A 55,981-nucleotide genomic window follows, 5' to 3' on the forward strand; every position below is an offset into this window, starting at 1 on the left:
CGGGCGCGCTGAAGATTGAATGCTTCGTATAATGTTGAAGCTTGCGATGCTGAGCGCGGTCGTTGTGCTCGCGATGGTTGGAAAGGATTTTGACGTTCATATTACAACCTCCTGCGGGGCCAGATGCCGCGCCTGTTCTGCCACAGCGTTCAATCGGGTGTTTGATCCGCGTTGCGGAGGTTTGAGCGCTGGTTCGTCCGCCCGCGGTGCATCTCAGGCGAGCATCGCGGCATCACGGCACCGGAGCTTTCGGGAGCCGCGCGAAAGTCGCTGGCGGCGTTGTGGATCTGCGCCAGGCAGGCGATAGCAATTGCACTCGCGTACTCGAAAAAGGTCTGAGGCTGGTTACGCGTGGGGCTTCCGGCACGTGCCGGCAGATCCGGGTCGGTTGCGCGCCAGATCAGGCTTCGCTAGAAATCGGGCATGCTGATCCGACCTGCAAACAACGACGACCGAAGTGCCATCTGGAGGATCATCGGCCCGACGATCCGTGCCGGCGAGACCTATGCGCTCGACCGCGATCTCTCCGAAACCGATGCGCTCGCCTACTGGATGGGGCCGGACCGCGAGACCTTCGTCGCGGAAGAGGGCGGCGTCATCCTCGGCACCTATTACATCAAGGCCAATCAGGCCGGCGGCGGGCGCCATGTCTGCAATTGCGGCTATATGACCGATGCCGCGGCGGCTGGCCGTGGCGTCGCCCGCCGCATGCATGAGCATTCCCTGGAGCATGCCCGCGAAAGGGGCTTTCGGGCGATGCAGTTCAATTTCGTCGTCAGCAGCAATCGCCGCGCCGTCGAGCTGTGGCAATCGCTTGGCTTCGACATCGTCGGCCGGCTTCCCGGCGTCTTCCTCCATCCGACCGACGGTTATGTCGACGCACTTGTGATGTTCCGCACCCTGTAGGATTGTCCGAAAAAAGATGGGAGGGCGGTGTCGAATTCGCGGCGCTCCAAACGTCATTGATCGTAGGCGAAATGCGGCAAGCCGGCCGCATCGTCGCGATCACTGTCGGCATGGAGGTTGGAAGCCATGAGTGTTCCCTATCGTTGGGTCATCGTCGCCGTCGGCGCTTTGATGTCGTGCGTGGCAATCGGCGCGATGTTCTCGCTGGCGATTTTCCAGGAGCCGATCGCGAGCGCGACCGGCTGGTCGCATGTCGGCATTGCCAGCGCGATGACGCTGAATTTCATCGTCATGGGTTTCGGCGGCTTCCTCTGGGGTGCGGCCAGCGACCGCTTCGGGCCGCGCATCGTGGTGATGATCGGATCCGTGCTGCTCGGTCTGGCGCTGGTGCTCGCCAGCCGCGCCGAGACGCTCATGCAATTCCAGCTGACCTACGGACTCCTGGTCGGATTGGCCGCCAGCGCCTTCTTCGCGCCGATGATCGCGGCGACGACCGCCTGGTTCGACGTCAATCGCGGGCTTGCCGTGTCGCTCGTCTCCGCCGGCATGGGCGTCGCGCCGATGACGATCTCGCCTTTCGCGCGCTGGCTGATTTCGGCCTATGAATGGCGGCCCGCGATGCTGATCATCGGCATTGCAACCTGGGTGCTGCTGGTGCCGGCCGCCCTGCTGGTCAGGCAGCGCCCGCTTGCCGAAACCGCCGATGCCGGTACCGAGTTCGCCGCGGAGGGTGCCCGGCCTCAGCTGTCGAAGGTCTTCCGCTCGCCGCAATTCATCGTGCTCGGCCTCACCTTCTTTGCCTGTTGTGCGGCCCATTCCGGGCCGATCTTCCACATGGTGAATTATGCGACGATCTGCGGCGTCGCTCCGATGGCCGCCGTCAGCATCTACAGCGTCGAGGGCCTGGCCGGTCTCGGCGGCCGGCTGCTCTATGGCAGCCTTGCCGACCGGATCGGCGTGAAGCCGGTGCTGGTCGCCGGCCTCGCGGTGCAGGCCGGGGCGCTGGCGACCTATCTCTTGGTCAGCGAGTTGACCCAATTCTATGCGCTCGCCATTGTCTTCGGCAGCGCCTATGGCGGCGTGATGCCGCTTTATGCGGTGCTGGCGCGGGAATATTTCGGCCAGCGCATTATCGGCACCGTCTTGGGCGCGGCGACGATGCTCTCCAGCCTCGGCATGGCCTTCGGTCCGCTGATCGGCGGCTGGATCTTCGACACCTTTGCCAATTATTCCTGGCTGTTCATTGGCTCTGCCATGGTCGGCCTCGGAGCGGCGGCGATCGCGCTGGCCTTCCCGCCGCTGGCCAGCCAGAAGCCGCAGCCGGCCTTGGGTGTGGCTCCTTGATGAGGTTCCATTCCGATCGAGGAGGTCTGCGAGACCAACGCCCCTCCCAACCCCTCCCCACAAGGGGGAGGGGCTACACTGCGGTCCCCGGCAGTGATCAAAAGGAGTGGTCCTGCGGGCTGTTACCGTTCGACGAATTGGTACGATGGAGGGTTACCTGAAGTGGTGCGGCACGCTAGCCCCTCCCCCTTGTGGGGAGGGGTTGGGGAGGGGTCTTGGTCGGCCCGCACCGGCCAGCCACGACATCCCCCTCCATACAAATCTCCGGCTTTCGTGCATTGCCCTTCGCCGATTTCGGCTGGTAGACTTCCCCTGTCTGTTTCATCACCTATGTCCTTTGTTTTCGGGAGGCTGTCCTAGCCATGGCAGAACTTGCTCAATTGCTCGCATCCATCAGACTGCCGGATCTTGCCGGCAAGGCGGTTTTGATCACCGGCGCCTCGACCGGCATCGGGGCGGCGCTCGCCCGCGCCTTTGCGGCACAGGGCGCCAAGGTCGGCGTGCATTATAATGCCAGCCGCGAGCCGGCGGAGAAGCTTGGCGAGGCGATCCGGGCTGCCGGCGGCACCGTGCATCTGATCCAGGGCGACGTGTCGCGGGAAGGCGAGACGGAGCGGGTCGTCGAAGAGACGGCGAAGACCTTCGGTCATCTCGACGGCCTCATCAACAATGCCGGCGGCATGCTGGGGCGCAAGCCGACTTCGGAATATACCGACGCGCATTATGCCGCGGTGATGGATCTCAATGCCCGCTCGGTGCTGGCGGCGACGCGTGCGGCCCATCCCTGGCTGAAAAAGCAGGGCGGCTTCATCATCAACACCACCTCGATCGCCGCCCGCAACGGCGGCGGCAATGGCGCGATCCTCTATGCGGCGTCCAAGGGCTTCGTCTCGACGATCACCCGCGGTCATGCCAAGGAATTCGTCGCCGACAGGATCCGCGTCAATGCCGTAGCGCCGGGCGTCATCGCCACTCCTTTCCACGAGCGTTATACCGATGACGAGCAGATGGAGCTGCAGCGCAAGTCGATCCCGATGGGTTTCGTCGGCACCTCGGAGGATTGCGTCGGCGCCTATCTGTTTCTCGCCTCGCCGACACTTTCAGGCTACATCACCGGGCAGATCATCGAGGTCAATGGCGGTCAGCTGATGCCATAAGTCATTCTCGCCGGAGGTTCTCTCTTCCTTTTCCCTCGCAAGGGAACTTTCGAACCGCCGTCACGTTTCCCGCTTGGCCATATTTTCAAGCGGGGCACCATGAGCTTTTCATTTTCGGAACTCGACTTCCTCAAACCGGAGCTCGGGGCGGAATATATTGGTTCAGGCACCCACTTCGCCGTCTTCTCGGCCCATGCGGAACAGATCGAACTTTGTCTCTTCTCTCCCGACGGAAAGGAAGAGATCGCGCGGCTGCCGTTGCCGAAACGCGAGGGCGACATCTGGTCGGGCTATATCGCCGGCGTCGGCCCTGGCACGGTCTACGGTTATCGCGCCCATGGGCCCTATGACCCGCAGGCCGGTCATCGCTTCAATCCGAACAAGCTCTTGCTCGATCCCTATGCCAAGCAGGTAACGGGCGACCTCAAATGGGACGACGCGCTGTTCGGCTACCGGATCGGCGAGGACGATCTTTCCTTCGATGACCGCGACAGTGCGCCCTTCACGGTCAAGAGCGTGGTGCAGGATCCGGATTTCGACTGGGCCGGTGAAGAGGCGATCCGCCGCCCCTGGCCCGACACTATCATCTACGAGGCGCATGTGCGTGGCCTGACGATGACGCATCCGAAGGTGCCGGAGCGGCTGCGCGGCACTTTTCTCGGCATGTGCAGCGATCCGATCATCGACCATCTCGTCAAGCTCGGCATCTCGGCGATCGAGCTCCTGCCGATCCAGTATTTCCTCGACGATCGTTATCTCCTTGAGAAGAACCTTCGCAACTACTGGGGCTACCAGACGCTCGGCTTCTTCGCGCCGCAATCGCGCTACATGTCCGGCGACAAGATCACCGAAATCAAGACCATGGTGAAGAAGTTCCATGCCGCCGGCATCGAGGTGATCATGGACGTGGTCTACAACCACACCGCCGAAGGCAGCGAGAAGGGGCCGACCTTGTCCTTCCGCGGCCTCGACAATGCGAGCTATTATATCCTTTCCCCCGATGATCCCCGCCACACCTTCGACACCACAGGCACCGGCAATACGTTGAACGTCGCCCATCCGATGGTGATGCGCATGGTGCTCGACAGCCTGCGCTATTGGGTCGGGGTCATGCATATCGACGGGTTCCGCTTCGATCTCGCCAGTACGCTCGGCCGGCAGGATCTGGAATTCGACCGTCAGGGTCTGTTCTTCGGCGCCATAAGACAGGATCCGATCCTGGCCGGGGTGAAGCTGATCGCCGAACCCTGGGATATCGGCGAAGGCGGATATCAGGTCGGCGGTTTCCCGCATCCTTTCCGCGAGTGGAACGACAAGTTCCGCGACGACGTGCGCCGTTTCTGGAAGGGCGACGGCGGCATGGTGTCGGAACTGGCGGCGCGGATCACCGGCTCGGCGCTGCAGTTCAACCATTCGGACCGGGGGGCGACCTCCTCGATCAATCTCCTGTCGGCCCATGACGGCTTCACCCTGATGGACACCGTCTCCTTCGACGGCAAGCACAACGAGGCGAACGGCGAGGACAACCGGGACGGCCATTCGGACAATCATTCCGACAATATGGGCACCGAGGGCGCCACCGATAACGCCGATATCAACGCGGCGCGGGCACGGCGGCGGCGCAATATGATGGCGACGCTGATGCTTTCCCAGGGCGTGCCGATGATCCTGGCCGGCGACGAGCTCGGCAACAGCCAGGGCGGCAACAACAACGCCTATTGCCAGGACAACGAGATCGGCTGGACCGGTTGGGACGGCCTCGATGATCCCTTCCTCGATTTCTGCCGGCAGGCCGTCGCCTTCCGCAAGGCCCATCCGGTCCTCAGGCAGGAGCGGTTCCTGACCGGCGAGGTGAGCGAGGACGGGCGCATCGAGATCGCCTGGTACAAGCCGGACGGCAGTTTTATGGACGACGGGGCCTGGAACGACGACGGGCTGCAAGTGCTCGGCGTCTACCTCTCGAAAAGCGCGCATGCGCCGGATACCGAGGCGATGGACGACCTCTTCCTGGTCTTCAACGCCGGCGGTGACTGCGAAGTTCATCTGCCTGTCGTGAACGGCCTGAAAAAGTGGTCCCGGGTTCTCGACACCGGGGCGGAGACCGGCGCCTTCGATGTGCACGATCAGGACAATCCCTTCATGGTCTACACCCAGAGCCTGGCCGTGTTTGCGCCGAAAGGACAGACCCAGCCGCCGGAGGGGGCGACGAAGGCCCAGCGCCGCCGGTGGTTCCAGTTTGGTCGCCGCGGCAAATAGCAGGTCGTCAACAGCATGAATGCCGAAGCCATCACCGATCTTGGCCTCATCTATGTCAGCGATACCGAACCGGGCATCCGCAGACGAAGGAAAGGCAAGGGCTTCAGCTATGTGATGCCTGATGGCACGACGCTTGCCGATGAGTTGCAGCGGGCGCGCATCGGCGCGCTCGGCCTGCCGCCGGCCTATGAGAATGTCTGGATCTGTCTCTACGAGAACGGTCATCTCCAGGCGACCGGCATCGATGCGCGCGGGCGCAAGCAATACCGTTATCACAAGGAGTGGCAATCCTTCCGCAGCGCCGGAAAATTCCACCAGCTGATCGAATTCGGCCGGGCATTGCCGAAGATCCGCCGCACCGTGCTGCGCCATCTCGATACCGGTGCGGAGGATGTCAAGGGCGTGCTGGCGGCTTTGACGACGCTGCTCGACGAGGCGCATCTGCGGGTCGGCAATCAGGCCTATGTCAGGGAGAACGGCACCTATGGCGCAACGACGCTGTTGAAGCGGCACCTGAAGATCGTCGACGGACGGATCGAGCTGAAGTTCCGCGCCAAGGGCGGCAAGCGCGTCCAGCGCAGCCTCAAGCATCCCAGGCTGCAGAAGATCCTGGAAGAGATTGCCGATCTGCCCGGCCGCCAGCTCTTCGTCTGGAAGGATGAAGGCGGGGCGCTGAAACCGGTCGATTCCGGCCGGCTGAATGCCTATCTGGCCGAGATATCGGGCATTCCGATCTCCGCCAAGACGTTTCGTACCTGGGCCGGATCGCTGGCGGCCTTCGGCATGGCGCGCGAAAGAATTGTCGGCGGCGGCCGGCCGACGGTCAAGGAAATGTCGGAGGCGGCGGCCGAGGCGCTGCACAATACGCCGGCAATTTCACGCTCGAGCTACATCCATCCGGCGATCATCGCGCTCGCCGGCAATGACCATCCTGTGATCGAGGGTCGCAACGAGCCGCTGCGGGGCTTGCGGGCGGAAGAAAACAGGCTACTTGATTTCCTGACACGCGAGATCGAGGAATGAGCGCTGCAAACCCGCCGACGTCGGACGTATCCCTGACCCATCCCGACCGGCTTTACTGGCCGGACGAGGGTGTGACCAAGCAGAAGCTGGCGGATTATTACGCCGCTGTCTGGCGTTTCATGGCCCCTTATCTCGTCAACCGGCCGTTGGCGCTGTTGCGCCTGCCGGACGGCATTAAAAGCCACCAGCGGTTTTTCCAGAAACACGGCTGGAAAGGTATGAATTCCCATATCGAGGAGATCGCCGACCCTGAGGACGCGGACGGCGGGAAACTGCTGCGCATTTCCGATTTCGACGGGCTTGTCGCGCTGGTGCAATCGGCCGCACTTGAAATTCACCCCTGGGGCACGACGACCGATCATTGGGAAACACCCGATATGATCATCATGGATCTCGATCCCGGCGAGGACGTGGCCTGGAGCGCGGTGACATCGGCAGCGCTTGACGTAAAGGCGCGGCTGGAAGCCCGCGGGCTTGCCGCCTTCGTCAAGACCTCCGGTGGCAAGGGGCTGCATGTGGTGGCGCCGCTTGCGCCGAAGGCCGGCTGGGCCGAGGTGAAGGATTTCGCCCATACGCTTGCCGAAAGCATGTCGGCCGACGCGCCGGAGAAATATCTGGCAACGGCGACGAAGGCAAAACGCGGTGGGCATATCTATATCGATTATCTCCGCAACGGCCGCGGCAGCACGGCGGTCGCGCCCTATTCGACGCGGGCGCGGCCCGGTGCGCCGGTGTCGATGCCGCTCGATTGGTCCGAGCTGAAGGAACTCAGCGGTCCGGCCGCCTTCGCTCTCGCCAATGTGCCGCAGCGGCTGGAGACCAGGCCGCGCGATCCCTGGGGTGATTTCTTCGAGGCGGCCGTGCCGCTGCCGTGAATGGCCCGCTCATTCCGTGCTGTCGAGCTCGGGATAATGTCTGAAAATCCCTTCCTCGTTGAAGGCGAGGCGGCGAGGGGAGGCCAGATAGCGAGTGATGTTCGGCCGCTCTGCCACCGCAGCATGCAGGGTCAGCAGAGCAGGATAATCGGCCTTGCGTTTGGCCATGGCCTTCGGAAAGGCATAGGTCAGGCCTTCGATCACCTGGAAGAGCGAAAGGTCGACATAGGTCAGCGCGTCGCCGACGATATGGCCGGAACCAGCAGGGTTCTGCCGCAGCACACGCTCGAAATAGCCGAGGTACTTCGGAATGCGCTGGCTGATAAAGGCGGCCGAGCGGGCCTTCGCCTCCTGCTTCTGCTCCTCGTAATATCGCCCCATGTCGATCGGGTGATGCGTGTCGTGCACCTCGGCGACGAAATCGGTGATGGTGAGCTGCAGGCCGTTGGCGACATGTCGAAGGCCCTCATCCCTGGGCGCGAGCCCCAGCCGCGGGCCGAGATAAAACAGGATGTTGGCGACATGCGGGACAATCAGATCGCCATCCTTCAGGAAGGGCGGCGCGAAGGGGATGTACGGTTCGCTTTCGCTTTTGATAATGTCGAACATGGCGCCGGTGCCTCGGCCGGGGTCACGGGTAATGTCGACGTAATCGGCGCCGGCCTCTTCCAGTGCAAGCCGGACGAATTCGCCGCGACCCTGGATGCCGTCCCAGTAATAAAGCTCATAGGTCATCTCAGCTTAATCCTTCGGTTTACGACCGAAGTCTTTTCGCAGTTCGTCCTTGGCTTCTTCAAGGGTGGCCCGCCGTTTTTTCGTCAATTGGTCGCCGGCGCGGTTGATGTAGAAGGTCAGCATCGACATGGCCGCGCGAAACGGACTCGACTTGCGGCGATGGCTCTCCTCGGCCGAATGCTTGACCGAGCGGGCAATCTTCTTCGGATCGTCCGATTTGAACACACCTTCCTTCAGATCCATTGCGTCGCTGTGTTCGGTGACATCCTGCGACCATTTCTTCTTCGATTTGGCCATGGCGAAATCCTTTTGCCGGATACGGGCGGCGCAGGCCGCCGCCGTTTCCGCCATCCTTAGTGGTGGCTGTGGTGCTCGTTGCGTTTGCGCGTCGCTGCCGCCTTCTTGGCCGAGGCGGACCGCTCCTCTTTCGAGCGCGCCGCCGATGCAGCGCCGCCGGCGCGTCCGCCCTTTTCTGAGGATTCATGGGTATCCTTCTTGCCGCGGCCGGATCCGGATTTGTTGCCGCCGCCGCTTTCCTTGTTGACCGTCGCCCAGGCACGCCGTTCAGCTTCCTTCTCGGAAACGCCGCGATCCTCGTAGCTTTCCTCGATATGCTCGGCCTTGCGCTTCTGCTTGTCGGTATAGTCGGATTTGTCTCCTCGCGGCATCTTCGCCTCCTGTGTTTGCAACGCGATGCAATGCGTTTTGAAGCCAATCCAACCGGCGCGGAGCGCAAAAGTTCCCTCGGATTCATGGCCCCGGATTTCGGAACAAAAGCCGGTTTTGTCAGGTTTTCGAAGAGAAAGCCTGCCTGAGCCTGATAGAGCAAGGAGCCGAGAACATGGAAAAACACCTCGTCAAAGCCGATGGAACCGGCATGATCGACGTGAACGGCCAGGTCTCGCCGGTCACCTATACCGTCAGCTTCAAGGAGGGAATGGGCCATTCCTATGAGGTCGATATCCGCCTGATGGCGCCGCGCGACTGGCTGCTGCAGAGGGGTTTCAACCGTGATGCCGTGCTGGTCAGCCAGAGCGGCGCGCGTATTCCCATTTATCACGATGGTGCCAACCATCACGTCGGCGCAAACCGCCACGATGGTGCCAACCATCACGATGACGGTCATCACGGCGGTGGCCGCCTGGATCCTGCCGAAGCGATTTCGATCGAACTGACGGCGCGCGACGACAGCTGCACCAACGAGGCTGATCTGATGGGCAAATATCCGGAGTTCGACAGTTTTAGAGCCTTTCCTGGTTAGATTGAAGCATTCTGCCGGAGCAGGTTTTCGTCAGGGCAGAGGCGATTGGCGATGGGCATACCCGTTGGTACGTCCGAGCCGATCGCCTCTGATCCTGGCGGAAACATGCCCGGCCCTTCGGCCGCACCGCTTCGCTATGGCGAAGCGATCAGTGCGTCCGGCGCTTCCCAAGTCTTGCAGATTTGCCAGGCAACTCTGCGGGAGGGTTGGCGGAAACGGGCCGCCTGATCGACCGGCCGGCTTGGCCGTAGAGCCGGGCTACGACGCGCGCCGGCCGGTCGACCATCCGCCTCCGTTTGAGCCAACAGAATGCTTCAATCTAACCAGGAAAGGCTCTAAAGCCGCTGCTGCAGGGCGGTCTTGACGGCCCGGTCGAGCGCGGCGCTGTCGAAAGGTTTCGTCAGTAGCACCGAGCCGGAGAAATGATTGGCGTCGGGCAGATCGCTGTCGCCCGTGGCAAAGACCAGACCGACCGAGGGAAGCACTTCCCGCGCTCTGGCGGCAAAGGCCGAACCCGACATGCCGGGCAGGCCGACATCGACGACGACGATGTCGACGATGGTATGGCCAAGAATATCCGCGCCCTGTTCGCCGCTCTCGGCCTCGATGACGTCATAGCCGAGATCCTGCAGGATCTCTGCAGTATCCATGCGGATGAAGGCGTCGTCTTCGACGAGCAGCAGCTTCAGCTTTCCGGCAGTCTCGGCATGTCTTGGATCGGGAGGTGTTGAATGGGGCGCGGCGGCATCGGCTGCCGCTCGGCCGCCCTGCGGCCGGTTGGTGAGCACGTGGCGGATCTTGCGGGCCAGCTCCTCGCGCGTATAGGGCTTGGAGAGCAGCTCCAGCCCGGGATCGAGCCTGCCGCCATGGACGATCGAGTCTTCCGTATAGCCGGAGGTGTAGAGCACGGCGATGTCGGGAAGACGCGCGCGCGCCATGCGCACAAGTTCCGGGCTCTTCAACGGGCCGGGCATGACGACATCGGTAAAGAGCAGGTCGATATGGGCGCCGCTCTCGATCACCGTCAGCGCGCTTTGCGCATCCTTGGCCTTCAAGACGTAATAGCCGAGATCCGACAGCATCTCGATAACAGTGCTGCGAACACCCTCGTCATCCTCGGCGACAAGGATGGTTTCGGTCCCGCCGGTTGCCGGCACGGTGTCGGCGGCGCTGACGTGATCCTCGCTGCGGAACGAACGGGCGAGATAGAGCTTGATGGTCGTGCCTTCGCCGGCCTGGCTGTAGATCTTTACGTGGCCGCCGGACTGCTTGACGAAGCCGTAGACCATCGACAGGCCGAGACCGGTGCCCTTGCCTTCCGGTTTCGTCGAGAAAAAGGGCTCGAAGGCCTGCTCCTTCACCTCCTCGGTCATGCCGGAGCCGGTATCGGTGACCGCGAGCACGACATATTGGCCGGCCTTCACTTCAGGATGGGTGCGGCTGTAGGAATCGTCGAGGAAGGCGTTGCCGACCTCGATCGTCAACCTACCGGCGCCATTCATCGCGTCGCGCGAATTGATCGCAAGGTTGAGCAGGGCGTTCTCGATCTGGAGTGGATCGGCGAAGGTGTTCCAGAGGCCGCCGGCGACGACGGTCTCGACTTCGATCTCCTCCCCGAGCGCGCGGCGCAGCATATCGTCCATACCGGTGACGAGACGGCCGATATTGATGACCTTCGGTTCCAGCGGCTGGCGGCGGCCGAAGGCGAGCAGCTGGCTAGCCAGCCGCGAACCACGTTCGACGGCGACGAGCGCATTGGCAATGCGCTCCTTGGCCCGGCCGCTTTCCGCCACGTCCTTGCCGAGAAGCTGCAGATTGCCCGAGATGACCTGCAGCAGATTGTTGAAGTCATGGGCGACGCCGCCGGTGAGCTTGCCGATCGATTCCATCTTCTGCGCCTGCTGGAGCGCCGCTTCGGCCTGCTGGCGATCGGCGATCTCGGCTGCGACGCGGACTTCGAGCATTTCGTTGAGTTTGCGCAGCTGATCTTCCATGTCGCGGCGATGGTCGATTTCGACCGTGGCGGCCCGGAAGAGCCGAATATTGTCGATCGCCACGGCCGACTGGCTGGCGAGGCTGACGAGGCTTGCCTCTGCCGCCTGGGAAAAACGGCCGGGTTCGCCGTGGCCGAAGAACAGGCCGCCGATGACGCTGCCGTCGCGCGATTTCACCGGCACGGCAAGATAGCTCCTGACCGGCAGATGCCCCTTCGGCATGCCGGAATGCGGCGCGTTCTGCCCGTAGCGCGGGTCGAGCAGGATGTTGTCGGAGCGTACGATGCCTTCGCCGCCGAAGGTCGGCGCGAAGACCTTGGTATTGCGCGGCATCGGGAACTTTTCGAAGTTCTTCCGGTCGACGCCCGAGAGCGCGTAAAGCATATAGCTGCCACCCTCGCCATCGTCGACATTGTAGAAGAAGGCGCCGAATTCGGCGCCGGTGAGCGTCACGCCGGCATCGACGACAATCTGTGTCAGGCGTTCGACGTCCGGCTCGACGGTGATCGCCGCACCCGCCCGATTGACGACGGCAAGCGCCTCCGACTTGGTGCGCAGCTCTTCCAGCGCCAGCTTCTCGCCGCGTTTGGCCGCCACCTGGTCGGTGACGTCGAGGGTCGCGCAGAGGATGCCGGCGATGGTGCCGTCATCGTCGCGCAACGGCGTATAGGAAAAGGTGAACCAGGTGTCCTCGGTGCGGCCGTCGCGGCGCATCGGAATGAGCAGCTCTTCGAAGAGCTGCGGGCTGCCGCTGAGCGTGCTCGCCACGATCGGCGAGAATTGCTCCCAGATATCCGCCCAGACTTCACGGAAAGGTCTTCCGAGTGCGGCGGGATGCCGCTCGGGGAAAACGGGAACATAGGCGTCATTGTAGAGAAAGGCGAGATCGGGACCCCAGGCGACGAATTTCGGCTGGCGCGAATTCAAAACCATTTCGGCGATATGCTTGAGAGAAGCAGGCCAGCTTTCAACCGGTCCGAGACCGACGGCGTCAAAGGCCGGATGCCGCAGCAATTCGCCGATTTCACCGCCGCCTCTCGGCCAGCCGTTGCCGAAGCTTCGCATCCAAAACGCTTTCTTGTCGCCCGCCGCGCCGGTGTAGGCGCCAGCAATTGAAAGTCCTGCAGCCCCCTTCGCACGTCTGAAAGAGGCGCGGCTGCAGGGGTTCAGCTCGTCCAACCGTCAAGATAGCGGCTTGAAAGGGCAGGGAAAGGGTCGTGTCGAAATATCATTAACCGCTGGCAGTTCAACCTTTTGCAGCGGTGACGCGGGCCATCTTCGAGCGGTTATTTTCGGTAGAATTTTTGCGACGCTGCGAGGGCGCGGCCAATGTCGAAGGAGGGCAGTTGCAGCGGCCTGCGGGGATCGCGGAAAACCAGTCCGACGAGCTTGTCGACGACAAGGATCAATCCGAGGGCGAGACCGAGATAGAGCAGCGCGGCGACGAGCAGGAGCGAGATCTCCATATCTCATGCGACCACGGTGAAGGCGCGGCCGCAGGCTGCGGAAACGGGCAAGGCAAGGATCACGGCAGGGCCGTCGGCCATGATAATTTCCCCCGTTTCGCCGCAAACAGCCCTGGTAGGGGCGTGTTCCCGACGATCGGGCGAGAGGTCAGCTTCTGGAAGCCTCAAAGCTTGCAGCGTCATCCGGCCTCTGTTCACCCCCGCATGGAATAGCCCACCTCCGAACCTTCATAAAACACAACTAATTCAGGCATATGACAAAGAAAGGCCGAAGGGCGTCGCGACGACGCCCTTTGATTGAAGTGTTCGGTATGCCGTGTTTCAGGACGCCGTCTTGCGGCTCGCAGTCCGCTTGGGCGCCGGCGTGACGACGCCGTTCGTCTTGGCGCCGGTTGCAGTACTCTTCGGGGCCGTTACGGCGCGCTTGGCCTTGGGCTTGGCTTCCTTGCCGTTGGACGAGGCAGCAGAGCCTTCGAGCGCTTCGCGCTCGTGGCGTGCCTGTTCCCAATGAATGGAATCTCGCCCTGTCGGATAGCCCTCTTCTTCCCAGAGGGCGTATGCACGTTTCTTGATCCACTCTTCCCGAGTTTCTGCCATCGCTGATCTCCAGTCACATAATGCCGTCGTTCGAACGCGATACTGCCCGGATGGTTCCAGAGGAGGGCCGCTGTTTCAAGCGAAATCGGCCTACAACCCTAAATATTTCGCGTCGCAGCATATCAGGGTTGAGAATCGGCATTCACCGAGACTGAAATTCCGCCGCCTTGTGCAGATCTGACACGAACGCCTGGCGCTGTTGGTGGTTCTCCTTCTCGTCACGGATGCGCAGGAGAAAGGAAGGATGGATGGTGACGAGAACGGGCGGATGGTTCCTCGGCTGCAGGATATGGCCGCGCTCCGGCGTCAGTTTCGCCTTCGGTCCAAGCAGTGCGTAGAGCGCGCTGGCGCCCAGCGCCACGACGAGCTTCGGCTGCAGGATGTTGAGTTCGGCGCCGAGCCACCAGGCGCAACGGCGGATCTCGCCGGCATTGGGTTTGGCATGCAGGCGCCGTTTGCCGCGCGGTGTGAACTTGAAGTGCTTGACCGCATTGGTGACGTAGCAGCGCCCGCGATCGAGACCGGCTTCTTCGAGACAGTGATCGAGCAGACGGCCGGCGGGGCCGACAAAAGGCCTGCCGGCGATATCTTCCCGGTCGCCCGGTTGCTCCCCGACAAGTACGATCTCGGCCTTGTCCGAGCCTTCGCCGAAGACGATCTGCGTGGCGTTCCTGTAGAGGTCACAGCGGGTGCAGCCTTCGGCCTGATGGCGCAGTTTGGCAATGCTGTCCGCATCCGCGACTTCGAGCGTCAAGGCCGGGCCGAGGTTTGCGGCGATATTCATGGTCGCGATCCTCGTTTCCTCGGGATCAATCGCTCGCAGCGGGGATTGTTCCGGCTGCCGAGCCGGCGCCGCCGGCGAAGAATGGCAACGCGCGAGAAATTTCGCGCCATGGGAGAGAGCTGGCGCAATTGAACGCCGCCGTTTCGCGGCTATATTGGCCAGCGATGTTCTATCTTCTGTCGACCTATTGGCCGCATATCCTCTTTGTCGTTTCGGTCGCCATGGGGGCCGCGGCGGCGATCCATGCTGCCATGACCAAGGAGGAAGTGCGCGCCGCGATCGGCTGGGTCGGCGTCATCATCCTGTCTCCGATCGTCGGCGCGCTGCTTTATGCGATTGCCGGCATCAACCGCATCCGCCGCAAATCGCTGAGCATTCGCCGCGACGCCCTGCTGCTTGCGCCCGGGATGAACGAGCTGGAGACGTTCGACGCCGAGGCCGAGACGGTCATCAGCCAGTTCGGCCGCCGCTTTGCGGCGCTGCAGACGCTGGGCGACCGGGTGACCCGCAACCCGCTGACCTCGGGCAATGCGATCGACATGCTGGAGACCGGCGACGAGGCCTATGCGGCGATGAAATCAGCCATCGACGAGGCGAGCCGCAGCATCCTGCTGGAAACCTATATTTTCGACCGCGACGCGATCGGATTGCGCATCGCCGACGCGCTGATTGCGGCGGTCAAGCGCGGCGTTGCGGTGCGGGTGCTGATCGATGCGGTCGGCGCGCGTTATTCGGTGCCAAGCATTCTCGGCTATCTCAAGGAGGGTGGCGTCACCGTCGCCGTCTTCAACGGCAACGTCATCATGGGCTTGCGGCTGCCCTATGCCAATCTGCGCACCCACCGCAAGATCCTGATCGCCGACGGCCGTATTGCGCTGACCGGCGGGATGAATATCAGGGCGGGCTTCAGCGAGCAGGAGACGGGCGAAAGCTTCGCCCATGATACGCATTTCAGCGTCACCGGCCCTGTCGTCGCCGACCTCTTCGACCTTGCCGCCGAAGACTGGCGCTTCACCACCGAGGAGCTGTTGAACGGCGAAGCCTGGCGCATCGAACCGCCGCAGCGCAACCCCGGCGATCCCATCCTGATGCGCGTCGTCGCGTCCGGGCCGGATCGCAGCGTCGAAACCAACCACAAGATGCTGATGGGCGCTTTTTCCGTGGCGCGGCAATCGATCCGCATCATGTCGCCCTATTTTCTGCCGGATCGGGAACTGATCAGCGCCCTGGTGACGGCGGCGCGCCGGGGCGTCGAAGTCGATATCATCGTGCCTGACGTCAACAACCTGATGCTGGTCGACCGGGCGATGACGGCGCAATTCGATCAGATTCTCAAGAACTATTGCCGCATCTGGCGCTCGACCGGCAGCTTCAGCCACTCGAAGTTGCTGACGGTCGACGGTACCTGGGCCTATGTCGGCTCTTCCAATCTCGATCCGCGCTCGCTCAGGCTGAATTTCGAGGTTGATCTCGAGGTGCTGAACGAGGGCTTTGCCGCCGAGATCGACGAGCATATCGACGAAACCCTGAAATCGGCGACGCTGGTGACGCTGGAGGGCTTGCGCGCGCGGCCCTTTCCGGTGCGGCTGCTCGAGAAGGTGCTATGGTTGGGATCGCCCTATCTTTGAACGAATTTTATCGTCGGACATGGCAAGTTCCGCTTGCCCGCCTATACTGCCGGGTGAAGCCTTTTTGATTAACCGAACAAGTGCGCTCTTGCGATGCACGCCAGAAAAGACAGCCTTCCCGCCAGCATTCTCGCCTCGATCAGGAGTCGGAAGAAGCGGCTCGACGCGGCCCATATGGAGGCAAGGCCGCGCAGCGCCGGAACGCTGATCGCGTCCTACAACGTGCACAAATGCGTCGGCACCGACCGCCGCTTCGACCCGGAGCGCACCAGCCGGGTGATTCATGAAATCGGCGCCGACGTGATCGCGCTGCAGGAGGCCGATACGCGCTTTGGCGAGCGCACCGGCATTCTCGACCTCGGCCGGCTGGAACGGGAGACGGGACTGATCCCGGTGCCGGTCGCCGGCATGGCCAAGGCGCATGGCTGGCACGGCAATGTCGTGCTGTTCAAGAGGGGGCTGGTGCATGACGTGCATCAGATCAAGCTGCCGGGGCTGGAGCCGCGCGGCGCCCTGGTCGCCGAGATCGAGCTCGAAGAGGGCGGCGTGCTGCGCATCATCGCCGCGCATTTCGGCCTGCTGCGCCACAACAGAGCCCAGCAGGCCCGCACTTTGGTGGAACTGATAAAGGACCGGCACGAGATGCCGACCATCCTGCTCGGCGACCTCAACGAGTGGCGCCTCGGCGACCGCTCCTCGCTCAACACCTTCCAATCCGCTTTCGGAGAGCTGCCGCCCGCAGTCCCCAGCTTCCCCGCCGGCCTGCCGCTTCTGGCGCTCGACCGCATCATCGCCAACCGCAAGGGGATCATCACCGAAGTGGAAGCGCATGACACGCCGCTCGCGCGTATCGCCTCGGATCATCTGCCGATCAAGGCGCTGGTGAACTTGCAACAGGCAGGCCGATAAATCAGCTCCAATAAAATTGCGCAAAGTTCGCTGGCCTGAATTGGGCGAACGAAGCGCAGAGGTCCAGCGCGAAGAACGCCCTGTCGAGCCGACGGCAAGCAATTTCGTGCCGATTTCGGCAAACTTGCCATGCTGCGCTGCCCTTCTTGACTTGGATCAAGGACATCGCAAAGGACAAGCTTAAGGTCGACTTGTGGTCTTGCGGTATCAACGACTCCGAAGGAGAACCACAATGGCGAACGCAATCTTCCAGACCCGTTCCGATGTGTCGACGGCGACGCCCGTGCAAGTCTCCGATTCGATTCTCGGCGCAACGGTAGCCGTTTTTGCCGCCATATCGCTCCTGCTTTGCATACTTTTCGGCTTCGTCGCTCCCGAATGGGGCCTCCATAGGCCGTGGCTGCAGGTCTACCTCGGGCTCACTGGCTTCGACTTTTGGAGCGTGGTGCTGGGTACGGTTCAAAGCGTCATCTTCGGGGGCTATGCGGGTGCACTGCTCGGAACCGTCTTCAACGTCATCAGCCGCCGCTTTGGCTGAATGGCTATGCCGCTTCGGCTGCTGTCGCTGGCGCGGTGCCTGTGTCGATCCGGGCGGCCCGGCGTAACCGCAGCTTATGGATCCGAATTCGTCGTGCTCCTGCAGCAGCTGGCGGGATGAACTTCAAACAACCAAAGGAGAAGGCATATGAGAATGACGATTATCAACGCTGTCCTGCTGGCCGGGGTTAGCACCGTCGGCCCGGCAGGTCTGACCTTTGCCCAGGCTAATGGACCGGATCCACATCATCCGGAAGGCTCGCCGCAGGTCACTTCGCCTTCGGAGATGGAGGGAATGGCCGGAAGCCAGGGAGCAATGCCGAGCTCTGACATGATGCCCGGCGGGATGATGGGCCGGAATATGATGCAGTCCGGCATGATGGGCGGCATGCCGATGATGGGCATGCGTGGATCGATGATGAAGATCATGTTCGCCGTCGCGGATACCAGCGGGGACGGCGCATTGTCCTTCGACGAGGTGACAGCGGTTCACAGGCGTATTTTCGATAGTGTGGATGCCAACAAGGACGGGAAGGTGGCACCTGAGGAGATTCAGACATTTATGCGGCCCTAACGGAACTCGCCATCCGGCCGGGGCTCTCCGGAACTCGGCGGTGGCGGACAGTGCTCTATCGGGACACGGGAAAACACCAGGCAGGCGTGCGCTGCGTTTCGGCTGTCATGGTGCGGATCAATTCAGTAGACTACGCGGTCGACGTGTCGGCGCAGCCGGGTGTCGGCTGAAGCACGATCTTTGGGCGGCGCTCTACGACGCTCCGGTTTCTGGGGCGGCAGTCCGACATGGCTGATGAACCTTGGTCATCAACCCTTTCTGGGCCTGACCTCCGTGAACACGTATGGTGCCCCGGTCCCGGAGGGGATCGCGTAAACGTCATAGGACGCCTGCAGGTCGTCGCCCATTCCCAATGAACCAGGCGGCATGCCCGGCACGGCCAACCCGCGGAGCGCCGGCCGCTCCAGCAGCAGTCGCTGGACGGCCGTGAGCGGCACGTGTCCCTCAAGATAGTAATCCCCGACGACGGCGGTGTGGCAGCCCTCAAGGTCGGCAGGAACGCCCAGCCGCGCCTTGACCGCGGCGAGGTCGTCGGTGTCGCGGGCTTCGACGGAGAATCCTGCCGCGGCCATCGCCTTCGACCATTCATGACAGCAGCCGCAAGCGGGATCCTTGTAGACCGTCATCTTCACCATGGCGGCAAGGGCCCCTCGGCCAGGAAACGCCAGTGCGGACGCCGCAATTGCGATGAAGCTTCTCCTGCGCATATATACACTCCTCGATGTGCTGCCGCCCAGCTAGTCCCCGGGCGGCAGCCGTTCGCTATTTTACCTCAGTGACGGTCAGCTTGCCATTCAGGCGTTCGGCGACGAACTCTATGTTCGAACCTTCCTTTAGCTTTTCGAGCAGAGCGGGATCTTCTACCCGGAAGACCATGGTCATCGCGGGCATGTCGAGATTCTTCAGGTCTTCATGCTTGATGGTGACCTTCTTCGCCTTGGCGTCGACCTTATTGACGAAGCCCTTGGTGAATTCCTGGGCGAACGCATCCACCGCTGCCGAGGTTGAGAGCAAAGCGGCCAGCCCGAATTTGATCATTGCCGATTTCATTTTCATGCTCCTTTATTGAGGTTCACTTCCTGGAGACGGTGACATCGCCATGCATGCCGGCTTCGTAATGACCGGGGATCAGGCAGGCGAACTTGAAGGCGCCGTCGCTCGTGAACTTCCAGACGATCTCGCCGGATTGACCGGCCGGGAGGCGGATGGAGTTGGCATCGGCATGTTCCATTTCCGGGAACTTCTCCATGACCTTCTTGTGCTCCAGGATCTTGTCTTGCTGATCGAGTACGAATTCGTGGTCGACCGTGCCTGCGTTCCTGATCGCGATCTTGACCGTCTGCCCCTTGCGGACGGAGAAGACGGCCGGCGTGAACAGCATCTTGCCATCGTCGGTTTCCGTCATCGTGACGCGGATCGTCTGCGTTGCCTTTGCCTTGTCACCAGGCTCGCCAACCGCCATTTTCTCACCGTGGCCGCCGGCGTGATTGCCGGATGCGAAAGCCGGGCTTGCGAAGGCGACGAACGCCAATGCGAGTAGATGGTTCTTCATGCATATATCCTTTCTGGACGTGGGAATTGAGCCTTAGCCCCTTGTCGGCTTCGGGGTGATTTGCGTCTTTGCGTCTTTCGCCTTGGTCGCGTCCGGCAGTTCGCCGGTCCACTCCCAGGCCTGTGTTCCGGGAGGGTTTTCATACCAGCCCGGATCGGAGTAATCGTCCGCGGAGATACCTTCGCGGACTTTCACGACCGAGAACATGCCGCCCATCTCGATAGGACCGTGCGGCCCCCAGCCTGTCATCATGGGGATTGTGTTTTCGGGGATGGGCATTTCCATCTCGCCCATGTCGGCCATGCCTTTGGTGCCCATGGGCATGTATTCAGGCTGCAGCTTCCTGATCTTCTCGGCGACCTTCGATTTGTCAGCTCCAATGAAGGTCGGGATGTCGTGCCCCATCGCGTTCATCGTATGATGCGATTTGTGGCAGTGGATCGCCCAATCGCCGAGATATTTGGCGTCGAACTCGTAGGCCCGCATTGCACCGACCGGGATGTCGATGCTGACCTCGGGCCAGCGTGCTTCCGGCCGCACCCATCCGCCATCCGTGCATGTCACCTGGAAGTCGTAGCCGTGCATGTGAACGGGGTGGTTGGTCATCGTCAGGTTGCCGACGCGCACGCGCACCCTGTCGTTCTTCGAGACGATCAGCGGGCTGATGCCCGGAAACACGCGGCTGTTCCAGCACCACATGTTGAAGTCGGTCATCTCCATGACGCGCGGCACATAGGAGCCGGGATCAATGTCGTAGGCGTTGAGCAGGAAGACGAAGTCGCGGTCGACGCGCATGAACGTCGGATCCTTCGGATGGACGACGAAGAAGCCCATCATGCCCATCGCCATCTGCACCATCTCGTCGGAATGCGGGTGGTACATGAAGGTGCCTGATTTCACCAGGTCGAACTCGTAGACGTAGGTCTTGCCGACGGGGATGTGCGGCTGCGTCAGGCCGCCAACGCCGTCCATTCCCGATGGCAGGATCATTCCATGCCAATGGATCGTCGTGTGTTCCGGCAGCTTGTTGGTAACGAAGATGCGAACCCGGTCGCCTTCGACAGCCTCGATCGTCGGTCCTGGCGACTGGCCGTTGTAACCCCACAGGTACGCGGTCATGCCGTCGGCCATCTCACGTTCCACCGGTTCGGCGACGAGGTGGAACTCCTTGACGCCATTGTTCATCCGGTGAGGCAGGGTCCAGCCGTTGAGGGTGACGACCGGCTGGTAGTCCGGCCCTGAGGTCGGGTGGAGCGGCGGCTGCATGTCCGCCGATTCCATTGTCGGGGCGTCGGGGAGGCCCATCGCCGAGGTCTTCGTCCAGGCGCCAGCGGCCAGCAGGGCCGCGCTTGCTCCGAACAATTGTCTTCTTTTGAACATGGTGGGCTCCTTTCTCAATGGCCGGTGTCGCCGTTGCTTTCGGAAGCAGCGGCAACCTCGGTCCCGGCCGACAGGGTCCCCTCGCCGCCGCCATAGATCGCGGGCGCGAGATTGGCTTCGGCCAGCCAGAAGTCGCGTTTCGCATTGACGGAGAGCAGGATGGCATTGATCTTGTCGCGCGTGTCGGCCAGCAGCTCGAAGGTGTTGGTGATCATGCCGTTGTAGGACAACAGCGATTCCTCCTCGACCTTCGTACGCAGCGGCACGACATTGTTGCGGTAGTGCCGCGCGATATCATAGTTCGAGCGATATGCTTCGTAGGCGGCGCGGGCTTCCGAGCGAACGTTGACGGCCTTTTCCGCCAGTTGATTCGCCGCCCTCATGTATGCAACCTCGGCCTTGCGCATCCGGGCCTTGCCGGTATCGAAGATCGGGATGGCGAATTCCAGCTCGACCTGGCCGGTCGTTCTGGTTTTCTTTTCGTCGTCCTCGATTTCCCGTTCCGTTTCGAAACCGGTCAGGATTTCGAGATCGGTGACGTAGCGTGTCGCCTGGGTTAGGCCGTAGGACTTGGCGGTGGCTTCCAGCTCGAGCCTTGCCACCTGGAGGTCGATGCGGTTTCGGAGTGCTTCGGCCTCGATGGCGTCGCGTCTGACGACGGCCCTGGGCAAGGGCGGCAGGCTATTTGGAACCCTATAGTCCAAGTCGGTGCCCCAAAGACCCATAAGCCGGGTCAACTCCTCCTTGGCGAGACGTGCCGCCAGACGGGCTTTTGCCGCCTCTCCGGCAAGTTCGGCGACGAACACGTGCTCGCGGGCCTGGGCGCCTTTGGTCATCGCGCCTGTCTCGCCGAGCTTCTCCGCCAGTTCGGATGCGGCGTCCGCCGCTGTCTGGGCGCGCTGGAACTGCCCGACGGACTCCCAGGCCGCCACTGCTCCGATCCAGGCACGTCTCGTCTCGGCGGCGACCTGAAGCGTCCTCACGGCTGCCGTCAATTGCGCCTGCCGGAAGCGGGCGTCGGCAATTGCAATGTCGCTATTCCTGGTTGCGAGCGCCAGGATGTTCGTCGTGATCATCCCCTCGATGGTCTTGAACGCCTTAAGTTCTGGTGTCCCTATTCCCGTCGTGCCGACGGAGACGGTCGGGTTAATGAACATTGTCGACTGCCAGGCATCGGCAGCGCTGTCGCCGAGATCGGCGTAGGCGGCCTGCAGGCCTTTATTGTTGAGCAGGGCGATCTGGACGGCTGTCTCGACATCGAGGATCTTCTTTCCCGCGAGCAGGCTTCTGACCTGCGCAGCGGTCGCGCGGGCTTGGTTCTGGTTCTGTATCCAGACCGTCTGCTTCGCCGTCACGATCGCCGTTTTTTCGGCAACAGAAGCGAAGCCTGCTTGTCTGCCTGCATATTCGGTACCCGTGACACAGCCGCTCAATATCAGGGGGAACGCGAGCGCCGTGACTAATTTTCTGAGTCCGATCATGAGGCGTCTCCCTTGGCGGGAGACTGCAAATCGTTCTGTCTTCGCCACGGCTTGGGATCGACCGGCTGCCTGGTGACATAGCCCGAAATTGGCGACCGGTAAGCGACCGGGCGCGCGGGTGGCTCTTCGACCGCGGCGGAAGACGCCATCACGTCGGGAGGAAGCGTGGATGTGCAGCCGCCGATAACAAGCGGCAGCCCCACCACGAAAAGCGAGGGTTTCATTATGAATCTTCCGAAAAAGAGATAGCCTACGGTAGCCTTGCCCAAAAGCAGGCAGGCGGCCGACTTGACCCGGTCAAGCGGGTGTATCCCTCATCAGATATTCGGAGGACGATGCAGAGGCGGCAATTCCCCAAGGATGTGCCGGTCGTCGATAAACTGCCGGATCGAGGAGACAACAGGCCCGCCTATGATCTGGCCCGTGCACAGAAGCACGAAGCCGCCGCAGAAATCTTTGCAGCATTCCTGTTTGACGACCTTGGAGGAACCATCGTCGTCGGCCGCATCGCCATGTGAGTGCGTGTGGTTTGAAACGCCGGCCATGTCGTCGTGGTTGCCGTGCGCCGTGGCGCTCGATACCGTCTTTTCCACTTGCAGGCCAGGGCCGTGCATGGCGGCATCGACGTTGGAACTGCTGTACCCAGCCAGCGATACGACGATCGCCAGCCGTACGAAGAAGAGCAGTCTGCTCAACATGGTACGGTACATATTGCCCATCTTCCGTCGATTACATCGAACGTGGTTCATTATCAATCGCGACAAGTGACTATTGGAGATTCGCGCCATTTCTGTGGCTGCGACGCATCATGTGCCAGGAGCCGGGGCGCTGCGGAGGTCGCCATCCGGTGGGCTTACTGCCAAGTCAATCAAATCTACAGCATCGCCTATTTCGGACGAAGAAATCCGATGAGGTGGCGAAACCGCTGAGTCCATAGAAACGGATCGGTCATTTCAGGCGAGGAGGACGCAACCAGCCGGTCGAGGCGCGGCAGGAGAAAGGCAGCCCAATCGTCGAGGTCGGATCTGCCGAAGTAAGGCAGCCAGACGTCGGAGGGGCCATCCCATTGTCTCGGATTTGCCTTCGCCAGATCACCGAGTTTTACCATTACGGTTTCACCGTGGTCGCCGACGACTTCAACGTCTGGATCGGGATCCGGCCGGGGAAGACGCGCGATGATGCGCTCTTCCAAAGCTTTGCCAGCGGCTCGATCCCCGTCGTCCAGCTGACGCAATATGCGTGTGTCGCTGGCGCCGCCGGAGCCCTCGGTCATGTTGATGGTAAATTTGGCGCCGGTCACGCTGTTCGAATATTGGGATATCTGTAACCAGAAAACCCGTCCGCCACGGACAAAGCTGCATTTGCCGGTTGCTTGCGATTCCCAGCCGAGTTCCTGAAATCGCGAGGCCAGCAGCGACCGCATATGGCGGTGAAAGTCCTTGCTTTTCACATAGTCGCGCATGCTTCTGAGCCCATGTTTTGGCTGCAACCTCCGGAGGATGTCATGACCTGGTCGAGGGGACAATGGCTGGCCTTGTGCAAATGCCCGGTGCGGTATCGAAATCGGTACAGTTGATCGCGTTCACGCCCCCAGGGGTGACAGTGACTGCAGATTGCCTCATGGAGCGACAGATTGCGCTTGTCCCCATTCGCCTCGGTGTGTTCTACGGGGCAGGACTTGCACTGGAACCCGCCGGCGAGCATGAAAGCTGAAATGAGCGAAATCGCAGTACGACTGGACAATGTTACCCGCCGCTTCGGCATCACTCCAGCCGTGCGCGATCTTTCTCTTCATATTCGGCGCGGCGACGCGGTTTCGCTCGTGGGCCATTCCGGTTGCGGCAAGTCTACGCTCCTGCGCATGATTGCCGGTGTCGAGATACCGGAATCCGGGCGCATCTTCCTCGAAGGTCGCGAGGTCGCAAGTTCGGCCACTTTCGTCGAGCCGGAGGCGCGTGGCGTCGGCTTCGTCTTCCAGGACTATGCTCTCTTTCCGCATCTGACCGTACGGGACAATGTCCTCTTCGGTCTCAAGCGACTTCCGAAGGGCGAGGCAGCCGCGCGGGCAGAGGAGATGATCAGCAAGGTCGGAATCGAACATCTGACGCATCGCTATCCGCACACCCTCTCCGGCGGTGAACAGCAGCGTGTCGCGCTCGCCCGCGCCCTGGCGCCCCGGCCGAGCATCGTCCTGATGGACGAGCCCTTTTCCAATCTGGATCAGGGTCTGCGCGGGAAGGTACGCAGCGACACCTTGAGCCTGTTGAGGGCACTTGGCACGACTGTGATCATCGTGACGCATGATCCCCAGGAGGCACTTTCCGTCGGTGACCAGGTAGTCCTGATGCGGGCAGGTGAAATCGTCCAGTCCGGCTCCGCCTATGATCTTCACGACCGTCCGACGAATGCCTATGCGGCAGAGTTTTTTTGCGCGTCCAGCAAAGTTCCCGGCGTTTACCGTGGCGGATGGATCGAGACCGCGATCGGTAACTTCGCCTATACGCTCGATCGTCCGCCGGCAAGCTCCGTGACCGTTTATATCCGGCCGCATGCTGTCGCGCTGTCCCCCGGCTCGGGAATCCGCGCTCGTATCGAAAACCGCGTTCTGCATGGTGAATTCGAGCAGATCACGTTGAAGGTCGATCGCCTCGAGGTGCCGCTTAAGGCGAGAGCCCTGGAGCGGTTGCCCGTTGATGCGGAGGATATTGAGATCTCAATCCTCCCCGAGCGGCTGCTGGCTTTTTGAAGCTCACGGTGAGCGCATTCTGCTGACCTCCTCATCAAGTTTCCGTGATAGTTGGGTTCAAGTTCCGGGGGAAACTTGACTTTCAGTGTCATGAACTGCTGCAAGCAATGCGCATTCATTCGCGGAGGGACATAATGAATTCACGCTCTATCCTCACATCCATGCTGCTTGCTGCTTCGGCGCTGATGTCACCCGGCATCGCCGCCGCCGCAGAAATCAACCTTTACACGACGAGAGAACCGGCTCTGATTGCACCTCTTCTGGAGGCATTCACCAAATCGACCGGTACGAAGGTCAATACCATTTTCCTGAAGGACGGCCTCGCAGAGCGTGTCGCCTCCGAAGGTGCCAGCTCGCCGGCTGACATCCTGATGGCCGTCGATGCCGGCAACCTTGTCGATCTGGTCGATAAAGGCGTAACGCAACCGGTGGAATCATCGGTTCTGAACTCGGCTATCCCGGAACAGCTGCGTGATGCCAAGGGCAACTGGTTTGCGCTATCGATGCGCGCCCGCGTGCTTTACGCCGCCAAGGACCTTGATATCAGCACATTCAACTACGAGGAGCTCGCCGATCCCAAGTGGAAGGGCAAGATCTGCATTCGCTCGGGTCAACACCCCTATAATACGGCGCTGTTTGCTGACTACATCGCCCATTACGGCGCTGCAGACGCCGAGAAATGGCTGACGGGTGTCAAGGACAACCTCGGCCGCAAGGCAGCCGGCGGCGATCGCGATGCGGCCAAGGATATCCTCGGCGGCATTTGCGATATCGGTATCGCCAATTCCTATTATGTTGGCCTGATGCGATCCGGCAAGGGTGGCGAAGAGCAGGTCAAATGGGGCGATGCCATCAAGGTCGTCCTGCCGACCTTCAAGAACGGCGGGACGCAAGTGAATATCAGCGGCGCGGCAATCGCCAAGCATTCACCGAACAAGGCTGAAGCCGTCAAGCTTCTCGAATATCTCGTCTCTGACGAAGCGCAGAAGATCTATGCCGAGGCCAACTACGAATATCCTGTGAAGGCGGGCGTCGCGGCCGATCCGATCATCGCATCCTTTGGCGAACTGAAGATCGACAGCAAGCCCTTGTCCGAGATCGTCAGCCATCGCAAGCAGGCGAGCGAACTCGTGGACAAGGTCGGCTTCGACAACTAAAGAACAAGGAAGGCGCCGCTCAGAGGCGCCTTCCTTCCCGAGAATGGATCGAGTGATGTTTCCCAGCCAGGCGCCCGCCCGCTCTGCAAAGCGCCCTGGCAGCGCATGGCTGGCAATTGCCGCTACCATCGCCCTCATCGCCATTCTGCCGATCGGGGGACTGCTTCTCGAAGCCTCGAAGGGCTCGGCCGGTCTTTGGGGACATCTTTTCTCCACCATCCTTCCGGTCGCGCTTCTCGACACCGTCATCCTCCTTGCGGGGGTCGGGGTCATCACGGCTGTGGTCGGCACGACGACGGCATGGCTGGTGACGGCCTATGATTTTCCCGGCAGGCGTGCTCTGGAATGGATGCTGCTTCTGCCGCTTGCCGTTCCGACCTACATCGTCGCCTATGCCTATCTGGATATACTCCATCCGATCGGTCCGGTGCAGGATGCCGTGCGCTGGCTGCTCGGCTACGAGAGCCCGCGCCAGTTTCGCCTTCCGGACGTCCGTTCCATGGTCGGCTGCATCCTGCTTCTCGGAATCGTGCTCTACCCCTATGTCTACATTCCGACCCGCGCGATGTTCCTGACCCAATCCGGTAATCTCGTCGACGCGGCACGCACGCTCGGCACATCTCGCCGCGCAGTCTTCTGGCGGGTCGCCCTGCCGCTCGCGCGCCCGGCTGTCGCCGTGGGCATCAGCCTTGCTCTGATGGAAACGTTGAACGATATCGGCGCCGCCGAATTCCTCGGTGTCCGCACGATCACCGTTTCCATCTACACGACCTGGATCACCCGCTCGGATTTATCGGGAGCGTCGCAGATCGCCCTTGCCCTTCTTCTCATCGTCGTCGCGCTTGTTGCGGTCGAGCGATGGGCGCGACGCAAGCAGCGCTACTCGATCGATGTACGCCGGATGCGCCGTTTCCAACCGCGGCGGGTATCCTTGGGAAAGGGCACGCTGCTGTTTCTCGGCGGTCTTCTGCCGGTCATCCTCGGCTTCGCCGCGCCCGCGCTCTATCTCTTGATCGAAGCGGCAAAACGCTATCGGTTCGCCGGCATATCCCCTCGCATCCTCGATGAGGCCGTGAATACGCTTGTTATCGCCACCCTGGCGACAACCGCGACCGTCATTCTTGGGCTTCTCGCTGCCTACGCGACCCGCCTGCGCCCGGGCCAGCCGTCCTCCTGGCTCCTGCGCTGTTCGACAATGGGCTATGCTGCTCCCGGGACCGTGGTCGCCATCGGCGTGCTAGTCGTCCTTGCCGGGCTCGATCAGTTTATCGATCGCGCCGCGCTTTCCCTGTTTGGTGTGTCGACCGGCTTGCTCCTCATGGGATCGGGTGCCGCTGTCTTATATGCTCTCATCGTGCGGTTTCTGGCCATCTCCGCCGGCGGCATAGAAGCCGGTCTCTCGCGCATTTCCCTGTCGCTTGATCATGCTTCGCGTTCGCTGGGGCAATCGACCGCAGGCACGCTGCGATACGTGCATTTGCCGCTCTCGAAGGCGGCAATCTCGGCTGCCGCCCTGCTGGTCTTCGTCGATTGCGTGAAGGAGCTGCCGGCGACGCTCCTCCTGCGGCCACTCAATGTCGAGACTTTCGCAACGCATCTTTATGGAGAGGCTGCGAGAGGCACTTACGAGGAAGCCTCGATTGCCGCGCTCGCCATCGTGCTGATCGGCATTCTGCCGGCCATTCTGCTGTCGCGGATCGGACGTATCCGCTAGACGGCCGGCCACGACCTTCAGGCAAAACTCAGACGGAAAAATTGCGCACCCTATTTCGGAATTACGGTCAGTCCGCCTGCGAGGTCAGCGAAGATCGTCTCCGAGAACGAAGGTACGTGCGCGGTTTCTGGCAGACAAAGGGACAATGTGAAGGGCGGGGTTGGAAAACGACGTCGCCGACTTGACGGCTGTCGTCGTTTGCGAAATGCTAAGATGTCAGACCAATTTCACGACTGCCTGATAAGAAAATGGGGAACCATGAAGGCAAATCGTAACGACAGGCCGGTGATCCGGCCGCTTCCCGTCATGGACCGCGCGCGTCAGGTGACCGATGCGCTGGCGGACTATGTCGAAGACGCGCGCCTGCAGGCTGGTGACCGGCTGCCGGCCGAGCGGGAACTGATGGCCGCACTTGCCGTCGGGCGTTCAACCATTCGCGAGGCGATCCGCCATTTTCAGGCGCTCGGCGTCATCGAGACGCGCAAGGGCAGCGGCACCTATCTGCTGAAGCCGGTGTCCCGGGCGACGATCCATATGCCGCTGTCCTTCGATGCGGCGCATCTGCGCGACGCGCTGCTGCAGACGCTCGAAGTGCGCCGCGGCATCGAATGCGAGGCGGGCATGGTCGCAGCCAGGCGGCGGACGAAAAAGGATCTCGTCGTCATCGAGGAGAAACTCAACGCGATGGAGCGGGTGCACCTGGAGAAGGGTACCTCCGGGCCGGAGGATCTGGCCTTTCATCTTGCCGTCTACGACGCCACCCACAATCCGCTGTTTCGCCAGCTGCTCGAGCAGATGCGCGAGACTTTCGAGCGCTTCTGGGAGCATCCCTTCGACCGGCAGGATTTTGCCCGCCGGTCCTTTCCCTTTCACCGTACGCTTTTCAACGCGATCGCTGCCGGAGATGCCGAGGCGGCGCGCGCCGAAACGTTGAAAATTCTCGATATCGTCGAGGAAGACATCAAGGAAATGTCCCAATGAGCAGCGGCGCCGACCCGTTCGATCTTGCCTCCATCATCACCGCCCATGACGACGGCAACTTCGCCGACGCCGTTGTGCCGCCGATCTTCCAGACCTCGCTTTTCACTTTTTCCGATTATGACGAGATGATCACCGTCTATCGCGGCGAGAAGGTGCGGCCGACCTATACGCGCGGGCTGAATCCGACGGTGCGTGCCTTCGAGGAAATGCTGGCCAAGCTCGAAGGTGCGGAGGATGCGCTGGGTTTTGCCAGTGGCATGGCGGCGATCTCGTCATCCGTGCTGAGCTTCGTCGAGCCGGGCGACCGCATCGTCGCCGTCAAACACGTCTATCCCGATGCCTTCCGCCTGTTTGGCACCATCCTGAAGCGGATGAAGATCGAGGTGACCTATGTCGACGGGCGCGACGAGGAGGCGGTCGCCAGAGCGCTGCCCGGCGCCAAGCTCCTGTACCTGGAAAGCCCGACGAGCTGGGTGATGGAGGCGCATGACGTCGGCGCGCTCGCGGCACTCGCCAAGCGCCACGGCATCGTCTCGATGATCGACAACAGCTGGGCGAGCCCGTTCTTTCAGCGGCCACTGACGCTCGGCGTCGATCTCGTCATCCATTCGGCCTCGAAATATCTCGGCGGCCACAGCGATGTGGTGGCGGGCATCGTCGCCGGCTCGAAGGAGATGATCGCCCGCATCAAGGCCGAGGCCTATCCCTATCTCGGCGGCAAGCTTTCGCCCTTTGACGCCTGGCTGCTGATCCGCGGCCTGCGCACGCTGCCGCTGCGCATGAAGGCGCATGAGGCGTCGGCGGTGGAAATCGCCCGGCGCCTGCAGCGGCTTGAGGTGGTGGAGACGGTTTGCCATCCCGGCCTCGCCAACCGCCTGCCGGCCGGGCTCAAAGGCACCTCGGGCCTGTTTTCCTTCATCTTCCGCGAAGGCGTCGATATCCGCGCCTTCGCCGATCACCTCAAGCTCTTCAAATTGGGTGTAAGCTGGGGTGGGCACGAAAGCCTGATCGTACCGGGCGAGGTGGTGCTGCAGCAGAAGGCACAGCCGAATTCCGCGCAAACCTTTGGCATCCATGCGCGATCTGTACGCCTCCATGTCGGCCTCGAAGGAACCGAGGCCCTGTGGAGAGACATCGAGGAGGCGCTCGCCGCCGCCTCATTATCCTGAAACCCGAGAGAAACCGAAAAGGGGGAACTGAGCATGAAAAAACTAATACTCTCGACGCTCTTTGCTTCGATGATGGCGGGCACGGCCTTTGCCGACACGACGCTGAAGCTGGTCGAAGTCATCACCAGCCCGGAGCGCACCGAAACGCTGAAATCGATCGTCGGCAAGTTCGAGGCCGCCAATCCCGGCACCAAGGTCGACATCATCTCGCTGCCCTGGAACGAAGCCTTCCAGAAGTTCGCCACCATGGTGTCGGCCGGCGACGTGCCCGATGTGATTGAGATGCCCGATACCTGGCTGTCGCTCTATGCCAATAACGGCATGCTCGAAAGCCTCGAGCCCTATCTCGAAAAGTGGGAGCACACCAAGGAGTTGACGCCGCGCGCCCTCGAACTCGGCCGCGACGTCAAGAACACCGCCTATATGCTGCCCTACGGCTTCTATTTGAGGGCGATGTTCTACAACAAGAAGCTGCTTTCGGAAGCCGGCGTCGCCGGGCCGCCGAAGACGCTGGACGAATTCACCGCCGCGTCGGAAAAGGTCTCGAAGCTGCCGGGCAAATACGGCTACTGCATGCGCGGCGGGCCGGGCGGCCTCAACGGCTGGATGATCTTTGCCGCGACGATGGCCGGCTCGAACAAGTACTTCAACGAAGACGGCACCTCGACGATGAACAGCCCCGGCTGGGCCAAGGGCATCGAATGGATGGTCGATCTCTACAAGAAGGGCTATGCGCCGAAGGACAGCGTCAACTGGGGCTTCAACGAAGTCGTCGCCGGCTTCTATTCCGGCACCTGCGCCTTCCTCGACCAGGATCCGGATGCGCTGATCGCCATTGCCGAGCGCATGAAGAAGGAAGATTTCGGTGTTGCGCCGCTGCCGAAGGGGCCTGACGGCAAATCCTTCCCGACCATCGGCTACGGCGGCTGGTCGATGTTTTCGACCAGCGCCAACAAGGATCTCTCCTGGAAGCTGATCGCCACCCTCGAAGGACCGGAAGGCAATATCGAGTGGAACAAGCGCATCGGCGCCCTGCCGGCCTATACGGCGGCCGAGAAGGATCCGTTCTACGCCGGTGACCAGTTCAAGGGCTGGTTCGAAGAGCTGGCGGATCCGAACACGGTGCCGACGGTCATGCCGACCTACCTCGAGGAATTCGCCTTCTTCAAGGATTCGCTGGCGATCAAGACCTCGCAGCAGGCCCTGCTCGGCGATATCTCGGCCAAGGATCTGGCCGACCAGTGGGCGGACTATCTGACCAAGGCGCAGCAGAAGTTTTTGAGCAAGAAGTAAGGGTGAAGGGGGCTTCGAGACAGAAGCCCCCTCATCCGCCCTACGGGCACCTTCTCCCCGAGGGGAGAAGAGGGAGTCGAAACGTTGCGGCATTTCCCTTCTCCCCTGGGGGAGAAGGTGGCCCGAAGGGGCGGATGAGGGGGCCTCAGCCGCCCAGTTCAAAGGCATCACCCGCGCAAGGCCTCACCGGGTAAGACAATGGAAACTGCAATCCGATGACCATTTCCGCCGATATGCTCGACATGCGTCGCGACCGCAGGCCGTGGCTGCGTCGTCTTGCCGATGCTTCGGAGCCCTATCTCTACAGCGCCCCGTCATTGATCCTGATCATCGCGGTCATGCTGGTGCCGCTGACATTGGGTCTCTCCTACGCCTTTCGCGATATCCAGCTGCTCAATCCATTTTCCGGTGGCTTCGTCGGGCTCGATCATTTCCGCGAGCTTTCTACGGATGCCGCCTTCTACGGGGCGCTGAGGAACACGCTCTGGTGGACCGGCGCCTCCGTCGTCCTGCAGTTCGCCTTCGGGCTCATCCTGGCGCTGCTGCTCGACAAGCCGTTTAAGGGCCGGGCGATCGCCCAGGCGCTGGTCTTCCTGCCCTGGGCCGTGCCGTCCTTTCTCGCCGGCCTCAATTGGGCCTGGCTGTTCAATCCCGTCATCGGGCCGATCCCACACTGGCTCTTTGCGCTGGGGCTGATGCACGAGCCGGGCAATATCCTCTCCGACCCCAACTATGCGATGTGGGGGCCGATCATCGCCAATGTCTGGTGGGGCATTCCCTTCTTCGCCATCACACTGCTGGCCGCCCTGCAGGCGATCCCGCGCGATCTCTACGAGGCGGCGTCGATCGACGGCGCCGGCTGGTTCCAGCGCTTCCGCTCGATCACCCTGCCGTTTCTGGCGCCGACGATTGCCATCACCGTGCTTCTGCGCACCGTCTGGATCTCCAATTTCGCCGATCTCATCGTCGTCATGACCAATGGCGGGCCGGCCGACCGCACGCAGATCGTCGCGAGTTACATCTTCACGACGGCGTTCAAGCGGCTCGATTTCGGTTATGCCTCGGCGATCGCGCTGGTGCTGCTGGCGCTGCTGCTCGCCTATTCGATGCTGATCATCCTGCTCAGGCAGACGCTGCTGAACAAGGATTGAGACCATGAGACGATCCATCCTTCCCACCATCGCGCACCGCCTGGCAATCCTCTGCTATATCGCCTTCGCGCTCTTCCCGCTGTTCTGGCTGCTCAAGGTCTCGGTGACGCCGAACGACCTGCTCTATAGCGAGGGCGTGCGCATGTGGCCGTCGCGCACGAGCTGGGATCATTATGCCTTCGTGCTGCAGCACAGCGCCTTTCCTACCTTCTTCAAGAACAGCCTGATCGTCTCGGCCTCGACGGCGGTGACCGTGACGGTCTGCGCCTCGCTCTCCGGCTATGCGCTGTCGCGCTTCAATTTCCGGGCGAAATACTGGATCGTCGCGCTGATGCTGCTGACCCAGATGTTTCCGCTCGTCATGCTGGTCGCGCCGATCTTCAAGATCCTGTCGCCCTTACATCTGACCAACAGCCTGACCGGGCTGGTCATCGTCTACACCGCCTTCAACGTGCCTTTCGCCACCTTCCTGATGCAGTCCTTTTTCGACGGCATTCCCAAGGATTTGGAAGAGGCGGCGATGATCGACGGTGCGACGCAGTTCACCGCTTTTCGCCAGATCATCCTGCCGCTGACGCTGCCCGGCATCGCCGCGACGCTCGGCTTCGTCTTCACCGCCGCCTGGAGCGAACTGCTCTTTGCGCTGATGCTGATCAACGGCAACGAGGCGGCGACCTTCCCGGTCGGGCTTCTCACCTTCGTTTCGAAATTCTCGGTGGATTTCGGGCAGATGATGGCGGCGGGCGTCATGGCGCTCATTCCGGCCGGCCTCTTCTTCCTGCTCATCCAGCGTTATCTCGTCCAGGGCCTGACGGCCGGCGCGGTCAAGGGTTAAACAAATGGCATCGATCGATATCCAGAATATCCGCAAAGCCTATGGCCATGTGCAGGTGCTGCACGGCGTCGACCTTGAGATCCGGGACGGCGAATTCGTCGTGCTGGTCGGTCCCTCCGGCTGCGGCAAGTCCACGCTGTTGCGCATGATCGCCGGACTGGAGGACGTCACATCAGGCGAAATCCGCATTGCCGGCGCCAGAGTGAACGAACGGCATCCCAGGGATCGCGACATCGCCATGGTGTTCCAGTCCTACGCGCTCTATCCGCATATGAACGTCGCCGGCAATATGAGCTACAGCCTGAGGCTCCGGAAAACGGCGAAGGAGAAGATCGCCAGCGCCGTCTCCGCCGCTGCGGCCAAGCTCGGCCTCGATCCGCTGCTCGAACGACGGCCGAAGGCGCTGTCCGGCGGCCAGCGCCAGCGCGTCGCCATGGGCCGCGCCATCGTCCGCCAGCCGAAGGCTTTCCTGTTCGACGAGCCGCTGTCCAATCTCGATGCGCGCCTGCGCGAACAGATGCGCGCCGAAATCAAGAAACTGCATGGGGAGCTGAAGGCGACCTCGATCTATGTCACCCATGACCAGATCGAGGCGATGACGCTGGCGGACCGGATCGTCGCCATGCATGGCGGGGTGGTGCAGCAGGTCGGCAGCCCCCTGGAACTCTACGACCGGCCCGCCAATCTCTTCGTCGCCGGCTTCATCGGCTCGCCGGGGATGAATTTCCTCGAGGCGACCTATGAAGCAGGTGGTGTGAAGCTGAAGGACGGCACGATCGTGCCGCTGGTAAAGCCGCTGCCGCTTGCAGCCGGTGCCAAAGTGACGCTCGGCATCCGGCCGGAGCACGTGCTGATGACGACTGACGGGGCAGGGCTTGCCACCGATGTGGAGCTCGTCGAACCCACAGGCTTCGGCATCATTCTGCACCTTGCCCTGCACGGCCTGCCCTTCAAGGTCTTCACGCTCAACCGCGAAGCGCTGAAGGCCGGGCCGAAGGTTAATGTGGCTTTCCCGCCCGAGTATCTGCATGTCTTCGACGCAGAGGGAAAACGCGTCGACTGAGCAACCGGCCGCTGGCTCGTTGCTGTCGGTTTCGGCATACTGTCTCCGGCAGTGGCGGGGAGGCAGAATATGCTCGTTGCGCAGATATCCGATATCCATGCAGGGCCCGACCTTTCTTCGCTCCGGACGCTGGAGCGAGCGGTAGGCTGGTTGAGAACCTTCCGCCCGGATGTGCTGGTCGTCACCGGAGATCTGGTGGACGGGGGATGGCGGCAAGGCTACCGCCTGGTTGCCGAAAGCCTTTTGTCATTGGACTGCTCGGTCCATCTGTTGCCGGGCAACGGCGATGATCTGCAAATGATGCGCTCCGAACTTGCTGCCGTCGGCACCTGGATCAATGCGACGGGACCGATGCATTTCCAGGCAGCTGTCGACGACTTGGCCCTCTTCGGTATCGATGTGACAGTCGCCGGTCAGAGCTATGGCGACGTCCTGCCCCATTTGCCATGGCTGACGCAAGTGCTTGCAGACGTGACGACGCCGGTCCTTCTGTTCATGCATCAGCCGCCATTGACGATCGGCATCGAGGCGCTGGACCAGGTCGCATGCAGGAACGGCGGCGCGCTTCTCAGTATCCTGGAGACGATGGACAGGCCGCCGCTGGCGGTTCTCTGTGGCCATGTTCACCGACCTGCCTTTGGCCGGCTCGGAATAATCCCTGTCCAGACCTGCGGCTCTCTGTGCCCGCCCAATCCGCTTCTGCTGGAAGGCCGGGCCGATCTTCCGCTGATCGACGCTCCGTCCTTCTTCGTGCATGATGTCGGCGACGGCAGGCTGGTTTCCCATGTAGTGTCCATTCCGGCACCCGCATGACATGGAATGAACGGTGAACCCGCCCGCGCTGCGAGTGGAAAAATCTTTTGCAGCATCGCCCATGAGGGCTATATCCTCTCCGCGTGATCTCGTTGGACTGGACGCTATGACCGACACTGTTCTCGACCGCTTTCTCCGTTATGTCGTTATCGACACGCAATCCGATCCTTCCTCCTCGACGCAGCCGACCACCGAAAAGCAGAAGGATCTCGGCCGGCTTCTGGTCGACGAGCTGCTGAAGATCGGCCTTGCCGATGCGCATCTCGATGAACACGGTTATGTCTATGCGACCATTTCCGGAAATAGCGACAAGCCGGTGCCGGTCATCTGCTTCTGCTCGCATATGGATACAGCGCCCGATTTTACCGGCACCAATGTCAAACCGCAGATCGTCCGGAATTATGCCGGCGGCGATATCAGGCTTGCCGGCGATCCGAGCCGGGTGATCCGTGTCGCCGAGCATCCCGAGCTCAACAACCAGGTCGGCAACGACATCGTCACGACCGACGGAACGACATTGCTCGGCGCCGACGACAAGGCCGGGCTGGCGGAAATCATGACCGCGGCCCAAATCCTTGTCGACAATCCCGATATCCGCCACGGGACGATCAAGATCCTGTTCACGCCCGACGAGGAAGTCGGCCGCGGCGTCAACAAGGTCGATCTGAAGAAGCTCGGCGCCGACTTCGCCTATACGATGGACGGCGAGACATCAGGCCATATCGAAGATGAGACCTTTTCGGCCGATGGCGTCGAGATCGGCATTTCGGGCGTGGCGATCCATCCGGGCTTTGCCAAGGACCGGATGGAGAACGCCATCAAGATCGCCGGCGCCATCATCGATCGGCTGCCGAAGGACCTGGCGCCGGAGACCACCGAAGGCAAGCAGGGCTTCATCCATCCGGTCGGCGTGACCGGCTCGATGGAAAAGGCGTCGCTGAGCTTTATCATCCGCGATTTCACCGAAGCGGGATTGGCGGAAAAGGAGGCCATGCTCGACGCCATCGTCAAGGAGGTGATGGCTGCCTATCCCGGCTCGACCGCGCATTTCCAGGTGGCGGAGCAGTATCGCAACATGAAGGTGGTGCTCGACCGTCACCCGGAGATCGTCGAAAACGCACTTGAAGCCGTGCGCCGGGCCGGCATGACGCCGGTGCGCGGCAGCATTCGCGGCGGCACGGACGGTTCGCGCCTTTCTTTCATGGGACTACCATGCCCGAATATCTTCGCCGGCGGCCATGCCTTCCACTCGCCGCTCGAATGGGTCAGCCGCCAGGACATGGAAAAGGCCGTCAAAACCATCGTGGAGCTTGCGCGGGTCTGGGAAGAGCGCGCTTAAGACGCTCTTCCTCGCCGGGACAGCGGAACGCCGTCAGCCGCCGTTTGTCGCAATGCTTCCGCGCAGCATGACGCTGTCATAGGCGGGACGGGGCGTCGGGATGGCGACCGGCATTCCCGGCTCGGGCTCGATCGAGGGTTCCGGCAGGGTCACCGGCGCGGTTATCCGCATCGGCGCCGTGCTCGCCGTGGCCATGGGATCGGGCGCCGGCAGAGGAACGGGAACGGCCGAGGGGATCAGCGCCTCGAACTGCGGCGGCAGCATGCTTTCGCCGGGCACGTAATTCATCGCCACTTCGTAGGAGGGCAGTGGCGGCGGCGTTTCGAGCATGCCGTTGGAGTCGCGCTTCTCGTAGAAGGCGTTGCCGCCGGCGACCGTCACATAGTGCATGTTGTCGTAGGGAAATTTCAGCCCGTCGGTGTGGAAGAACATCGCATCCTTCACCGCCGGATGGCGCGCACCCTTCAGCAGGATCGCATCGGCCGCGGTGGCAAGCTCCGGTTCGGCCTGCACCTTGACCTCGCGCGTCATGACGCCGGGCGCAAACTGCCGCTTCTGGGCGACGACACCACAGATCGATGGAGGATAGGCGCCCGACGTCAGTCTGTTCATGACGACGGTGCCGACGGCGAGATAGCCGTCTTCATCGGAATGCTGCGATTCGAAATACATCGCACGCTTCAGGCAATCGCGATCTTTTGCCGTATAATTGAAGGTGACTTTCGTCGTTTGAACCTTGGTCTTGGCCGCCGTCGTCGCCGGCTTCGGTGTTGTGGTGCAGCCTGTGGCCGCCAGTCCTGCGAATAAAATCCCGATCAGGGATTTTCCAAAGGAAATCTCCGCCCTCAACGCCAAGTGCCTCCTATGGGATTAGTCCAGCCCTTTATGATTAATGCGAAAAAACTTTTACTCGTCATATGACTGAAACACAAACAACCGGAGATCACAAAAACCAAAATCGACTCCCGCCAAAGGCGACTTCGGCGGCAAGTGTCAGACCGCCTGCTGCATAATTCCGAAAATTTAACGAATTATGCAGTGGCCCCAACTGCGGCAGCCACTTTGCACCCTTGATCCGTCAGCTGCGAAACAGCTTCCAGCGGGTCGGCTTGAAAGCCACCCGGTAGCGATCGAGTCGGCCGGCCTCGCTCGGCGGCAGCTCGATTTCGATATGCGGGCGGTCATTGCCGATGTCGAGTTCGATATGACGGGTGCCGGCGACGCGGCGGCTGGAGACCCGCTGGCCGGCAATGCAGTTTTCCGCCGATTCGCAGAGCCTGACGTCATGCGGGCGGAAGTAGAGCTGCGCGGGGCCATCGGGCTCACCCTCGGCATTGAGGCCGAGCGAGCGGCCTTCGAAGCGGATGTCGCCGTCCGAGATTTCGACCTGCAGGCAATTCGACTGGCCGATGAAGCCGAAGACGAAGGGCGAGTTGGGGTTGTCGTAGACCTCATCAGGCGTGCCGACCTGTTCGATCGCGCCCTGGCTCATGACGACGACGCGGTCGGCAAGCTCCAGCGCCTCGTCCTGGTCGTGCGTGACGAAGACGGTGGTGTGCCCGGTGCGGTCGTGGATCTCGCGCAGCCATTTGCGCAGGTCCTTGCGCACCTGAGCGTCGAGCGCGCCGAAGGGTTCGTCAAGCAGCAGCACGTTCGGTTCGACGGCCATGGCGCGGGCGAGCGCCACCCGTTGGCGTTGGCCGCCGGAAAGCTGCGCCGGATAACGTGTTTCAAGGCCGGAAAGCTGCACGAGGTCGAGCAGCTCCAGCGCCCGCCGGCGGATGTCGGCCTTCGCAGGACGCCGTGCGCCGCTTCTGACCCTCAGCCCGAAGGAGACGTTGTCGAGCACCGTCATGTAGCGAAAGAGGGCATAATGCTGGAAGACGAAGCCGATATTGCGCTGCTGCACGGATTTCTTCGAGGCGTCCTCGTCGCCGAAGAAGATCTGCCCCTCCGTCGGGCTTTCCAGGCCGGCAATCAGGCGCAGCAATGTCGTCTTGCCGGAGCCCGACGGGCCGAGCAGGGCGATCAGCTCGCCGGAGCGGATGCTGAGCGAGACATCGTGCAGCGCCGGAAAACGCTCGAATTCCTTGCGAATGTTTTGAACGCGTACTTCCATTGCAAATCCTTCAGTGCCGCCGGCTGGCGGAGATCTCCGCGCTGTAACGCATTTCCAGCAGCGTCTTCAAAACCAGGGTGACGAGCGCCAGCAGGGCCAGTAGCGTGGCCACGGCGAAGGCGCCGGTAAAATTATACTCGTTATAGAGAATCTCGACCTGCAGCGGCATGGTGTTGGTCTGGCCGCGAATATGGCCCGAAACCACCGAGACGGCGCCGAACTCGCCCATGGCGCGGGCGTTGCAAAGCAGCACGCCATAGAGCAGGCCCCATTTGATGTTCGGCAGCGTCACATGCCAGAAGGTCTGCCAGCCGCTGGCGCCGAGCGAAAGCGCAGCCTCCTCGTCCGCCGTTCCCTGTTCCTGCATCAGCGGGATCAGTTCGCGGGCGACGAAAGGGAAGGTGACGAACATGGTCGCCAGGATCAGCCCCGGCACGGCGAACAGGATCTTGATGTCGTGGGCGCTGAGCCACTGGCCGAGCCAGGTATTGGCGCCGAAGAGAAGCACGAAGACCAGGCCGGAGATGACGGGGGAGACCGAGAAGGGCAGGTCGATCAGCGTCGTCAGGAAGGCCTTGCCTTTGAACTCGAACTTGGCGATCGCCCAGGCGGCGGCGACTCCGAAGACGAGATTGAGCGGCACGCTGATGCCGGCGACGATCAGCGTCAGGCGGATCGCCGAGAAGGTCTCGTCATCCTGCAGCGCCTCGATGAAGGGGCCGGCCCCCTTGCGGAAGGCTTCGACGAAGACGGCGGCAAGCGGCAGCAGCAGGATCAGCAGCAGGAAGACCAGCGACAGGATGATCAGGCTGTAGCGCGCGATCCGGTTTTCGGTGGTCACCGAACGCAGCTTGACGGGTTGCGCGGTCGTATCAAGCGCCATGGCCGTACCTCCGCCTGCTCCAGCTCTGGATGAGGTTGATGACGAGCAGCATGGCGAAGGACAGGATCAGCATGATCGCCGCAATGCCGGTCGCCGCCGCGTAATTATATTCTTCGAGCTTGATGATGATCAGCAGCGGCGCGATCTCCGATTTGAACGGCAGGTTGCCGGCGATGAAGATGACCGAACCATATTCGCCGACGCCGCGGGCAAAGGCGAGCGCGAAGCCGGTGAGCACGGCCGGCGCCAGCCCCGGCAGCAGCACGCGGAAAATCGTCTGGAAGCGATTGGCGCCGAGTGTCGCGGCGGCCTCCTCGACCTCCTTGTCGATTTCCTCCATGACCGGCTGCACGGTGCGCACGACGAAGGGCAGGCCGACGAAGATCAGCGCCACGACGATGCCGGCCGGCGTGAAGGCGATCTTGATGCCGAGCGGCGTCAGGAACTGACCGACCCAGCCATTCGGCGCATAGAGCGTCGTCAGCGCGATGCCGGCAACCGCGGTCGGCAGTGCGAAGGGCAGGTCGACCATGGCATCGATGATGCGCTTGCCGGGGAAGCGGTAGCGCACCAGCACCCAGGCGAGGATGATGCCGAAGACGGCATTGACGATCGCGGCGATGAAGGCGCTGCCGAAGCTGATGCGCAGCGCATTCAGCGTGCGCGGATCGAGCGCGATCGACCAGAATTTCTCCCAGCCGAGCGCGCTCGACCGGACGGCAAGGCCGGAGAGCGGGATGAGGATCAGAAGGGTGAGCCAGGTCAAGGTAAGGCCGAGCGCCATTCCGAAACCCGGAATGACGCTCGGCCGCCTGAACCGCCACCGCGTGGGGCTATGTGCTCTCATGAAGTCTATTATTGGGCTGGCTTGTAGATTTGGTCAAATACGCCGCCGTCGCCGAAGAATTTCGGCTGTGCGTCCTTCCAGCCGCCGAAGTCGTCGATGGTGGCAAGGGTGAGCTTCGGAAAGCGGGCAATGTCGGCGGGATCGGCGGCCTCAGGCTTGATCGGCCGGTAATAGTGTTTGGCGGCGATCTTCTGGCCTTCGTCCGAATAGAGGTAGTTGAGATAGGCTTCGGCGACCTTGCGCGTGCCCTTCTTGTCGACGTTGCCGTCGACGATGGCGACCGGCGGGTCGGCGCGGATGGAGAAGCTTGGCGTGACGATCTCGAACTGGTCGGGGCCGAGTTCCTCGAGCGAAAGATAGGCTTCGTTTTCCCAGGCGAGCAGCACGTCGCCGAGGCCGCGCTGAACGAAGGTGGTCGTGGCGCCGCGCGCACCGGTGTCGAGCACCGGAACATGCTGCAGCAGCTTCGTCACGTAATCCTGCGCCTTGGCGTCATCGCCGCCATTGGCCTGCTTGGCCCATGCCCAGGCGGCGAGGAAGTTCCAGCGGGCGCCGCCCGAGGTCTTCGGGTTCGGCGTGATCACCTGCACGTCGTCCTTGACTAGGTCGGCCCAATCCTTGATGCCCTTCGGGTTGCCCTTGCGGACCAGGAAGACGATCGTCGAGGTGTAGGGTGTCGAATTGTTCGGGAACTTCGTCTTCCAGTCGGCGGGGATCTTGCCGGTCGCCTTGGCGATCGCATCGATATCGCCCTCGAGCGCCAGCGTGACGACGTCGGCGTCGAGGCCGTCGATGACCGAACGGGCCTGGGCGCCGGAGCCGCCGTGCGAGGCCTTGATCGTCACGGTTTCCCCATTGTCCTTCTGCCATTTGGCGGCAAAGGCGGCATTGAAGTCCTTGTACAATTCGCGGGTCGGATCATAGGAGACGTTAAGCAGCGCCTGATCCGCGAAAGCCGGCGCAATGCTGCCGACGACGAAGCTGCCTGCCATGACCGCGGCCGCGAGGAGCCGGGTGAACCGTTGTGTCTGCATTGGGACCCTCCTGTTTACTGTCTTAACTCTATCAAGTCAGTCGTATAATGAAACGAAACATCTTCCGGTTCCGGCGCTCCTGTTAGAATGCCATTCCATTTGAGGGGTTATTTGGAAATAGACGTGCCGGAGTTGGCCGCGGCCAATCGCTCGGTCGCCGCCGTCCTGCCGCAGAACCGTGTTTTTTTGGCCACAGTTCCCCCGCAAGCGACGCAGGCAATGCTGATTTTTGCCCGGATTTTGCCGCGATGACACTTGCGGATTCCTATATGGCGGCGGTGCGGTCGTATTTGCCGGCCGCTACGTGGGGGCATCCCTTGAAATGCGCCTCGCATTCCAACCTGTTAGGGCCATTCAAAATGAATATCAGAACTATCCTTTTTGCCTCCGTTGCCGCCCTTGCCGCGGCCTCCGGAGCACGCGCAGCCGACGCCATCGTGGCGGCGGAGCCCGAGCCCGTCGAATATGTTCGCGTTTGCGACGCCTACGGCACCGGCTATTTTTATATTCCGGGAACGGAAACATGCCTTTCGATCGGCGGTTACATCCGTACCGAAGTGCGCTTCGGTGACAACATCGCCGGCGATTCCGACGTAAACTTCTGGACTCGCGGCCAGGTCACCTTCCAGGCGAAGAACGACACCGAGTTCGGCACGCTGACCGGCGTCATGACCCTGCGTTACAATGTCGACAACGCCTCCGACCAGGAAGCGCTGCTGGATGAAGGCTATATCGACATTGCCGGTTTCCGCGTCGGTAAGCTCTACAGCTGGTGGGACGACGACATGAGCGGCGAGACCGATACGCTCGCCAGCAACGAGACGACCCACAACTCGATCCGTTATCAGTACGAGAACGGCGCTTTCGCAGCCGGCCTCTCGGTCGACGAGCTGGAAGAAGACTACGCCACCAAGCCGGGCGAAGGCCCGAACAACTTCGGTGTCGCAGGCCAGGTCTCCTACAAGGCCGGCGCCATCAGCGCTTACCTGCTTGCCGGTTATGACACCGACACCAGCGAAGTCGCTGTCCGTGGCATCGTCTATGCCGATATCGGCCCGGGCACACTCGGCATCGCCGGCATCTGGGCGAGCGGCGCCAACTACTACTACGAAGAGTCCGAGTGGACGATCGCAGCAGAATACGCCTTGAAGATCAACGACAAGTGGAAGATCACCCCCGGCTTCCAGTACTTCGAAAACATCGCTCTCGAAGCTGACGGCAACGGCTTCACCGGCGGCAGCGCGTACACAACCGGTGTCACGATCGACTACCAGATCGTCGAAGACCTGCGTTCGAAGCTCAGCGTGCAGTATCACGATGAGGACGAAGGCGACGACGAAGTGTTCGGCTTCCTGCGCTTCCAGCGCGATTTCTAAGATCGTCTGATTGCAGACGAGCGGGCGCGGCCTTCGGGCCGCGCCTTTTTCATACCCTGGAGTCGGCGATGAAATCGGAATAGAATTCGTTGGCCGTCCTTGCCTTGCGCATGGCGGCGAGCACGCCGTCCGATTGCAGCCGCCGGGCGATGGCGGACAGCACGTTCAGATATTCGCCGCGGTTGTTCTCCCCGAAAAGCAGCACGACGGCGATGTCGGCCGGGATATCGTCGATCGCCTCGAAATCCAGCGGCCGGGAAAAGCGGAAGAGCAGACCACGCGGGCTGCTCATGCCGTCGATCGCCGCATGCGGAATGGCGATGCCGTTGCCGATCCCGGTGGAGCCAAGCTTTTCGCGGGCTTCGAGCGCCTTCAGGATGATTTGCGCATCGACGGAAAAGGCCATGGCCGCCTTGTCAGCAATGGTCTGCAGCGCCCGCCCTTTTGTCGGAGCCGACACGCCGAGGAAAGTGTGTTCCGGCCGGATGATGTTGGGAAGGTTCATGGCATTCTCGATATAGTCGGCTCGAAGGTCGGCAAGGGGGAAGGGGAAGGATGTCAGTCCGGTTCTCTGAGCCGGTAGCCGACGCCGGTCTCGGTGGTAATATAGTGCGGCTGATCCGGAATCTTCTCGACCTTTTGCCTGATCTGTCTGATGTAGACGCGCAGATATTGCACGTCAGCCGCCGGCCCCCAGACCTGCTTCAACAGAAACTGGTGTGTCAGCACCTTGCCGGCATGCTGGGCGAGCACGCGCAGAATGTCGTATTCCTTCGGCGACAGTTTCAGGTCCTCGCCGTCGACCTTGACGATACGCTTGACGAGGTCGATCGACAGGCCGCCGGTCTGGAAGATCGCCCTTTCCCCCTGCTGCTGCAGCCGGTGGCGCAGCGCCACGCGGATGCGGGCGCCGAGTTCGTTGATACCGAAGGGCTTGGTGACGTAATCGTCGGCGCCGCTTTCCAGCGCCTTGACGATGCCGGCCTCGTCGGTGCGGCTGGACAGGATGACAACCGGCATGGAAAGCCCTCCGTCGCGCCACGCCTGCAAAAGGTCATGACCCGGCGTGTCGGGCAGGCCAAGGTCGAGCACGACGAGGTCGGGCATGTCGTCGGCGACCGACTGGCGGGCGCTTTCGGCGTTCGGCGCCTCCTGCACATCGTAGCCCTGCGCGGTCAGCCCGACGCGGAGCAGCTTGCGGATCGGCGGCTCGTCGTCGACGACGAGGATTTTGACGGCTGAACCGCTCATTTGAGTTCATCCAGTTTCGGAATGTCGTTGGGTTTCGGCAGCCGGATGGTGAAGGTGGCGCCCGGGCGGCCCCTCCGGTTTCCGGCCGTGATCGTGCCGCCCATCGCCTCGATGAAGCCGCGGCAGATGGACAGGCCAAGCCCGGTACCGGCGCGCACCTGGTCGCCCTTGCGCACCCGGTAGAAAGTGTCGAAGACGCGGGCAAGGTCGGCCGGCGGAATGCCCGGGCCTTCGTCCAAAACCTGCACGACGACATTGTCGGCGTCGGCCCAGCCTTCGATGTGGATCACCGATCCCGCAGGCGCGTATTTGGCGGCATTGTCGAGCAGGTTGAAGATCACCTGCTCGAACAGGACAGGATCGACCCGCACCATCGGCAGCTCGGCCGGAATGCTCATCTCGGTCTTGTGGTGCTCGAGGATCTTTGCGGCGCGGGCGAGCGCCGTGCCGACGATATCGCCGGCATAGTGCAGCGCAGAGTTCGGCTCCATCGCGCCGGACTCGATCTTGGTCATGTCGAGCAGGTTGGCGATGAAACGGTTGAGCCGCTCGGATTCGTCGACGACGGTGGACAGCAGGTCGGCGCGATCCTCCTCCGGCATCGAGGCGAAATAATCGCGCAGCGTGCCGGCGGCGCCGAGGATGGCGGCAAGCGGCGTCTTCAGATCGTGCGAGATCGAGGTGAGCAAAGCCGAGCGCAGCCGGTCGGCTTCGGCCGCAAGCCTTGCCCGGTCGACGTCGGCGACGAGCTGGATGCGTTCGATGGCAAGGGCTGCCTGGTCGGCCAGCGCATCGAGCAGCCGCTGCTGCTCGGGCGTCAGCAGCGGCCCGTCGCGGCGGTCGCTGTCGAGGCCGATGACGCCGACGGCGGTGCGCCCGGTTCGGAGCGGCACATACAGGCGCTTGGCGCCGGGCAGGGTGTCGGCGCCGCGGCCGGCGGCGTGATTGTGCTCCCAGGCCCAGCGGGCGGCGGCGATATCGGCATCGTCGAGCGTGTCATCGGGCGGATAGCCGGCCTTGACGGCGATGCTGCCGTCCTCGGGCAGCAGCAGCACCACGCGAACCTTCAGCATCGAGGCGAGCTGGAAGGCGGTCGCCCAGAGCACGTCGTCGAGCGTGCCGGTGCCGGCGAGCTTTTTCGAGAAGAGATAGAGATCTTCGGTCGTGCGCGCCCGCTGCCGGGCGGCGGCGGCCTGGCGCTGCACGGTCGCGGTCAGGTTGCTGGCGATGATGGCGACGCCGAGGAAGAAGAAGAAGGCGAGCACGCTTTCCGGATCGCTGATCGTCAGCGTGTAGCGCGGCGGCAGGAAGAAGAAGTTGAAGGACAGCGCGCCGAGAATGCAGCTGTAGAGCGCCGGCCGCAGGCCGTGGAGGACGGCGGAGGTCAGCACCGCCATCAGAAACACCAGGGCGAGGTTGCGCACATCGAGCACCTGGTCGAGCACGATGCTGACGCCGAGCGCGATGGCGACATAGCCGGTCGCCAGCAGATAGGCCCGAAAATCCAGCTGCGGCGCGGCGGCGGCGGCCTTGATGCCGCGCGCGGTGGTGCCGTCCTTCTCGGTGCCCGAGATGACATGGACGCTGATCTCGCCGGTCTTGCGGATCAGCTCGTCGGTGATCGAGCGGCCCCACCAGTCGCGCCATGTCGGCTTCTTCGGGGCGCCGATGACGATATGGGTGACGTTGTTGGCGGTGGCGTGGCGCACGAGTTCCTCGGCCACCTCGCGGCCGGGAATGGTGATCGCCTCGCCGCCGAGCTGTTCGGCAAGCCGCAGTGTGGCGGCGATCGTATCGCGCTCGGCTTCGCTGAGGTTGATCGAGCGGTTGGTCTCGATATAGACGGCGGCCCAGGGCGCCCGCAGCCGCGAGGCCATGCGCGAGGCGTAGCGCACCAGCGAGGCCGAGCGCGGGTGATGATCGACGGAGACGAGGACGCGGTCGCCCGCCGCCCAGGGGCCTGATATGGCGTGAGCCTGCATGTGGGTCAGCAGCTGGTCGTCGACGCGCTGGGCAGTCTTGCGCAGCGCCAACTCCCGGAGCGCCGTCAGGTTGCCCGGCGTGAAATAATTGGTCAGCGCCCGCTCGGCCGTGCGCGGCATGTAGACCTTGCCGTCATGCAGGCGCTTGATCAGATCGTCCGGGGTCAGATCGATGATCTCGACATCGTCGGCAAGATCGATGATCGAATCCGGCACCGTCTCGCGCACCCGGATACGGGTGATCTGCGAGACGACGTCGTTCAGGCTCTCGACATGCTGGATGTTGAGCGTCGTATAGACGTCGATGCCGCGATCGAGCAATTCCTTGACGTCGAGGTAACGTTTCGGATGGCGGCTGCCTTCGGCATTGGTGTGGGCGAGTTCGTCGACGAGCACGAGATCCGGCCGGCGGGCGAGGATGCCGTCGAGGTCCATTTCCTCGAGCAGCCGGCCCTTATAGTCGATTTCGACGCGGGGAATGATCTCGAAGCCGGCGACGAGCGCCTCGGTCTCCTTGCGGCCATGGGTTTCGACGACGCCGATGACGACGTCGAGACCATCGGCGAGCTTGGCGCGGCCGGAGATCAGCATTTCGTAGGTCTTGCCGACACCTGGGGCGGCCCCCAGAAAAATCTTCAGACGGCCGCGCATCTCCGCCCGGGCTTTTTCGAGAAGCGCATCGGGCGATGGCCTGCCGGCCTGGTCGCGATTGTCGTCTGGCATGCGTGTGGTCTTTCTGCAGATGCCTGTGCTTGAGGATGGGCGCTACGTCTCCTGCTCCCTCATTCCTGTGCTCGTCACAGGAATCCAGCCACGCGAAGTCCTTCGCGTGAAAGGAAGTCTCCCGCGTCGCAGACGCGACGCTGCTGGATCCCTGTGACAAGCACAGGGATGAGGGAGGAGAAGGCGGCACCCAGCCAACGAAACTCACTCAGTCATAGAAGCATCAAGGCTCTGGTTCAACGCCAGAACATTGACCGTGGGTTCGCCGAGAAGGCCGAGTTCGCGGTGGTGAACGGCGCCGTCGACCAGCGCCTTCACTTTGGCCTCGTCAAGGCTCCGCGCCTTGGCGACACGGGCCACCTGGAAATAGGCGGCCTCCGGCGAAATGTCGGGATCGAGGCCGCTGCCCGAGGCGGTGACGAGGTCGGCGGGCACGTCGGCAGTCGGGTTTTCCGCCTTGGCCGCCTCGTAGTCGCCCTTGACCCGGTCGATCAGTTTCTGGCTGGTCGGGCCGAGGTTGGAACCGCTGGAGGCGGCGGCATTGTAGCCGTCGCCGGCAGCCGAGGGTCGGCCGTGGAAATATTTGTCTGTCGTGAAGGCTTGGCCGATCAGCGTCGAACCGATCACCTGGCCGTTCTTCTCGACGAGGCTGCCATTCGCCTGGGTAGGAAAGAGCGCCTGGGCGGCCCCCGTCATGGCGAGTGGATAGAGAAGCCCTGTTATGGCGGTGGTGGCAACGATCATGACGACTGCCGGGCGAAATTCTTTCAACATTGTTGTTACTCCTTGACGTGTTCACGCGGAGACGGTTCCCGGTGAGGAACCGGATCTTCCGCTAGGCGAGGCCGAGGGCGGCGACGGCCATGTCGATCGCCTTGATGCCGATGAAGGGGACGATGATGCCGCCGAGGCCGTAGATCAGCAGGTTGCGCGACAGCAGCGCGCCGGCGCCGATCGGGCGGTAGCGGACACCTTTCAGCGACAGCGGGATCAGCGCGATGATGATCAGCGCGTTGAAGATGATCGCCGAGAGGATGGCGCTTTGCGGCGTCGAAAGCCCCATGATGTTCAGGATGCCGAGCTGCGGGTAGAAGGTCAGGAACATCGCCGGGATGATGGCAAAATACTTGGCGATGTCGTTGGCGATCGAAAAGGTCGTCAGCGCGCCGCGGGTCATCAAAAGCTGCTTGCCGATCTCGACGATCTCGATGAGCTTCGTCGGATCCGAATCGAGGTCGACCATGTTGCCGGCCTCGCGGGCGGCGACCGTGCCGGTGTTCATGGCGACGCCGACATCGGCCTGGGCGAGTGCGGGCGCATCGTTGGTGCCGTCGCCGCACATGGCGACGAGCTTGCCCTTGGCCTGTTCCTCGCGCATCAGCGCCAGCTTCATCTCCGCCGTCGCCTGGGCGAGGAAATCGTCGACGCCGGCCTCGGCGGCAATGGCGGCCGCCGTCAACGGGTTGTCGCCTGTTATCATCACCGTGCGGATGCCCATGCGGCGCAGCTCGGTGAAACGTTCGCGGATGCCGCCCTTGACGATATCCTTGAGCTGGATGATGCCGAGCAGCCTGCCGTCGCGGGCAACCGCGAGCGGCGTGCCGCCCGATTTGGCGACCTCGTCGGCGATCGACTGCAACTCGCGGACGATCTCGCTGCCGTTCTTCGAGGGGGCGTCGCCATTGACATAGGCGAGAACCGTATCGACCGCGCCCTTGCGGATCGAGGCGCCTTCGAGATCGACGCCGCTCATCCGGGTCTGGGCGGTGAAGGGCACGAAGGTCGCCTTGAGGCTTGCCATGTCGCGGCCGCGGATCGCGTATTTCTCCTTGGCGAGCACGACGATGGAGCGTCCCTCCGGCGTTTCGTCGGCCAGCGAGGCAAGCTGGGCGGCATCGGCGAGATCCTGTTCGGACACGCCGTGGACCGGCCGGAAGCTGGTCGCCTGGCGATTGCCGAGCGTGATCGTGCCTGTTTTGTCGAGCAGCAGCGTGTCGACGTCGCCGGCGGCTTCGACGGCGCGGCCGGACATGGCCAGCACGTTGAAGCGGACAAGGCGGTCCATGCCGGCAATGCCGATCGCTGACAAAAGCGCGCCGATCGTCGTCGGGATCAGGGTGACGAAGAGGGCGACGAGAACGATGATCGGGATCGAGCCGCCGGCATAGATGGCAAAGCTCGGGATCGTCGCGGTGGCGAGCACGAAGATCAGCGTCATGCCGGCAAGCAGGATGTTGAGCGCGATCTCGTTCGGCGTCTTCTGGCGCTCAGCGCCCTCGACCAGCGAAATCATCCGGTCGAGGAAGGTCGCGCCGGCCGCCGCGGTGATGCGCACGCGGATCCAGTCGGACAGCACCTGGGTGCCGCCGGTGACGGCCGAGCGGTCGCCGCCGGATTCGCGGATGACCGGGGCGGATTCACCCGTGATCGCCGCTTCGTTGACGGAGGCGACACCTTCGATCACTTCGCCGTCCGACGGGATGATGTCGCCGGCCTCGACGAGCACGATATCGCCGACCTTGAGGCTGGTGCCCGGCACCATGCGATAGTCGTTGCCATTACTACCGGTCAGCAGTTTCGCCTGGGTTTCGGTGCGCGCCTTGCGCAGCGAATCCGCCTGCGCCTTGCCGCGGCCTTCAGCGACGGCTTCGGCGAAATTGGCGAAGAGCACGGTGAACCAGAGCCAGAGATTGATCTGGAAGGAGAAGCCGAGATTGCCGTTGCCGGTGACGAGGTCGCGCAGGAAAAGCACGGTGGTCAGCAGCGAGACCGTGGCCACGACGAACATGACAGGATTTCTGGCCAGCGCGCGGGGGTCGAGCTTTTTCAAGGCGGCGCCGACGGCCGGAACGAGAATGCGAGAATCGATGATGCTCGCGGATTTTGCCTGGCTCATAAGAGACTCCAGCTTTGAAACGAGGATGGCGAACGAAGCCTGTGACGCAGGCTCACGGGATCGCCTCAGAAAGTCTGTCCGGCGAGGCCGACGAGGTGCTCGACGACAGGCCCGAGCGCCAGCGCCGGGAAGAAGGTCAGGCCGCCGACGATCAGGATCGTGCCGACGAGCAGGCCGACGAAGAGCGGCCCGTCCGTCGGGAAGGTGCCTGCAGAGGCCGGAACCCTCTTCTTGGCGATCAGCGAACCGGCAATGGCCAGCGCCGGGATGATGACCAGGAAGCGGCCGGCGAGCATGCCGATGCCGAGCGTCACGTTGTACCAGGGCGTATTGCCGGTCAGGCCGCCGAAGGCCGAGCCGTTATTGGCCGCAGCCGAGGTATAGGCATAGAGGATTTCGGAGAAGCCGTGCGGACCGGCGGTACCGACCGAGGCGACGGCGGAGGGCAGAACCGTGGCGATCGCGGTGAAGACCAGCATGGCGAGCGGCAGGCAGAGGATGGCGAGGATGGCCATCTTCATTTCCTTCGCTTCGATCTTCTTGCCGAGATATTCCGGTGTGCGCCCGACCATCAGGCCGGCGACGAAGACGGCGACGATGATGAACAGCAGGATGCCGTAGAAGCCGGCGCCGACACCGCCGACGATGATCTCGCCGAGCTGCATGTTGATCAGCGGAATGAGGCCGCCGAGCGCGGTGAAGCTGCCATGCATGGCGTTGACCGCGCCGCAGGAGGCGGCGGTGGTGACGACCGCAAAGAGCGACGAAAGCGCCACGCCGAAGCGGACTTCCTTGCCCTCCATGTTGCCGCCGTGAAGGCCGAAGGCGTGCATCAGCGGATTGCCGGCGGCTTCCGCCCAATAAGTGACGGTGACGCCGGCGAGGAACAGCACGCCCATCGTGGCAAGGATCGCCCAGCCCTGGCGCTGGTTGCCGACCATGCGGCCGAAGACGTTGGTCAGCGCCGCGCCGATGGCGAAGATCGAGACCATCTGGATGAGGTTGGAGATCGCGTCCGGGTTTTCGAACGGATGGGCGGAATTGGCGTTGAAGAAGCCGCCGCCATTGGTGCCGAGCATCTTGATCGCCAGTTGCGAGGCGACGGGGCCGAGGGCGATCGTCTGCCGTGCGCCTTCGAGCGTCGTCGCATTGACATAGGGTCCGAGCGTCTGCGGCACGCCGAGATAGACATAGGCGAGCGTCAGCACGATCGAGATCGGCAGCAGCACGTAGAAGGTTGCCCTGGTCATATCGACCCAGAAATTGCCGATGGCCTTGCCCGAGGCGCGCGAGAAGGCGCGGATGAAGGCCAGCGCGATGGCGATGCCCGTTGCCGCTGAAACGAAGTTCTGGACGGTGAAGCCGGCCATCTGGGTGAGATAGGACATCGTGCTTTCGCCGCCGTAGTTCTGCCAGTTGGTATTGCTGACGAAGCTGACGGCGGTATTGAAGGAAAGCTCCGGCGGGACGGCCGCCATGCCGGCCGGATTATAGGGGAGGCCGGCCTGGAGGCGCTGCAGCGCATAAAGCACGATGACGCCGAGAAGATTGAACGCCAGCATGGCGAAGGCATAGGAGGTCCAATGCTGCTCCTCTCTCTCGCTGGTGCCGGCGGCGCGGTAAAGCCCGCGTTCGATGGGAGCGAGGACGGGGGAGAGGAAAGTGCGTTCGCCGCTGAAGACACGCGTCATATAGCCGCCGAGCGGTTTGACGAGCGCAAGAACGATCCCGCAATAAAGCAGGATCTGAAGCCATCCGTTGAGGGTCATGGAGGTAGACTTTCTATAACCGGCTGGCTCCCGGTCGCGCATGAGCGACCTCGGAAGCGCCGGCTTTCTTCAAAAGCGCTCCGGGCGAAGCAGAGCGTAGGTGAGGTAAAGGGTGAGAAACACGGTCACCGCGCCGCTCAAGACATAATCGAGGGTCATGGCGCTTCTCCCGCTAAAGCCTGTCGCAGGCTCTGGTGTAGGCAAAGCACAGCGCGAAGAAGATGATCGCGGTGCCGAGTAGAATGATATCCATCATGATCGTGACTCCTGTCGTTCGTCCTGGAGTCAGACAAGACAAAAGGCGCCATCCGGGGGGAGGGCCGCCTTTCATGCTTTCTGGCGTGGAGATGATCGTTCGATCTCTCGGCCATGAATATGGAGCCGAAGGGCATAAAGGTTCGAGACGGGCCGGCGGCCGTCTATATAAAAATCTTATAAATGCTCTTATAAATGCTTTTCAGTAAGCGAGCTAAAGCGCGTCGCATCAAATTTGATTCATGCGACGCGCTTTAGCCCTTTGTTTTTATGCATGTCGTTGTCCCGGAACCGCTGCACACTTCCGGGCGACATGCATTAAGGATCGACCCGGAACTGGTATCGGCCTTCGGCGCTGTGGCCGTCCATCGAGAGCACGCGCCAGTCGACGGTATAGAGGCCGGGCGCCATGGCAGGATCGAGCGGAATTTTGAAGATCGATCCCTCAGGGCCGGAGAGAAACGGCTTGCCTGTGGGAAGCGCCGTACCCTCGGCATCGAACAGCACGGCCGTCGAACGGGCAAGATCGACCGGTCCGGTGAAGGTGAGCTCGAGATTGGCAGGAACGAGCCGTTGTTCCTGGTGTTGCGATGGGAGCGAGGCTTGTTCCAAGGCCGCAGACGCTTCACTTGCGGTGAAGAGAAGGAAGGCGAACAGACAGAATGACGCGATCGACTTCATGATGGTCTTCCTTGTGCCGATCCGCATGTGCCCGGAGCCCTCATGCTTCCGTGACGCCACGCCGACGCATCACTATTAACGCTGCGGAGGAGGATTTCGATCCCTAGTTTTTGCGATAAGGCGCACCGGCCGCGGCCGATGGCCTTTCGGCAGCGCGGCGATCAGGTCCGCAAGCCGCTGCCAGAATTTCCGGAATGACCTGGATAATGTTGGGCCGTTTTTCATCTCTCTGCCTGTCCTCGTCGCCGGGGGATCTCGAACTGAGACCCCAGGGATCTCGAATTGAGAATGTACTCCCCGTCGGCCTCGGCTGGAATCATACGGAGGTCTTGGAGCGTGAATCTTTCGGATTATAGAAAATGGGCATTTCATCATCGGTTGAGCAAAAGCTTGATCGGTGCGATTGAATTGCCGCCGCTTACGGTCTTATAGTCCGTGTCGACGGCACCCGATGAATCGCGGGGGCAAAAGGGAAGGAAACTGATCATGACCAAAGTCCGTGCGCTGGTGCTGGAGCGCCAGCATGAGCTTGCGCTTCGCGATATCGATCTGCCGCTGGAGACAGGACCGGGGCAGGTCAAGATCAGGGTTCATACCGTCGGCGTCTGCGGTTCGGACGTGCATTATTACACCCACGGCAAGATCGGTCCCTTCGTCGTCAACGCGCCGATGGTGCTCGGCCACGAGGCGGCGGGCACGGTGGTCGAGGTCGGCTCCGGTGTCACGCATCTGAAAGTCGGCGACCGCGTCTGCATGGAGCCCGGCATCCCCGACCCGAATTCCAAGGCAAGCCGGCTCGGCATGTACAATATCGATCCCGCCGTCAGTTTCTGGGCGACGCCGCCGGTTCATGGCGTGCTGACGCCGGAGGTCGTGCATCCCGCCAACTATACCTTCAAGCTGCCCGACAATGTCAGCTTTGCCGAAGGCGCCATGGTCGAGCCCTTCGCGGTCGGCATGCAGGCGGCGAGCAAGGCCAAGATTGCGCCCGGCGATACCGCCATCGTTCTTGGCGCCGGCCCGATCGGCACGATGGTGGCGATTGCGGCCCTTGCCGGCGGCTGCGCCCGGGCGATCGTTGCCGATCTCGCCCAGCCGAAGCTCGATATCGCCGCGCAATATCAGGGCGTCATCCCAGTCAACATCCGCGAGACGAATCTGATCGAAGAAGTGGGCAGGCTGACCGACGGCTGGGGCGCCGACGTCGTCTTCGAATGTTCCGGTTCGCCGAAGGCCTGGGAGACGATCATGGCGCTGCCGCGCCCGGGTGGCGTCATCGTCGCCGTCGGCCTGCCGGTCAATCCTGTTGGTTTCGACGTCTCGACGGCGACGACCAAGGAAATCCGCATCGAAACGGTGTTCCGTTACGCCCATCAGTATGAGCGCTCGATCGCGCTGCTCGGCTCGGGCCGTGTCGATCTGAAGCCGCTGATATCGGAGACCTTCACCTTCGAGGATTCGATCAAGGCCTTCGACCGGGCCGTCGAGGCGCGGCCGAGCGACGTGAAGCTGCAGATCGTCATGGAGTAGGGCGCCGCACCACGTCTATGAGTGCCCGGCACTCGGTCTCATCTTGCGAAGGGCAAGCGCGGCGGCTGCGACAACAGCCGCGGCTCCGACCGCGATCAGCAGATGGCGGTGAAGGGGGAGGTGGCCCAATGTCTGCTGGATTCCGTGCCCGAAGAGATAACCGAGCGCGGTGAAAAGCTGTCCCCAGACCAGTGCGGCTACCGCATTCAGGACGACGAATTTCCCGGTCGATATCCTAGTCGTCCCGATGACGACGGGGCTGATCGTCCGCAACCCGACCAGAAAACGAAAGGCAAGGATGAAGCCTGTGGGATATGTTTCCAGAAGCCGGGTGACGCGGGCAAGCGCCGGTCTTTCCAGCAGCCGGCGGACGAGGCTCCATCGGGCGGCGTATCGGCCGGCAAAGAACCAGAACTGGTCGCCGGCGAAGGATCCGGCGGTTGCCGCAGACGCTGCCGCCCAATAGGTAAGCAGGCCGCGATGAGCGATCACGCCGCCCAGGAAAGCGGCCGTTTCGCCTTCGAAGGCAGCCCCCAGAAAAATTGCCAGCAGGCCGTAATTCTCGATCAGCAGTTCGATAGACATGGCGACCCGCCCCCAGCTGTTTCCGAAGCGTCAGGTCAAGGCTAAACCGGCTTCAGATCCCCGAGCAGCGTCGGGATCAGCTCCGACACCGTTGGATGGATCGGCACAGACCATTTCAGCGTGGGATAGGTTGTGCCGGCATTCATCGCGTCGATCAGGCCGTGGATCACCTCGTCGCCCTCGATGCCCAAAATCGCCGCACCGAGAATCTCCTTGGTTTCGGCGTCGGCCACCACTTTCATGAAGCCCTTGGTCTCGCCGCGTTCATTGGCACGGCCGACGCGGCTCATCGGGCGGGTCGAGACCATGATCCTGCGCCCCGACTCGCGCGCCTGCTTTTCCGTCATGCCGACGCGGCCAAGCGGCGGGTCGATATAAAGCGCATAGGCCGGGATGCGACTCGACACCTTGCGGTCGTCGCCGTCGAGGAGGTTGGCGGCGGCGATCTCGAAATCATTGTAGGACGTGTGGGTGAAGGCGCCGCGGCCGTTGCAGTCGCCGAGCGCAAAGATGCCCTCGACATTGGTGGCGAGCCGATCGTCGACGGTAATATAGCCACGTTTGTCGGTGGCGACGCCCGCGGCCTCGAGGCCGAGATCGTCGGTATTCGGCTTGCGGCCGGTGGCGATCAGCACATGGCTCGCATCGATTTTCGCCGCGCCGGCGGTGACGCTCACCCCATTGCCGTTTCCAGCAAAGGCGATGTTGCCGGCGTCGGTATGGACGCCGATGCCTTCCGAACGCAGGATCTCGGCGATCGCATCGGATATATCTTCGTCCTCGCGCGAAGCAAGCTTCGGCCCGTGCTCGATGACGCTGACCTCGGCGCCGAAGCGGCGATACATCTGCGCGAATTCCAGCCCGATATAGCTGCCGCCGATGACGGCCAGATGCCGCGGCAGCGTGTCGAGATGGATGATCGAGGTGCTGGTGAGATAGTCGATGTCATCGATGCCGGGCAGTTCGGGAATGACGGGCCGCGCCCCGACATTGAGGAAGATGCGCGGCGCGCTCAGCGTGTCGCCGTTGACGCTGACGGTCTTCTGACCCTCGAAGCGGGCATGACCATAGATCACGCTCATGCCGTCCATCCCGGCAAACCAGCCGATCAGGCCGTTGCGGGCATTCATCGTCACCGTTTCGGCGCGGGCTCTGACCACCTTCATGTCGATGGCGATGTCGCCCGGAATATTGACGCCGTAGGCGGCGGCACTTCTGGCGACATGGGCGGCACGGGCGCTGGCGACCAGCGTCTTCGTCGGCATGCAGCCGGCATTGACGCAGGTGCCGCCGAGGAATTTGCGCTCGATCAGCGCGACCTTCATGCCCT

55 protein-coding genes and 1 pseudogene (2 of these 56 cut by a window edge) are annotated in these 55,981 nt (G+C 62.3%); 25 read left to right on the forward strand and 31 right to left on the reverse strand.

Annotated elements, in window-relative coordinates:
* Positions 1 to 100 carry the 5' end (the start) of a transglutaminase domain-containing protein gene (locus tag CO655_RS04990; protein ID WP_097663993.1) on the reverse strand. 839 nt of this gene lie to the left of the window's left edge, so 100 of the gene's 939 nt are visible here — the first part of the coding sequence; it begins with the start codon at positions 98 to 100; the stop codon falls past the left edge of the window.
* Positions 101 to 423: 323 nt separating this feature from the next.
* On the opposite strand from CO655_RS04990, the gene CO655_RS04995 reads away from it, so the two are divergent.
* The 6 genes from CO655_RS04995 to ligD all read left to right on the forward strand — a co-directional run bounded on the left by CO655_RS04995 (position 424) and on the right by ligD (position 7,561).
* Entirely contained in the window at positions 424 to 906 is a 483-nt protein-coding gene (locus CO655_RS04995) for a GNAT family N-acetyltransferase (protein WP_097606569.1), read from the forward strand.
* A gap of 126 nt (positions 907 to 1,032) precedes the next feature.
* Positions 1,033 to 2,250 (forward strand): MFS transporter, encoded by a 1,218-nt coding sequence (locus CO655_RS05000; RefSeq protein ID WP_097663994.1) that lies wholly within the window; start codon positions 1,033 to 1,035, stop codon positions 2,248 to 2,250.
* Positions 2,251 to 2,612: 362 nt separating this feature from the next.
* Positions 2,613 to 3,407, forward strand: a complete 795-nt coding sequence (locus CO655_RS05005; RefSeq protein WP_097663995.1) for an SDR family NAD(P)-dependent oxidoreductase — start codon at positions 2,613 to 2,615, stop codon at positions 3,405 to 3,407.
* Between the two features lie 99 nt (positions 3,408 to 3,506).
* Positions 3,507 to 5,663: a glycogen debranching protein GlgX gene (gene glgX, locus CO655_RS05010; RefSeq protein WP_097663996.1), complete on the forward strand. Its 2,157-nt coding sequence runs from the start codon at positions 3,507 to 3,509 to the stop codon at positions 5,661 to 5,663.
* A gap of 15 nt (positions 5,664 to 5,678) precedes the next feature.
* Complete coding sequence (locus tag CO655_RS05015; RefSeq protein WP_097663997.1) at positions 5,679 to 6,686, forward strand: DNA topoisomerase IB; 1,008 nt, start codon at positions 5,679 to 5,681, stop codon at positions 6,684 to 6,686.
* The gene (gene ligD / locus CO655_RS05020; protein ID WP_097663998.1) at positions 6,683 to 7,561 is read left to right on the forward strand and encodes a non-homologous end-joining DNA ligase; all 879 of its coding nucleotides are present in this window, start codon (positions 6,683 to 6,685) and stop codon (positions 7,559 to 7,561) included. Before CO655_RS05015 ends, ligD begins: the two co-directional genes overlap by 4 nt.
* A 9-nt stretch (positions 7,562 to 7,570) precedes the next feature.
* Here the strand turns inward: ligD and CO655_RS05025 are convergent, their stop codons facing one another.
* From CO655_RS05025 to CO655_RS05035, 3 genes are read right to left on the reverse strand one after another with little or no spacing between them, the layout of a single operon-like run.
* Positions 7,571 to 8,296 (reverse strand): glutathione S-transferase, encoded by a 726-nt coding sequence (locus CO655_RS05025; RefSeq protein ID WP_097663999.1) that lies wholly within the window; start codon positions 8,294 to 8,296, stop codon positions 7,571 to 7,573.
* A gap of 6 nt (positions 8,297 to 8,302) precedes the next feature.
* Positions 8,303 to 8,593: a DUF3175 domain-containing protein gene (locus tag CO655_RS05030; protein WP_064685727.1), complete on the reverse strand. Its 291-nt coding sequence runs from the start codon at positions 8,591 to 8,593 to the stop codon at positions 8,303 to 8,305.
* A gap of 56 nt (positions 8,594 to 8,649) precedes the next feature.
* Positions 8,650 to 8,964 (reverse strand): hypothetical protein, encoded by a 315-nt coding sequence (locus CO655_RS05035; RefSeq protein WP_040111419.1) that lies wholly within the window; start codon positions 8,962 to 8,964, stop codon positions 8,650 to 8,652.
* Positions 8,965 to 9,137: 173 nt separating this feature from the next.
* On the opposite strand from CO655_RS05035, the gene CO655_RS05040 reads away from it, so the two are divergent.
* Complete coding sequence (locus CO655_RS05040) at positions 9,138 to 9,557, forward strand: hypothetical protein (protein ID WP_097664000.1); 420 nt, start codon at positions 9,138 to 9,140, stop codon at positions 9,555 to 9,557.
* Between the two features lie 335 nt (positions 9,558 to 9,892).
* Here the strand turns inward: CO655_RS05040 and CO655_RS05055 are convergent, their stop codons facing one another.
* The 4 genes from CO655_RS05055 to CO655_RS05075 form a co-directional block, all read right to left on the reverse strand.
* Complete coding sequence (locus tag CO655_RS05055) at positions 9,893 to 12,616, reverse strand: response regulator (RefSeq protein WP_097664001.1); 2,724 nt, start codon at positions 12,614 to 12,616, stop codon at positions 9,893 to 9,895.
* 221 nt (positions 12,617 to 12,837) lie between these two features.
* Positions 12,838 to 13,017, reverse strand: a complete 180-nt coding sequence (locus CO655_RS05060; RefSeq protein WP_097606561.1) for a hypothetical protein — start codon at positions 13,015 to 13,017, stop codon at positions 12,838 to 12,840.
* A 321-nt stretch (positions 13,018 to 13,338) separates the two neighbouring features.
* Positions 13,339 to 13,614 (reverse strand): DUF2934 domain-containing protein, encoded by a 276-nt coding sequence (locus CO655_RS05070; protein ID WP_010030922.1) that lies wholly within the window; start codon positions 13,612 to 13,614, stop codon positions 13,339 to 13,341.
* Positions 13,615 to 13,756: 142 nt separating this feature from the next.
* Entirely contained in the window at positions 13,757 to 14,398 is a 642-nt protein-coding gene (locus CO655_RS05075; protein ID WP_097606559.1) for a UdgX family uracil-DNA binding protein, read from the reverse strand.
* A gap of 164 nt (positions 14,399 to 14,562) precedes the next feature.
* Between CO655_RS05075 and CO655_RS05080 the strand changes: the two genes are divergently transcribed.
* The 5 genes and pseudogenes from CO655_RS05080 to CO655_RS34245 all read left to right on the forward strand — a co-directional run.
* Positions 14,563 to 16,026: a phosphatidylserine/phosphatidylglycerophosphate/cardiolipin synthase family protein gene (locus CO655_RS05080; protein ID WP_097606738.1), complete on the forward strand. Its 1,464-nt coding sequence runs from the start codon at positions 14,563 to 14,565 to the stop codon at positions 16,024 to 16,026.
* Between the two features lie 93 nt (positions 16,027 to 16,119).
* Complete coding sequence (locus CO655_RS05085) at positions 16,120 to 16,935, forward strand: endonuclease/exonuclease/phosphatase family protein (RefSeq protein WP_097606558.1); 816 nt, start codon at positions 16,120 to 16,122, stop codon at positions 16,933 to 16,935.
* A 232-nt stretch (positions 16,936 to 17,167) separates the two neighbouring features.
* Positions 17,168 to 17,473, forward strand: coding sequence for a hypothetical protein (locus tag CO655_RS05095; protein WP_097664004.1), 306 nt, complete (start codon positions 17,168 to 17,170; stop codon positions 17,471 to 17,473).
* A 147-nt stretch (positions 17,474 to 17,620) separates the two neighbouring features.
* Positions 17,621 to 18,046 (forward strand): EF-hand domain-containing protein, encoded by a 426-nt coding sequence (locus CO655_RS05100; protein ID WP_097664005.1) that lies wholly within the window; start codon positions 17,621 to 17,623, stop codon positions 18,044 to 18,046.
* A 47-nt stretch (positions 18,047 to 18,093) separates the two neighbouring features.
* A pseudogene (locus CO655_RS34245) lies at positions 18,094 to 18,281 on the forward strand (hypothetical protein); the annotation flags it as partial.
* 13 nt (positions 18,282 to 18,294) lie between these two features.
* Here CO655_RS34245 and CO655_RS05110 read toward each other — a convergent pair.
* The 8 genes from CO655_RS05110 to CO655_RS05145 all read right to left on the reverse strand — a co-directional run bounded on the left by CO655_RS05110 (position 18,295) and on the right by CO655_RS05145 (position 23,921).
* Positions 18,295 to 18,753 (reverse strand): DUF411 domain-containing protein, encoded by a 459-nt coding sequence (locus tag CO655_RS05110; protein ID WP_097606555.1) that lies wholly within the window; start codon positions 18,751 to 18,753, stop codon positions 18,295 to 18,297.
* A gap of 55 nt (positions 18,754 to 18,808) precedes the next feature.
* Positions 18,809 to 19,096: a copper-binding protein gene (locus CO655_RS05115; protein ID WP_097664006.1), complete on the reverse strand. Its 288-nt coding sequence runs from the start codon at positions 19,094 to 19,096 to the stop codon at positions 18,809 to 18,811.
* A gap of 22 nt (positions 19,097 to 19,118) precedes the next feature.
* On the reverse strand, positions 19,119 to 19,598 hold the full coding sequence (locus tag CO655_RS05120; RefSeq protein WP_010027055.1) for a plastocyanin/azurin family copper-binding protein: 480 nt from the start codon (positions 19,596 to 19,598) through the stop codon (positions 19,119 to 19,121).
* Positions 19,599 to 19,631: 33 nt separating this feature from the next.
* The gene (locus CO655_RS05125) at positions 19,632 to 20,978 is read right to left on the reverse strand and encodes a copper oxidase (protein WP_097664007.1); all 1,347 of its coding nucleotides are present in this window, start codon (positions 20,976 to 20,978) and stop codon (positions 19,632 to 19,634) included.
* 14 nt (positions 20,979 to 20,992) lie between these two features.
* The gene (locus tag CO655_RS05130; protein WP_097664008.1) at positions 20,993 to 22,459 is read right to left on the reverse strand and encodes a TolC family protein; all 1,467 of its coding nucleotides are present in this window, start codon (positions 22,457 to 22,459) and stop codon (positions 20,993 to 20,995) included.
* Positions 22,456 to 22,683: a hypothetical protein gene (locus CO655_RS05135; protein WP_097664009.1), complete on the reverse strand. Its 228-nt coding sequence runs from the start codon at positions 22,681 to 22,683 to the stop codon at positions 22,456 to 22,458. The genes CO655_RS05130 and CO655_RS05135 overlap by 4 nt, the downstream gene beginning before the upstream one ends.
* Positions 22,684 to 22,776: 93 nt before the next feature.
* On the reverse strand, positions 22,777 to 23,178 hold the full coding sequence (locus CO655_RS05140) for a hypothetical protein (RefSeq protein ID WP_010030666.1): 402 nt from the start codon (positions 23,176 to 23,178) through the stop codon (positions 22,777 to 22,779).
* A 167-nt stretch (positions 23,179 to 23,345) separates the two neighbouring features.
* A complete protein-coding gene (locus CO655_RS05145) occupies positions 23,346 to 23,921 on the reverse strand; it encodes a hypothetical protein (RefSeq protein ID WP_097606550.1) in 576 nt (191 codons plus the stop codon).
* Between the two features lie 252 nt (positions 23,922 to 24,173).
* On the opposite strand from CO655_RS05145, the gene CO655_RS05155 reads away from it, so the two are divergent.
* The 11 genes from CO655_RS05155 to pepT all read left to right on the forward strand — a co-directional run bounded on the left by CO655_RS05155 (position 24,174) and on the right by pepT (position 36,720).
* Entirely contained in the window at positions 24,174 to 25,205 is a 1,032-nt protein-coding gene (locus CO655_RS05155) for an ABC transporter ATP-binding protein (RefSeq protein WP_097606549.1), read from the forward strand.
* Positions 25,206 to 25,339: 134 nt separating this feature from the next.
* Positions 25,340 to 26,362 carry a Fe(3+) ABC transporter substrate-binding protein gene (locus CO655_RS05160; RefSeq protein ID WP_170964985.1) on the forward strand — a complete coding sequence of 341 codons (1,023 nt, stop codon included), beginning with the start codon at positions 25,340 to 25,342 and terminating at the stop codon, positions 26,360 to 26,362.
* Between the two features lie 55 nt (positions 26,363 to 26,417).
* Positions 26,418 to 28,076 carry an iron ABC transporter permease gene (locus CO655_RS05165; protein WP_097664011.1) on the forward strand — a complete coding sequence of 553 codons (1,659 nt, stop codon included), beginning with the start codon at positions 26,418 to 26,420 and terminating at the stop codon, positions 28,074 to 28,076.
* 258 nt (positions 28,077 to 28,334) lie between these two features.
* The gene (locus CO655_RS05170; protein WP_010032135.1) at positions 28,335 to 29,057 is read left to right on the forward strand and encodes a FadR/GntR family transcriptional regulator; all 723 of its coding nucleotides are present in this window, start codon (positions 28,335 to 28,337) and stop codon (positions 29,055 to 29,057) included.
* Complete coding sequence (locus tag CO655_RS05175; protein ID WP_097606546.1) at positions 29,054 to 30,226, forward strand: PLP-dependent transferase; 1,173 nt, start codon at positions 29,054 to 29,056, stop codon at positions 30,224 to 30,226. The genes CO655_RS05170 and CO655_RS05175 overlap by 4 nt, the downstream gene beginning before the upstream one ends.
* Positions 30,227 to 30,259: 33 nt before the next feature.
* The gene (locus CO655_RS05180; protein WP_097606545.1) at positions 30,260 to 31,519 is read left to right on the forward strand and encodes a sugar ABC transporter substrate-binding protein; all 1,260 of its coding nucleotides are present in this window, start codon (positions 30,260 to 30,262) and stop codon (positions 31,517 to 31,519) included.
* A gap of 215 nt (positions 31,520 to 31,734) precedes the next feature.
* Positions 31,735 to 32,670 carry a sugar ABC transporter permease gene (locus tag CO655_RS05185; RefSeq protein WP_097606544.1) on the forward strand — a complete coding sequence of 312 codons (936 nt, stop codon included), beginning with the start codon at positions 31,735 to 31,737 and terminating at the stop codon, positions 32,668 to 32,670.
* A 4-nt stretch (positions 32,671 to 32,674) separates the two neighbouring features.
* Positions 32,675 to 33,505 (forward strand): carbohydrate ABC transporter permease, encoded by an 831-nt coding sequence (locus CO655_RS05190; RefSeq protein ID WP_097606543.1) that lies wholly within the window; start codon positions 32,675 to 32,677, stop codon positions 33,503 to 33,505.
* 4 nt (positions 33,506 to 33,509) lie between these two features.
* The gene (gene ugpC, locus CO655_RS05195) at positions 33,510 to 34,568 is read left to right on the forward strand and encodes a sn-glycerol-3-phosphate ABC transporter ATP-binding protein UgpC (protein WP_097664012.1); all 1,059 of its coding nucleotides are present in this window, start codon (positions 33,510 to 33,512) and stop codon (positions 34,566 to 34,568) included.
* A 69-nt stretch (positions 34,569 to 34,637) separates the two neighbouring features.
* Positions 34,638 to 35,381 carry a metallophosphoesterase gene (locus tag CO655_RS05200; protein ID WP_097606541.1) on the forward strand — a complete coding sequence of 248 codons (744 nt, stop codon included), beginning with the start codon at positions 34,638 to 34,640 and terminating at the stop codon, positions 35,379 to 35,381.
* Positions 35,382 to 35,487: 106 nt separating this feature from the next.
* On the forward strand, positions 35,488 to 36,720 hold the full coding sequence (pepT, locus tag CO655_RS05205) for a peptidase T (protein ID WP_097664014.1): 1,233 nt from the start codon (positions 35,488 to 35,490) through the stop codon (positions 36,718 to 36,720).
* Positions 36,721 to 36,753: 33 nt separating this feature from the next.
* Here the strand turns inward: pepT and CO655_RS05210 are convergent, their stop codons facing one another.
* From CO655_RS05210 to CO655_RS05230, 5 genes are all read right to left on the reverse strand, one after another.
* Complete coding sequence (locus CO655_RS05210) at positions 36,754 to 37,569, reverse strand: cell wall hydrolase (protein WP_097606539.1); 816 nt, start codon at positions 37,567 to 37,569, stop codon at positions 36,754 to 36,756.
* A 229-nt stretch (positions 37,570 to 37,798) separates the two neighbouring features.
* Positions 37,799 to 38,839 carry a sulfate/molybdate ABC transporter ATP-binding protein gene (locus CO655_RS05215; RefSeq protein WP_097664015.1) on the reverse strand — a complete coding sequence of 347 codons (1,041 nt, stop codon included), beginning with the start codon at positions 38,837 to 38,839 and terminating at the stop codon, positions 37,799 to 37,801.
* A 10-nt stretch (positions 38,840 to 38,849) separates the two neighbouring features.
* Positions 38,850 to 39,722, reverse strand: coding sequence for a sulfate ABC transporter permease subunit CysW (gene cysW / locus CO655_RS05220; RefSeq protein ID WP_097606537.1), 873 nt, complete (start codon positions 39,720 to 39,722; stop codon positions 38,850 to 38,852).
* Positions 39,712 to 40,569, reverse strand: coding sequence for a sulfate ABC transporter permease subunit CysT (cysT, locus tag CO655_RS05225; RefSeq protein WP_097664016.1), 858 nt, complete (start codon positions 40,567 to 40,569; stop codon positions 39,712 to 39,714). Before cysT ends, cysW begins: the two co-directional genes overlap by 11 nt.
* Before the next feature lie 8 nt (positions 40,570 to 40,577).
* On the reverse strand, positions 40,578 to 41,603 hold the full coding sequence (locus CO655_RS05230) for a sulfate ABC transporter substrate-binding protein (RefSeq protein WP_097664017.1): 1,026 nt from the start codon (positions 41,601 to 41,603) through the stop codon (positions 40,578 to 40,580).
* 359 nt (positions 41,604 to 41,962) lie between these two features.
* Between CO655_RS05230 and CO655_RS05235 the strand changes: the two genes are divergently transcribed.
* Positions 41,963 to 42,979: a porin gene (locus tag CO655_RS05235; protein ID WP_097582154.1), complete on the forward strand. Its 1,017-nt coding sequence runs from the start codon at positions 41,963 to 41,965 to the stop codon at positions 42,977 to 42,979.
* 49 nt (positions 42,980 to 43,028) lie between these two features.
* Here the strand turns inward: CO655_RS05235 and CO655_RS05240 are convergent, their stop codons facing one another.
* From CO655_RS05240 to CO655_RS05280, 8 genes are all read right to left on the reverse strand, one after another.
* A complete protein-coding gene (locus CO655_RS05240; protein ID WP_097664018.1) occupies positions 43,029 to 43,484 on the reverse strand; it encodes a PTS sugar transporter subunit IIA in 456 nt (151 codons plus the stop codon).
* 53 nt (positions 43,485 to 43,537) lie between these two features.
* Entirely contained in the window at positions 43,538 to 44,230 is a 693-nt protein-coding gene (locus CO655_RS05245; protein WP_097664019.1) for a response regulator transcription factor, read from the reverse strand.
* Positions 44,227 to 46,935, reverse strand: coding sequence for a sensor histidine kinase KdpD (locus CO655_RS05250; RefSeq protein ID WP_097664020.1), 2,709 nt, complete (start codon positions 46,933 to 46,935; stop codon positions 44,227 to 44,229). The genes CO655_RS05245 and CO655_RS05250 overlap by 4 nt, the downstream gene beginning before the upstream one ends.
* Before the next feature lie 204 nt (positions 46,936 to 47,139).
* Complete coding sequence (kdpC, locus tag CO655_RS05255; RefSeq protein WP_097664021.1) at positions 47,140 to 47,709, reverse strand: potassium-transporting ATPase subunit KdpC; 570 nt, start codon at positions 47,707 to 47,709, stop codon at positions 47,140 to 47,142.
* 61 nt (positions 47,710 to 47,770) lie between these two features.
* Entirely contained in the window at positions 47,771 to 49,831 is a 2,061-nt protein-coding gene (gene kdpB / locus CO655_RS05260) for a potassium-transporting ATPase subunit KdpB (protein ID WP_097664022.1), read from the reverse strand.
* Between the two features lie 65 nt (positions 49,832 to 49,896).
* Entirely contained in the window at positions 49,897 to 51,600 is a 1,704-nt protein-coding gene (gene kdpA / locus CO655_RS05265) for a potassium-transporting ATPase subunit KdpA (RefSeq protein ID WP_097664023.1), read from the reverse strand.
* Positions 51,601 to 51,669: 69 nt separating this feature from the next.
* Entirely contained in the window at positions 51,670 to 51,759 is a 90-nt protein-coding gene (gene kdpF / locus CO655_RS05270; RefSeq protein ID WP_020923123.1) for a K(+)-transporting ATPase subunit F, read from the reverse strand.
* Between the two features lie 414 nt (positions 51,760 to 52,173).
* Positions 52,174 to 52,536 (reverse strand): copper resistance protein CopC, encoded by a 363-nt coding sequence (locus tag CO655_RS05280; protein ID WP_097664081.1) that lies wholly within the window; start codon positions 52,534 to 52,536, stop codon positions 52,174 to 52,176.
* A gap of 486 nt (positions 52,537 to 53,022) precedes the next feature.
* Between CO655_RS05280 and CO655_RS05285 the strand changes: the two genes are divergently transcribed.
* Positions 53,023 to 54,066, forward strand: coding sequence for an NAD(P)-dependent alcohol dehydrogenase (locus CO655_RS05285; protein WP_097664024.1), 1,044 nt, complete (start codon positions 53,023 to 53,025; stop codon positions 54,064 to 54,066).
* Between the two features lie 15 nt (positions 54,067 to 54,081).
* On the opposite strand, the gene CO655_RS05290 is transcribed toward CO655_RS05285, so the two are convergent.
* Complete coding sequence (locus CO655_RS05290; protein ID WP_097608545.1) at positions 54,082 to 54,651, reverse strand: DedA family protein; 570 nt, start codon at positions 54,649 to 54,651, stop codon at positions 54,082 to 54,084.
* A gap of 41 nt (positions 54,652 to 54,692) precedes the next feature.
* A protein-coding gene (locus CO655_RS05295; protein WP_097664025.1) for an FAD-containing oxidoreductase crosses the window boundary here: on the reverse strand, positions 54,693 to 55,981 show its 3' portion. It continues 73 nt past the right edge of the window; only the last 1,289 of its 1,362 coding nucleotides appear in the window; the start codon falls outside the window, past its right edge; the stop codon is at positions 54,693 to 54,695.

The organism is Rhizobium sp. M1 (assembly GCF_002531805.1).
Classification (GTDB): Bacteria; Pseudomonadota; Alphaproteobacteria; order Rhizobiales; family Rhizobiaceae; genus Rhizobium; species Rhizobium etli_C.

Bases quoted from the DNA above. Each gene is read 5' to 3' on its own strand.
- CO655_RS04995 (WP_097606569.1), top strand. From the start codon at position 424: ATGCTGATCCGACCTGCAAACAACGACGACCGAAGTGCCATCTGGAGG.
- CO655_RS05000 (WP_097663994.1), top strand. From the start codon at position 1,033: ATGAGTGTTCCCTATCGTTGGGTCATCGTCGCCGTCGGCGCTTTGATG.
- CO655_RS05005 (WP_097663995.1), top strand. From the start codon at position 2,613: ATGGCAGAACTTGCTCAATTGCTCGCATCCATCAGACTGCCGGATCTT.
- glgX (WP_097663996.1), top strand. From the start codon at position 3,507: ATGAGCTTTTCATTTTCGGAACTCGACTTCCTCAAACCGGAGCTCGGG.
- CO655_RS05015 (WP_097663997.1), top strand. From the start codon at position 5,679: ATGAATGCCGAAGCCATCACCGATCTTGGCCTCATCTATGTCAGCGAT.
- ligD (WP_097663998.1), top strand. From the start codon at position 6,683: ATGAGCGCTGCAAACCCGCCGACGTCGGACGTATCCCTGACCCATCCC.
- CO655_RS05025 (WP_097663999.1), bottom strand. From the start codon at position 8,296: ATGACCTATGAGCTTTATTACTGGGACGGCATCCAGGGTCGCGGCGAA.
- CO655_RS05030 (WP_064685727.1), bottom strand. From the start codon at position 8,593: ATGGCCAAATCGAAGAAGAAATGGTCGCAGGATGTCACCGAACACAGC.
- CO655_RS05035 (WP_040111419.1), bottom strand. From the start codon at position 8,964: ATGCCGCGAGGAGACAAATCCGACTATACCGACAAGCAGAAGCGCAAG.
- CO655_RS05040 (WP_097664000.1), top strand. From the start codon at position 9,138: ATGGAAAAACACCTCGTCAAAGCCGATGGAACCGGCATGATCGACGTG.
- CO655_RS05055 (WP_097664001.1), bottom strand. From the start codon at position 12,616: ATGCGAAGCTTCGGCAACGGCTGGCCGAGAGGCGGCGGTGAAATCGGC.
- CO655_RS05060 (WP_097606561.1), bottom strand. From the start codon at position 13,017: ATGGAGATCTCGCTCCTGCTCGTCGCCGCGCTGCTCTATCTCGGTCTC.
- CO655_RS05070 (WP_010030922.1), bottom strand. From the start codon at position 13,614: ATGGCAGAAACTCGGGAAGAGTGGATCAAGAAACGTGCATACGCCCTC.
- CO655_RS05075 (WP_097606559.1), bottom strand. From the start codon at position 14,398: ATGAATATCGCCGCAAACCTCGGCCCGGCCTTGACGCTCGAAGTCGCG.
- CO655_RS05080 (WP_097606738.1), top strand. From the start codon at position 14,563: ATGTTCTATCTTCTGTCGACCTATTGGCCGCATATCCTCTTTGTCGTT.
- CO655_RS05085 (WP_097606558.1), top strand. From the start codon at position 16,120: ATGCACGCCAGAAAAGACAGCCTTCCCGCCAGCATTCTCGCCTCGATC.
- CO655_RS05095 (WP_097664004.1), top strand. From the start codon at position 17,168: ATGGCGAACGCAATCTTCCAGACCCGTTCCGATGTGTCGACGGCGACG.
- CO655_RS05100 (WP_097664005.1), top strand. From the start codon at position 17,621: ATGAGAATGACGATTATCAACGCTGTCCTGCTGGCCGGGGTTAGCACC.
- CO655_RS05110 (WP_097606555.1), bottom strand. From the start codon at position 18,753: ATGCGCAGGAGAAGCTTCATCGCAATTGCGGCGTCCGCACTGGCGTTT.
- CO655_RS05115 (WP_097664006.1), bottom strand. From the start codon at position 19,096: ATGAAATCGGCAATGATCAAATTCGGGCTGGCCGCTTTGCTCTCAACC.
- CO655_RS05120 (WP_010027055.1), bottom strand. From the start codon at position 19,598: ATGAAGAACCATCTACTCGCATTGGCGTTCGTCGCCTTCGCAAGCCCG.
- CO655_RS05125 (WP_097664007.1), bottom strand. From the start codon at position 20,978: ATGTTCAAAAGAAGACAATTGTTCGGAGCAAGCGCGGCCCTGCTGGCC.
- CO655_RS05130 (WP_097664008.1), bottom strand. From the start codon at position 22,459: ATGATCGGACTCAGAAAATTAGTCACGGCGCTCGCGTTCCCCCTGATA.
- CO655_RS05135 (WP_097664009.1), bottom strand. From the start codon at position 22,683: ATGAAACCCTCGCTTTTCGTGGTGGGGCTGCCGCTTGTTATCGGCGGC.
- CO655_RS05140 (WP_010030666.1), bottom strand. From the start codon at position 23,178: ATGGGCAATATGTACCGTACCATGTTGAGCAGACTGCTCTTCTTCGTA.
- CO655_RS05145 (WP_097606550.1), bottom strand. From the start codon at position 23,921: ATGCGCGACTATGTGAAAAGCAAGGACTTTCACCGCCATATGCGGTCG.
- CO655_RS05155 (WP_097606549.1), top strand. From the start codon at position 24,174: ATGAGCGAAATCGCAGTACGACTGGACAATGTTACCCGCCGCTTCGGC.
- CO655_RS05160 (WP_170964985.1), top strand. From the start codon at position 25,340: ATGAATTCACGCTCTATCCTCACATCCATGCTGCTTGCTGCTTCGGCG.
- CO655_RS05165 (WP_097664011.1), top strand. From the start codon at position 26,418: ATGTTTCCCAGCCAGGCGCCCGCCCGCTCTGCAAAGCGCCCTGGCAGC.
- CO655_RS05170 (WP_010032135.1), top strand. From the start codon at position 28,335: ATGAAGGCAAATCGTAACGACAGGCCGGTGATCCGGCCGCTTCCCGTC.
- CO655_RS05175 (WP_097606546.1), top strand. From the start codon at position 29,054: ATGAGCAGCGGCGCCGACCCGTTCGATCTTGCCTCCATCATCACCGCC.
- CO655_RS05180 (WP_097606545.1), top strand. From the start codon at position 30,260: ATGAAAAAACTAATACTCTCGACGCTCTTTGCTTCGATGATGGCGGGC.
- CO655_RS05185 (WP_097606544.1), top strand. From the start codon at position 31,735: ATGACCATTTCCGCCGATATGCTCGACATGCGTCGCGACCGCAGGCCG.
- CO655_RS05190 (WP_097606543.1), top strand. From the start codon at position 32,675: ATGAGACGATCCATCCTTCCCACCATCGCGCACCGCCTGGCAATCCTC.
- ugpC (WP_097664012.1), top strand. From the start codon at position 33,510: ATGGCATCGATCGATATCCAGAATATCCGCAAAGCCTATGGCCATGTG.
- CO655_RS05200 (WP_097606541.1), top strand. From the start codon at position 34,638: ATGCTCGTTGCGCAGATATCCGATATCCATGCAGGGCCCGACCTTTCT.
- pepT (WP_097664014.1), top strand. From the start codon at position 35,488: ATGACCGACACTGTTCTCGACCGCTTTCTCCGTTATGTCGTTATCGAC.
- CO655_RS05215 (WP_097664015.1), bottom strand. From the start codon at position 38,839: ATGGAAGTACGCGTTCAAAACATTCGCAAGGAATTCGAGCGTTTTCCG.
- cysW (WP_097606537.1), bottom strand. From the start codon at position 39,722: ATGGCGCTTGATACGACCGCGCAACCCGTCAAGCTGCGTTCGGTGACC.
- cysT (WP_097664016.1), bottom strand. From the start codon at position 40,569: ATGAGAGCACATAGCCCCACGCGGTGGCGGTTCAGGCGGCCGAGCGTC.
- CO655_RS05230 (WP_097664017.1), bottom strand. From the start codon at position 41,603: ATGCAGACACAACGGTTCACCCGGCTCCTCGCGGCCGCGGTCATGGCA.
- CO655_RS05235 (WP_097582154.1), top strand. From the start codon at position 41,963: ATGAATATCAGAACTATCCTTTTTGCCTCCGTTGCCGCCCTTGCCGCG.
- CO655_RS05240 (WP_097664018.1), bottom strand. From the start codon at position 43,484: ATGAACCTTCCCAACATCATCCGGCCGGAACACACTTTCCTCGGCGTG.
- CO655_RS05245 (WP_097664019.1), bottom strand. From the start codon at position 44,230: ATGAGCGGTTCAGCCGTCAAAATCCTCGTCGTCGACGACGAGCCGCCG.
- CO655_RS05250 (WP_097664020.1), bottom strand. From the start codon at position 46,935: ATGCCAGACGACAATCGCGACCAGGCCGGCAGGCCATCGCCCGATGCG.
- kdpC (WP_097664021.1), bottom strand. From the start codon at position 47,709: ATGTTGAAAGAATTTCGCCCGGCAGTCGTCATGATCGTTGCCACCACC.
- kdpB (WP_097664022.1), bottom strand. From the start codon at position 49,831: ATGAGCCAGGCAAAATCCGCGAGCATCATCGATTCTCGCATTCTCGTT.
- kdpA (WP_097664023.1), bottom strand. From the start codon at position 51,600: ATGACCCTCAACGGATGGCTTCAGATCCTGCTTTATTGCGGGATCGTT.
- kdpF (WP_020923123.1), bottom strand. From the start codon at position 51,759: ATGACCCTCGATTATGTCTTGAGCGGCGCGGTGACCGTGTTTCTCACC.
- CO655_RS05280 (WP_097664081.1), bottom strand. From the start codon at position 52,536: ATGAAGTCGATCGCGTCATTCTGTCTGTTCGCCTTCCTTCTCTTCACC.
- CO655_RS05285 (WP_097664024.1), top strand. From the start codon at position 53,023: ATGACCAAAGTCCGTGCGCTGGTGCTGGAGCGCCAGCATGAGCTTGCG.
- CO655_RS05290 (WP_097608545.1), bottom strand. From the start codon at position 54,651: ATGTCTATCGAACTGCTGATCGAGAATTACGGCCTGCTGGCAATTTTT.